The sequence below is a fragment of the Listeria marthii genome, from assembly GCF_014227425.1.
GTDB lineage: Bacteria > Bacillota > Bacilli > Lactobacillales > Listeriaceae > Listeria > Listeria marthii.
Genome location: NZ_JAASWB010000004.1, coordinates 1 through 57671, shown reverse-complemented (window position 1 = coordinate 57671; position 57671 = coordinate 1). Strand labels below are relative to the sequence as shown.

51 protein-coding genes (1 of these 51 running past the window's edge) are annotated in these 57671 nt (G+C 39.2%); 46 read left to right on the top strand and 5 right to left on the bottom strand.

Annotation, left to right across the window (positions count from 1 at the left end; genetic code table 11):
• The 3 genes in view from HCJ55_RS07960 to rsmI are tightly spaced (each overlapping or abutting the next) and all read left to right on the top strand, a layout consistent with a single transcriptional unit that may run on beyond the window.
• Positions 1 to 712, top strand: the 3' portion of a protein-coding gene (locus HCJ55_RS07960; RefSeq protein ID WP_185502945.1) for a tRNA1(Val) (adenine(37)-N6)-methyltransferase. The gene continues 41 nt to the left of window position 1, outside the view; the window shows 712 of its 753 coding nt (coding positions 42–753); its start codon lies beyond the left edge, outside the window; it ends in the stop codon at positions 710 to 712.
• Positions 696 to 971, top strand: coding sequence for a GIY-YIG nuclease family protein (locus HCJ55_RS07955; protein ID WP_070294334.1), 276 nt, complete (start codon positions 696 to 698; stop codon positions 969 to 971). The genes HCJ55_RS07960 and HCJ55_RS07955 overlap by 17 nt, the downstream gene beginning before the upstream one ends.
• Positions 968 to 1849, top strand: coding sequence for a 16S rRNA (cytidine(1402)-2'-O)-methyltransferase (gene rsmI, locus HCJ55_RS07950; protein WP_185504160.1), 882 nt, complete (start codon positions 968 to 970; stop codon positions 1847 to 1849). Before HCJ55_RS07955 ends, rsmI begins: the two co-directional genes overlap by 4 nt.
• A 43-nt stretch (positions 1850 to 1892) precedes the next feature.
• Here rsmI and HCJ55_RS07945 read toward each other — a convergent pair whose 3' ends face one another.
• On the bottom strand, positions 1893 to 2177 hold the full coding sequence (locus HCJ55_RS07945; protein WP_003725491.1) for an AbrB/MazE/SpoVT family DNA-binding domain-containing protein: 285 nt from the start codon (positions 2175 to 2177) through the stop codon (positions 1893 to 1895).
• A gap of 113 nt (positions 2178 to 2290) precedes the next feature.
• On the opposite strand from HCJ55_RS07945, the gene HCJ55_RS07940 reads away from it, so the two are divergent.
• From HCJ55_RS07940 to HCJ55_RS07930, 3 genes are all read left to right on the top strand, one after another.
• The gene (locus HCJ55_RS07940; protein WP_009911764.1) at positions 2291 to 3148 is read left to right on the top strand and encodes a GRP family sugar transporter; all 858 of its coding nucleotides are present in this window, start codon (positions 2291 to 2293) and stop codon (positions 3146 to 3148) included.
• Between the two features lie 65 nt (positions 3149 to 3213).
• Positions 3214 to 4482: a DUF1214 domain-containing protein gene (locus tag HCJ55_RS07935; RefSeq protein WP_008946572.1), complete on the top strand. Its 1269-nt coding sequence runs from the start codon at positions 3214 to 3216 to the stop codon at positions 4480 to 4482.
• 272 nt (positions 4483 to 4754) lie between these two features.
• Positions 4755 to 7223 carry a LapB repeat-containing protein gene (locus HCJ55_RS07930; RefSeq protein WP_185517693.1) on the top strand — a complete coding sequence of 823 codons (2469 nt, stop codon included), beginning with the start codon at positions 4755 to 4757 and terminating at the stop codon, positions 7221 to 7223.
• Between the two features lie 42 nt (positions 7224 to 7265).
• Here HCJ55_RS07930 and HCJ55_RS07925 read toward each other — a convergent pair whose 3' ends face one another.
• Positions 7266 to 8477, bottom strand: coding sequence for a MucBP domain-containing protein (locus HCJ55_RS07925; protein ID WP_185518001.1), 1212 nt, complete (start codon positions 8475 to 8477; stop codon positions 7266 to 7268).
• Positions 8478 to 8774: 297 nt separating this feature from the next.
• Between HCJ55_RS07925 and HCJ55_RS07920 the strand changes: the two genes are divergently transcribed.
• The 27 genes from HCJ55_RS07920 to HCJ55_RS07790 all read left to right on the top strand — a co-directional run bounded on the left by HCJ55_RS07920 (position 8775) and on the right by HCJ55_RS07790 (position 38795).
• Positions 8775 to 9635: a GRP family sugar transporter gene (locus tag HCJ55_RS07920; RefSeq protein WP_185502699.1), complete on the top strand. Its 861-nt coding sequence runs from the start codon at positions 8775 to 8777 to the stop codon at positions 9633 to 9635.
• Positions 9636 to 9700: 65 nt separating this feature from the next.
• The gene (metG, locus tag HCJ55_RS07915; RefSeq protein WP_311773393.1) at positions 9701 to 11701 is read left to right on the top strand and encodes a methionine--tRNA ligase; all 2001 of its coding nucleotides are present in this window, start codon (positions 9701 to 9703) and stop codon (positions 11699 to 11701) included.
• 163 nt (positions 11702 to 11864) lie between these two features.
• Entirely contained in the window at positions 11865 to 13079 is a 1215-nt protein-coding gene (locus HCJ55_RS07910) for an ROK family transcriptional regulator (protein ID WP_008946580.1), read from the top strand.
• A 34-nt stretch (positions 13080 to 13113) separates the two neighbouring features.
• Positions 13114 to 13992 (top strand): carbohydrate ABC transporter permease, encoded by an 879-nt coding sequence (locus tag HCJ55_RS07905; protein WP_185502697.1) that lies wholly within the window; start codon positions 13114 to 13116, stop codon positions 13990 to 13992.
• Positions 13992 to 14840, top strand: coding sequence for a carbohydrate ABC transporter permease (locus HCJ55_RS07900; protein ID WP_185502696.1), 849 nt, complete (start codon positions 13992 to 13994; stop codon positions 14838 to 14840). The genes HCJ55_RS07905 and HCJ55_RS07900 overlap by 1 nt, the downstream gene beginning before the upstream one ends.
• 27 nt (positions 14841 to 14867) lie before the next feature.
• Positions 14868 to 16121 (top strand): ABC transporter substrate-binding protein, encoded by a 1254-nt coding sequence (locus HCJ55_RS07895; RefSeq protein ID WP_185502695.1) that lies wholly within the window; start codon positions 14868 to 14870, stop codon positions 16119 to 16121.
• A gap of 82 nt (positions 16122 to 16203) precedes the next feature.
• Complete coding sequence (locus HCJ55_RS07890; RefSeq protein ID WP_260451368.1) at positions 16204 to 19506, top strand: glycoside hydrolase family 31 protein; 3303 nt, start codon at positions 16204 to 16206, stop codon at positions 19504 to 19506.
• Between the two features lie 2 nt (positions 19507 to 19508).
• The gene (locus HCJ55_RS07885; RefSeq protein WP_185517689.1) at positions 19509 to 21800 is read left to right on the top strand and encodes a glycoside hydrolase family 31 protein; all 2292 of its coding nucleotides are present in this window, start codon (positions 19509 to 19511) and stop codon (positions 21798 to 21800) included.
• Between the two features lie 3 nt (positions 21801 to 21803).
• Entirely contained in the window at positions 21804 to 23465 is a 1662-nt protein-coding gene (locus HCJ55_RS07880) for a glycoside hydrolase family 13 protein (RefSeq protein WP_185506555.1), read from the top strand.
• Positions 23466 to 23561: 96 nt separating this feature from the next.
• Complete coding sequence (locus HCJ55_RS07875; RefSeq protein ID WP_185481391.1) at positions 23562 to 24335, top strand: TatD family hydrolase; 774 nt, start codon at positions 23562 to 23564, stop codon at positions 24333 to 24335.
• A 291-nt stretch (positions 24336 to 24626) separates the two neighbouring features.
• Entirely contained in the window at positions 24627 to 25817 is a 1191-nt protein-coding gene (locus HCJ55_RS07870) for a resuscitation-promoting factor (protein ID WP_185502691.1), read from the top strand.
• Between the two features lie 101 nt (positions 25818 to 25918).
• Positions 25919 to 26494 (top strand): ribonuclease M5, encoded by a 576-nt coding sequence (gene rnmV, locus HCJ55_RS07865; protein ID WP_008946592.1) that lies wholly within the window; start codon positions 25919 to 25921, stop codon positions 26492 to 26494.
• Positions 26487 to 27374: a 16S rRNA (adenine(1518)-N(6)/adenine(1519)-N(6))-dimethyltransferase RsmA gene (gene rsmA, locus HCJ55_RS07860; protein ID WP_185517687.1), complete on the top strand. Its 888-nt coding sequence runs from the start codon at positions 26487 to 26489 to the stop codon at positions 27372 to 27374. The genes rnmV and rsmA overlap by 8 nt, the downstream gene beginning before the upstream one ends.
• Positions 27375 to 27493: 119 nt before the next feature.
• Positions 27494 to 27751: a biofilm formation stimulator Veg gene (gene veg / locus HCJ55_RS07855; RefSeq protein WP_008946594.1), complete on the top strand. Its 258-nt coding sequence runs from the start codon at positions 27494 to 27496 to the stop codon at positions 27749 to 27751.
• A gap of 138 nt (positions 27752 to 27889) precedes the next feature.
• The gene (gene ispE, locus HCJ55_RS07850) at positions 27890 to 28765 is read left to right on the top strand and encodes a 4-(cytidine 5'-diphospho)-2-C-methyl-D-erythritol kinase (protein WP_185481395.1); all 876 of its coding nucleotides are present in this window, start codon (positions 27890 to 27892) and stop codon (positions 28763 to 28765) included.
• 21 nt (positions 28766 to 28786) lie between these two features.
• Entirely contained in the window at positions 28787 to 29524 is a 738-nt protein-coding gene (gene chbG, locus HCJ55_RS07845) for a chitin disaccharide deacetylase (RefSeq protein ID WP_185517685.1), read from the top strand.
• A 163-nt stretch (positions 29525 to 29687) separates the two neighbouring features.
• Complete coding sequence (gene purR / locus HCJ55_RS07840; protein ID WP_003722721.1) at positions 29688 to 30506, top strand: pur operon repressor; 819 nt, start codon at positions 29688 to 29690, stop codon at positions 30504 to 30506.
• 41 nt (positions 30507 to 30547) lie between these two features.
• Positions 30548 to 30685, top strand: a complete 138-nt coding sequence (locus HCJ55_RS07835) for a hypothetical protein (RefSeq protein ID WP_185504152.1) — start codon at positions 30548 to 30550, stop codon at positions 30683 to 30685.
• Positions 30682 to 31359, top strand: coding sequence for an efflux RND transporter periplasmic adaptor subunit (locus HCJ55_RS07830; protein ID WP_185502689.1), 678 nt, complete (start codon positions 30682 to 30684; stop codon positions 31357 to 31359). Before HCJ55_RS07835 ends, HCJ55_RS07830 begins: the two co-directional genes overlap by 4 nt.
• A 48-nt stretch (positions 31360 to 31407) precedes the next feature.
• Positions 31408 to 32100, top strand: a complete 693-nt coding sequence (locus tag HCJ55_RS07825) for an ABC transporter ATP-binding protein (RefSeq protein ID WP_185391624.1) — start codon at positions 31408 to 31410, stop codon at positions 32098 to 32100.
• Positions 32097 to 33308, top strand: coding sequence for an ABC transporter permease (locus tag HCJ55_RS07820; protein WP_185502688.1), 1212 nt, complete (start codon positions 32097 to 32099; stop codon positions 33306 to 33308). The genes HCJ55_RS07825 and HCJ55_RS07820 overlap by 4 nt, the downstream gene beginning before the upstream one ends.
• A 685-nt stretch (positions 33309 to 33993) precedes the next feature.
• Positions 33994 to 34302 carry a septation regulator SpoVG gene (gene spoVG / locus HCJ55_RS07815; RefSeq protein ID WP_185502943.1) on the top strand — a complete coding sequence of 103 codons (309 nt, stop codon included), beginning with the start codon at positions 33994 to 33996 and terminating at the stop codon, positions 34300 to 34302.
• Between the two features lie 118 nt (positions 34303 to 34420).
• On the top strand, positions 34421 to 34729 hold the full coding sequence (gene spoVG, locus HCJ55_RS07810; protein ID WP_003722726.1) for a septation regulator SpoVG: 309 nt from the start codon (positions 34421 to 34423) through the stop codon (positions 34727 to 34729).
• A gap of 386 nt (positions 34730 to 35115) precedes the next feature.
• The gene (gene glmU, locus HCJ55_RS07805; protein ID WP_185481398.1) at positions 35116 to 36489 is read left to right on the top strand and encodes a bifunctional UDP-N-acetylglucosamine diphosphorylase/glucosamine-1-phosphate N-acetyltransferase GlmU; all 1374 of its coding nucleotides are present in this window, start codon (positions 35116 to 35118) and stop codon (positions 36487 to 36489) included.
• 49 nt (positions 36490 to 36538) lie between these two features.
• Positions 36539 to 37495, top strand: coding sequence for a ribose-phosphate diphosphokinase (locus tag HCJ55_RS07800; RefSeq protein ID WP_003722728.1), 957 nt, complete (start codon positions 36539 to 36541; stop codon positions 37493 to 37495).
• A gap of 195 nt (positions 37496 to 37690) precedes the next feature.
• On the top strand, positions 37691 to 38149 hold the full coding sequence (locus HCJ55_RS07795) for a YehR family lipoprotein (protein WP_185502687.1): 459 nt from the start codon (positions 37691 to 37693) through the stop codon (positions 38147 to 38149).
• A 187-nt stretch (positions 38150 to 38336) separates the two neighbouring features.
• Complete coding sequence (locus HCJ55_RS07790; protein WP_185517683.1) at positions 38337 to 38795, top strand: YehR family lipoprotein; 459 nt, start codon at positions 38337 to 38339, stop codon at positions 38793 to 38795.
• A gap of 51 nt (positions 38796 to 38846) precedes the next feature.
• Here the strand turns inward: HCJ55_RS07790 and HCJ55_RS07785 are convergent, their stop codons facing one another.
• The 3 genes from HCJ55_RS07785 to HCJ55_RS07775 all read right to left on the bottom strand — a co-directional run bounded on the left by HCJ55_RS07785 (position 38847) and on the right by HCJ55_RS07775 (position 40939).
• The gene (locus HCJ55_RS07785) at positions 38847 to 39179 is read right to left on the bottom strand and encodes a putative heavy metal-binding protein (protein WP_003725735.1); all 333 of its coding nucleotides are present in this window, start codon (positions 39177 to 39179) and stop codon (positions 38847 to 38849) included.
• A gap of 66 nt (positions 39180 to 39245) precedes the next feature.
• The gene (locus tag HCJ55_RS07780; RefSeq protein ID WP_185517681.1) at positions 39246 to 39920 is read right to left on the bottom strand and encodes a DNA alkylation repair protein; all 675 of its coding nucleotides are present in this window, start codon (positions 39918 to 39920) and stop codon (positions 39246 to 39248) included.
• Between the two features lie 77 nt (positions 39921 to 39997).
• On the bottom strand, positions 39998 to 40939 hold the full coding sequence (locus HCJ55_RS07775; RefSeq protein ID WP_008946613.1) for an L-lactate dehydrogenase: 942 nt from the start codon (positions 40937 to 40939) through the stop codon (positions 39998 to 40000).
• A gap of 293 nt (positions 40940 to 41232) precedes the next feature.
• Here HCJ55_RS07775 and HCJ55_RS07770 point away from each other — a divergent pair, with 293 nt between their 5' ends.
• The 13 genes from HCJ55_RS07770 (at position 41233) to cysK (ending at position 57273) form a co-directional block, all read left to right on the top strand.
• The gene (locus tag HCJ55_RS07770; protein WP_003722740.1) at positions 41233 to 41856 is read left to right on the top strand and encodes a 50S ribosomal protein L25/general stress protein Ctc; all 624 of its coding nucleotides are present in this window, start codon (positions 41233 to 41235) and stop codon (positions 41854 to 41856) included.
• An 89-nt stretch (positions 41857 to 41945) separates the two neighbouring features.
• Positions 41946 to 42530 carry a GNAT family N-acetyltransferase gene (locus tag HCJ55_RS07765; RefSeq protein WP_185517679.1) on the top strand — a complete coding sequence of 195 codons (585 nt, stop codon included), beginning with the start codon at positions 41946 to 41948 and terminating at the stop codon, positions 42528 to 42530.
• A 106-nt stretch (positions 42531 to 42636) separates the two neighbouring features.
• Positions 42637 to 43197, top strand: a complete 561-nt coding sequence (gene pth, locus HCJ55_RS07760; RefSeq protein ID WP_008946616.1) for an aminoacyl-tRNA hydrolase — start codon at positions 42637 to 42639, stop codon at positions 43195 to 43197.
• Between the two features lie 115 nt (positions 43198 to 43312).
• Positions 43313 to 46852: a transcription-repair coupling factor gene (gene mfd / locus HCJ55_RS07755; protein WP_185517677.1), complete on the top strand. Its 3540-nt coding sequence runs from the start codon at positions 43313 to 43315 to the stop codon at positions 46850 to 46852.
• Positions 46853 to 46882: 30 nt separating this feature from the next.
• Positions 46883 to 48472, top strand: a complete 1590-nt coding sequence (locus HCJ55_RS07750; protein ID WP_185517674.1) for a putative polysaccharide biosynthesis protein — start codon at positions 46883 to 46885, stop codon at positions 48470 to 48472.
• Between the two features lie 35 nt (positions 48473 to 48507).
• Positions 48508 to 48774, top strand: a complete 267-nt coding sequence (locus HCJ55_RS07745) for an RNA-binding S4 domain-containing protein (protein WP_003740380.1) — start codon at positions 48508 to 48510, stop codon at positions 48772 to 48774.
• 228 nt (positions 48775 to 49002) lie between these two features.
• Positions 49003 to 49389: an FtsB family cell division protein gene (locus HCJ55_RS07740; protein ID WP_185502681.1), complete on the top strand. Its 387-nt coding sequence runs from the start codon at positions 49003 to 49005 to the stop codon at positions 49387 to 49389.
• Between the two features lie 151 nt (positions 49390 to 49540).
• Positions 49541 to 49969, top strand: a complete 429-nt coding sequence (locus HCJ55_RS07735) for a S1 domain-containing RNA-binding protein (RefSeq protein ID WP_003718298.1) — start codon at positions 49541 to 49543, stop codon at positions 49967 to 49969.
• Positions 49970 to 50074: 105 nt separating this feature from the next.
• Positions 50075 to 52021 carry a bifunctional tRNA lysidine(34) synthetase TilS/hypoxanthine phosphoribosyltransferase HprT gene (locus HCJ55_RS07730; RefSeq protein ID WP_185517672.1) on the top strand — a complete coding sequence of 649 codons (1947 nt, stop codon included), beginning with the start codon at positions 50075 to 50077 and terminating at the stop codon, positions 52019 to 52021.
• Between the two features lie 345 nt (positions 52022 to 52366).
• Entirely contained in the window at positions 52367 to 54436 is a 2070-nt protein-coding gene (gene ftsH, locus HCJ55_RS07725) for an ATP-dependent zinc metalloprotease FtsH (RefSeq protein WP_185517670.1), read from the top strand.
• A 115-nt stretch (positions 54437 to 54551) separates the two neighbouring features.
• A complete protein-coding gene (locus tag HCJ55_RS07720; protein WP_185502678.1) occupies positions 54552 to 55331 on the top strand; it encodes a type III pantothenate kinase in 780 nt (259 codons plus the stop codon).
• A gap of 15 nt (positions 55332 to 55346) precedes the next feature.
• Positions 55347 to 56231: an Hsp33 family molecular chaperone HslO gene (hslO, locus tag HCJ55_RS07715; protein WP_185517668.1), complete on the top strand. Its 885-nt coding sequence runs from the start codon at positions 55347 to 55349 to the stop codon at positions 56229 to 56231.
• A gap of 115 nt (positions 56232 to 56346) precedes the next feature.
• Entirely contained in the window at positions 56347 to 57273 is a 927-nt protein-coding gene (cysK, locus tag HCJ55_RS07710) for a cysteine synthase A (RefSeq protein WP_012984736.1), read from the top strand.
• Positions 57274 to 57671: the final 398 nt, after the last annotated feature.

Here is a 57671-nt window from a genome sequence, read left to right as displayed (position 1 = left end):
CTTACTAGCGGAAAATTTGCGGATTATTCAAAGCCCATCCGTATTTTCATTCTCGATAGATGCGGTTCTCCTTGCGAAATTCAGCTATTTACCCATTCGAAAAGGGAAGATAATTGATTTGTGCAGCGGGAATGGGATTATTCCTTTACTACTTAGCACGCGGACAGAAGCGAAAATAGTTGGCGTTGAAATCCAACCGCGACTTGCAGATATGGCGAACAGAAGCATTCTTTATAATCATTTGGAAGCGCAAATTGAAATGATTGAATACGATTTGAAAAATATTACAGACCTCATTCCAAAAGAGCGCGCAGATATCGTTACTTGTAATCCGCCGTATTTCGCAACACCAAATACTAGTTTGAAAAATACCAATGAACATTTTCGGATTGCTCGTCATGAAGTAATGTGCACACTAGAAGATACGATTCGTGTGGCGGCCAGTCTTTTAAAACAAGGCGGAAAGGCCAATTTTGTCCATCGGCCGGAACGTTTGTTAGATATTATTGATTTAATGCGGAAATATCGCCTAGAACCAAAGCGCATTCAATTCGTGCATCCGCGACTAGACCGGGAAGCGAATACGGTCCTTGTCGAAGGAATCAAAGACGGAAAACCAGGTGTGAAATATGTTCCGCCTGTTATCGTGTATGATGAGCAGGGCGAGTATACACCAGTGATTAAGGAGATTTTATATGGCGAAAGCGAGTGAGCATTTCTTTTATGTGCTAAAATGTAATGATAATTCATATTATGGTGGTTATACGACCGATGTTGTGCGCCGGGAAGCCGAACACAATGCCGGGATTAGGTGCAAATATACAAAAACACGCCGACCCGTAAAAGTAATTCATTTTGAAAAATTTGAAACAAGAAGTGAAGCTACAAAAGCAGAAGCCGCATTCAAAAAATTATCACGTAAAAATAAAGACGCCTATTTAATCGAACAACGGGAGGAGGAATCCGAATGATAAAAAGTCAAAAAAGCTTTAGCGGAGCGAGCCAAGGAGCATTGTATTTAGTGCCGACGCCAATTGGGAATTTAGAAGATATGACTTTCCGGGCAATTCGCATGCTAAAAGAAGCAGATATTATTGCAGCGGAAGACACGCGAAACACGGTGAAACTTTTAAATCATTTTGAAATTACAACCCGAATGACAAGTTACCACCAGTTTACGAAAGAAAATAAAGAAGATAATATTATTCAGCGAATGCTAGACGGGGAAGTGGTTGCGTTAGTTAGTGATGCCGGAATGCCTTCTATTTCTGACCCGGGTTACGAACTAGTCCAAAATGCGCTAAATGCCGATATTCCAGTTATTCCATTACCGGGAGCGAATGCTGCTTTAACTGCATTGATTGCGTCAGGTCTCGCGCCGCAGCCATTTTACTTCTACGGTTTCCTGCCACGTCAAAATAAAGAGCGTAGCCAAGCGGTCGAAAAACTAGCCGCTCGCGAAGAAACGTGGATTTTGTATGAATCGCCACATCGTTTGAAAGAAACGCTAAAAGCAATCATTAAAAGTACTGGAAATGACCGAAAAATTGTCCTGTGTCGTGAACTTACAAAACGATTCGAAGAGTTTTTACGTGGAACGGTAGAAGACGCGCTAAACTGGGCGACGGATGAAGAAGTACGCGGGGAATTTTGCTTGATTATCGAAGGAAACGCCAATCCACCTCTTGCAGAAGAACAATTGTGGTGGCAAGAACTTGATATTAAAACACACGTGAGTACCGTTATGGAACAAGAAAACATCAGTTCCAAAGAAGCGATTAAAACAGTGATGAAAGCGAGAAATTTACCGAAACGAGAAGTGTATTCCGCCTATCATGAAATAAAATAAAAACATGCGCGAAGTCTTAAACGAGGACTTCGCGCATGTTTTTTTATAATGTATCACCAAATCGGCGTTTGATTTCTTCCATTAACTCCGCGGCACCTTCTTTACTAAGCGTCAATTTGCCATCCACGAATTTTTTATTATCAACAGAAAACTCCCCAGTAACATCACATACCAAACCAGCAGAGTACTTTTTCAACACAATCGCATCTTCATCTGTAAAAATTTCTAACGGATCTTTGACATTTAAATTCATGGTCCGTCTAATTTCAATCGGGATAACCACGCGACCAAGTTCGTCGATTTTTCTTACCATTCCAGTCGATTTCATTTTCTCACCTTCTTGATAATTTTTATTTATTTTAACAGAAAATTAAAGGAATAGGAATGATTTCATAGTGAAAAGGGTATAGAGCATAAGTAGACGAATTAGGGGGATAAGAAATGAATATAGTTATAGCATTAATTCCGGCAGTAATGTGGGGGATTATGCCGTTAGTTGTTTCGAAAATCGGTGGTAAACCGAGGCAACAAATCATTGGTACGACATTCGGAGCACTAGCTTTTGCAATTGGTGTCTTTATTTTTACAAATCCAGAATATACCGCAACGATAATTATTGCTAGTTTTGTCTCAGGGGCATTTTGGAGCTTAGGGCAAATGAACCAGTTCCGGGCCTTTACGCAAGTTGGTGTTTCGAAAACAATGCCACTTTCGACTGGGATGCAGTTAGTTGGTACATCACTTTTTGGTGTATTCGCCTTCCATGAATGGGGCACAACATCCAAACTAGTATTAGGATTTTCCGCATTAGCACTTATTATCATCGGGATATTTTTAACAAGTTATCAACAACATAAAGACGAAAATTCCGGTCAAAATATGAAAAAAGGAATTATCACTTTACTTATTTCATCGGTTGGTTACGTAGGTTATGTCGTTATTACTCGTTGGTTTGATATTAGTGGTTGGGATGCAATTTTACCACAAGCGATCGGGATGGTTGTCGCAGGATTGCTATTCTCGATTAAATCCGAAGAGAAACGTTTCACAAAGCAAACGTGGTTGAATATGATTCCGGGTGTTATGTGGGCAACAGGTAACTTAGCCTTGTTATTCTCCAACAAATTAGTCGGAATTGCCACAGGTTTTTCACTCTCGCAAATGGGTGTAGTAATCTCAACAATTGGTGGAATTCTGTTCCTTGGAGAGAAGAAAACGAAGAAAGAATTGATTTTGGTCATTATCGGAGTAGTTTTAGTAATTATCGGTGGAACGATGATTGGAATAGCCAAAAGCTAAAACGGAACTTTCGATTTGATATATGCTCCATGATATACTTGAAATAATCTAAATTAAAGGTGGTAATGTTAATAATGAATGCGAAATTAGAAGTAAATGCTGATCTGGTCAAAGAATCCTATGTCTATTTATTGTCGCGCTATCTCGTTTTACGTCAAGAAAATTTTGATACAAAAGAAGATAAAATTCCTTATAACACACTGAAGCATAACTCAGTCTCACCAGCAGATGCAAACTTTGTAAATCCGAATTTTGACGTAGTTTATTCAGAAGCTTGGGTCGCAGTAGATGATGAAAATGCAGTTATTTTAGAAGTGCCGGAAATAAAAAATCGGTACTACACAGTTCAACTTTTAGATGGTTGGGGCGAGGTTGTAAATAATATCAACGAGCGTAACTTCCCGGACCATCCTTATGGAAAATTTGCTTTCGTTAAAAAAGGAACAAATCCTTCCGTGCCAAGTGACGCTGTAAAAGTTGAATTACCATCAGAAAAAGTAAAATTACTCCTTCGCGTAGAACAAAAAGATGATCCAGAAGGTGCAGTAAAACTTCAAAAAGCATTCAAATTCGACGCTCCAGACAATATAAAAATCAAAGAACCACTTGAAATTCCGCATTTTACTAACGCAGAATTTTTATTAGAAGAAATTTATTCCAATTTAGAAGCATTATTAGCAACATATCCGGATAAAATGCCAAAAGCCGCAGAATTCCAAGATAAAGCAAGAAAAGTGGCAGCCTATATAGAGCTTGGCGAGGAACAAAAAAATGAAGTAAGAGAGTTAATTAAGAAAGAAGCTATTCCATATTTTACTAACGGTGCAAGAGGCTTCGGTACGCAAAAAGGTGGCTGGTCGATTACATACGTGGTCGGCGCATTCGGAAATGATATTCTATCACGCGGTATCATTAATTATGGTGGTATTTGGGCGAATACAATCCAAGAATCACTATATTTCATCGGTCAAAAAGGCACTGACGGCGGTCAATTAACTGGGGATAAAGTATACAAAATCCATTTCCCAGCAGATGAACTTCCATCAGAAATGGCAGATGCATTTTGGTCCGTGACACTGTACAGCGTTCCGGATTATCACGTAATTCCGAACAAACTAAATAAATTCTGCATCAATGATTACACAGGTCCAAAACGAAGCGAAGACGGCAGCTTAACGCTTTATATTGCGGCCGAAAAGCCTGCTGATGTAGATCCAGGAAACTGGTTACCGAGCAAGGCTGGACAAGAATTCTCCTTAAACTTCCGGTTATATGTTCCAAAACAAGAAGTACAAGAAGGAAAAGTGTTCTTACCACCGCTTGAAGTGCTTTAATTCTCACGATAAACTAAGTATGAAACTACCTCTTTTGGGGAGTGACATACTTAGTTTTTTTATGTGGAGACTAGAAAAAACTAGCTTTTTGTACCGAATTAAGACTCTTTTGAAGGGTTTTGATTAAAAAAATGCCGTTTGTTCACCGAAAAGACACAAATGAAGCTTTTTCAAAAGAATAGAGATACTAAAATCAGACCTTCGAGAATAATATATCTGTTATGATAGATACTATTAGATAATATTAATGACAACCTGGAGGAAGCAAAAAAATGAGAAAACTACCTGTTGTTGTTTCTCTTGCTTTGTGTTTTAGCCTAGTTAGTCCAAGTTTGTATGCTGATGCAGATACAACAACTGCGGACCTCATCACTAAGGAAGCAGTAAATGACGATAAAGATTTAACAAATAATGAACCAACAAAAGACGCAAATAATCCACAGACAACTACTGATTCAAACGCACAATCAGCTAGCGAAGATACCTCAAACTCATCACCCAACCCTACAGCCAAGAAAAATATACTAAAAAACAATTTGAAATCAACTTCTGAAAATGGAAATACGTATGCAGACATATTCCCAGATGCTAATCTAGCCAAAGTAATCGCCAAAACTATCAGCGGAAACGAAGATATTAATGCGGAAGTAACAGATGCTGAATTACAAAGTGTAACTAATTTAGTAGCAAACAACCAAGGCATTACCAGTTTAGCGGGGATAGAACGCTTAACGGCGTTAGAGAGTATTAATGTGAACTACAACGAACTGACAAGCATAGATCCATTGTTCGATATCTCTACGCTAAAATCCATTAGCGCAAACAATAATAAGCTTTCAGGCACATTTAGCATGGTCAAAACGATGCCAGAATTAGAAACTTTAGACGTATTCTATAATTCTATCAAAGAATTAGACGTCGAAAATCAGCCCAAACTAGTGACCCTTTCAGCGGATGAACTAGAACTCCAAAAGTTATCGCTGAAAAATCTGCCGCAATTAAATGCTATTGGTAGAAATATCGGCAGCGTTAGTATTGACTGGGGTGAATTAGAAAGCGTAAACTTAGTCAATTTGCCAAAAATCCAACGAGTAGATATTAGTGGGAACTATTTAACGAGTGATGATTTGCATTTAGAAAACCTACCTGGAGTTACGGGTATGGATCTAAGTAGTAATGAACTTACTGAGTTGCCGCAACTGACCGATTTTACAAAACTAACTTCTATTAATGTGAGAAGTAATAATATTGGTAAGCTAGATTCGAATAAACTTGTTAACGTACCAAATCTTGCCAAACTATACGCGGATAAACAAACAGTGATTCTGCCAAAAACAATAGCAGCAGGAGATTTCACCGTCCAAAATCCTATTGAAAACTTAGCGGGGCAAATTACAGCGCTAAAAACAATTTCAAATAACGGAACTTACGTAAATCCAAACATTACATGGACAAGCGAAAATTTAACAGGTTTATCGAAGGTTTCCTATACATTTGATGAAGATATCAATAGCCCGACAGTTGTTGGGAAATTCACAGGAACCGTGACACAACCAATTGAAGTGAAAGCTTTACCGGTTATTACAGCCGATAAAAGTATTTTGTACGAACCAATCAATCCAAAAGACGAAGCAACCTTTTTACGAGATATTCATGCATCTGCTTCTGAAAATGGTCAAATTACTAGTGATTACAGTGAAGTAGTCGACTTTAACACACCCGGCAACTACACGGTAACACTCCAAGCAAAAAATGACTTTAATATAAAAGCGATTCCAGTCACAGTCGTTGTGCATATTAGTGATATCCAAAAACCACAAGTAACGGTTGTTTCAAATGACATTAACTTTGAAGTGGGGACGGAACTAACAAGTGAGGCGTTTCTTGCTAAATCGGGCGCGGTCGTTACAGATCCATACGATGAAGCAATCAAGATGGAAGTGGACTTAACCGAAGTCGACACAACGAAACTAGGAACTTACGAAGCAACAATAACTGTGAAAAGCAAAAGTGGCGAATCAGCTGACCCGGTGAAAGTCACTGTTGAAATTGTCGATACAGAAAAACCAGTTATTCATATCGTTAATCCTGAAATAACGGTAGCGAAAGATAGCGAATTAACAGCCGAACAAATCATTGAACAAGCTGGGATAACTGCAACAGATAACTATGATGAAGAGGTAAGTATACAGCTAGATTTTTCCGCTGTGAAAACGTCCAAACCTGGTAGTTATAAAGTAGCTATTTATACGGAAGACGCTTCTGGCAATCGTTCGGAAACAGTGACAATCACTGTGAAAATTCCCGAACCTCAAAAAGGAGAAGTAACCGTTAAATATATCGATAGCGAGAACAATGAATTAGCTGGAAGTAGTACGCTTACTGGCGAATTAGGTACGGCGTATGAAACAATCGCTAAAGAAATTCCGGGATACGTGCTGGTAGAAAGTCCAACCAATGCGAGCGGAATTTTTGAAGAATCTGGGCAAACTGTTCAATATGTGTACGTAGCAATCGGTATTAGTTCCAGTAATCCAGCACAAGCACAAACTAGTGTTGTACCAGTAACACCGAAAAATGATTCGGTTGTTTCAGCTGAAAAATCACCAAGCAAAGTAGTGGCTAATCAAATGCCAATCAACCTTCCAAAAACAGGTGATAGCGCTAGTTTAATCTTTGTTTTCATGGGCGTTCTGTTGATAGCTGGATTAACCGTTTCTAAAACTAGAAGAAAACATTAAGCAAAAAAATCACCCCGTAAAAATTTTACGGGGTGATTTTTTTTATTTCTTTTTAAATAACAGTAATGGTGCGCTGATTAAAATGAGCAGTGCTCCGAAAATAGTGGATGATGTGTTTTGATCAGTATCGCCAGTTTTTGGTAAAGCGCTATAAGTTGTTTTTTCGGTGGAATGGTTAGTAGTAACTTTATTAGTAGCTGGTTTTACGGTACTTGGTTCATTTACCACTGGATTAACAGGTTTAATTGGATTAACGGTGATAGGTGTTGGTGTAACGATGTCTTTTTTATAAATGTAATCAACTGTTTGTGCGGTATCGGTGAAAGTGCCAGCTGCATTTTCAGGTGTAGTTTCTAGCGTATAACCGGCGATTTTTTTGCTTGTTGATTGGTAGTTACTATCGATAGTTCCGCTTAATGTGTCGGATGCTGCGATTTTATTCCCAGCGCTATCAAGATAATTGACGGTTATATTTGCCCCGGCTACAGGCGCGGGAGTGGCGATATGAACTGTCACATTCACCATATTTGAGACATTGCCAGCTTTATCGGTTGCTTGAACAGCGACTGAATAATCCCCACTGACTGCTAAATTAACAGAGGAAGTAAAATTGCTTGTAAGACTAACAGTGGAGTCGTAATTATCAGTAACGCTAGCATTGATATCTGTTAAAAATTGTTCTTCAGTAACGCTGCTTCCAGGATTGTAAGTGATGTCTGTTTTATCGACTTTGACAACAGGGGCATTAATATCTTTCGGTTTTAGCGTGCCATTTGAGACGGACTTGTTACCAGCTTTGTCTTCGCTTGTAGCAGTTGCGGTCGCTAGCAAGGAATCGATGTTTGCTTCTCCGCCTTCACCTGAATAAGACGTTTTCCAATCAAACTTCACTTTTGCTTTGGATAAACTGTCCCAACTAGTAACTTTATCGAATTTAAAAGTAACGGTGTTAGTGGAGCTGTCAAAACTAGTTGTGCCTACCTGATTGGTAATATCTTCTCCACCTACGGAAACTTGTAAATCTGTATAATTCATACCCGTTGGTAGTGCTAATGTTATTTCAAGTTTGTAATCTTCTTGGGTTTGGTTTGTTAAAACTGGGAATGTAAGAGTGGATGTGTATTTATAAGGAGTATTCACGTTCTCGCTTATGCTTTGTACTAAGGAATTGTCGTCGCGAGTGTCGGCGAGAGCTGAGATGGGTGTAAGTGCTATTTGACCAGCGAGAGAGCTTAAAATAATAATGCTGGCAATGGTTTTTTCTTAGGAAACATTTTTTTAAATAACCTCTTTCCTTAAATTGAATTTATTACAATTTAAGTGTAACACCTATATTTTGAGCGTTAGTTTAATGCTAGTATCTTAATTTGGTTCTTTTTGTCTAAAATATGGCTAATGAGAATCATAAAAAGGCGCTTTGGTAGGAATGTTTTTACGATTAGCGTAATATAAGTGCTTTTCACGCCAAAACCCCCTACCATCTTCCAGCTATTTCCGCTATAATGAAGTAATTGAAAACTAAATTAAAGGATAAACAAGGAGGAAAACGATTTGAACATTATGATTGCGCTGATTCCTGCATTACTTTGGGGGACAGTTCCGCTAATTATTACAAAATTTGGCGGTTCAACAAGGCAACAAACGATGGGAATGACACTAGGGGCACTCACTTTTGCGGTAATCGTTTTCTTCTTTACAGATCCTGTTTATACGCTGAAAACAGTGAGCATCAGTTTTATCACCGGGTGTCTTTGGAGTGTGGGGCAGATGTTCCAACTGCGCGCTTTTAAAATCATCGGGGTTTCTAAGGCGATGCCAATTTCAACTGGGATGCAATTAGTTGGGACGACGCTTTGTGGGGTTATTTTATTTCATGAATGGGATACGACGCTTCGGATTATTCTTGGATTTATTGCGCTAGCACTAATTGTTGGCGGGATTTTCCTTACTTCCTATGCGGAAAAAGAAGAAGATGGCACTAATGCGTTGAAGCAAGGCTTAATTACGTTAGTTATTTCATCTTTAGGCTATGTGGGCTTAGTTGTTCTAATTCAAGGATTTAAAATTGACGGGATTAATGCAATTTTACCTCAAGCGATTGGGATGGTTTTAAGTGCTCTCATTATGACGCATAGTGGTGGCACGGAAAAACGCTTTAATAAACGTACATTATTACTAATTATACCGGGAATGATTTGGGCGGCAGGGAACGTTGCGATGGTTCATGCTAATCAGCTTGTTGGTGTTGCGACCGGCTTTTCGCTTTCGCAATTAGGAGTCGTTATTTCGACAATCGGCGGTATCGTACTTTTAAAAGAAAAGAAGACGCAAAAAGAAATGCTTTATGTTATCGTGGGCGTAGTTTTAGTTGTTCTCGGCGGGATTTTAATTGGCGTTGCAAAAGGCGCTTAATTAATTATTTCGTTTAGCGCGAAAAATGATATAATAATACTAATTGTTTTATTTTTAAGGAGGGAATTGTGTTGCCTGAAGAGAAAAATACGTTTTATATTACAACACCAATCTATTATCCAAGCGGAAAAGCGCATATCGGACATGCTTATACGACTGTTGCGGGGGACGCGATGGCTCGTTATAAACGCTTAAAAGGATATGATGTTTTTTACTTAACTGGAACAGATGAACACGGTCAAAAAATCCAAGCAAAAGCGAAAGAACGCGGAATTTCCGAACAAGAATACGTAGATGAAATTGCAGAAGGTTTCCAAGAACTATGGAAAAAACTAGAAATTTCAAATACAGACTTCATTCGTACAACACAAGACCGTCATAAAACATCGGTTGAAAAAATCTTTGAACAACTTTTAGAGCAAGGCGACATTTACTTAGGTGAATACGAAGGTTGGTACTCTGTTTCTGATGAAGAATACTTTACAGAAACACAGTTAGAAGAAGTATATAAAGATGAAAATGGCAAAGTAATCGGCGGAAAAGCCCCAAGCGGCAATGAAGTTGAGCTTGTTAAAGAAGAATCCTACTTTTTCCGTATGAGCAAATACGCGGATCGTTTAGTAGAATATTATAATTCCCATCCAGAATTTATCCTTCCTGAATCCAGAAAAAATGAGATGATTAATAATTTCATCAAGCCTGGTTTGGAAGATTTAGCCGTATCAAGAACGACTTTTGATTGGGGTATTAAAGTTCCTGGTAATCCAAAACACGTTGTTTATGTGTGGATTGATGCGCTTTCTAACTACATTACTGCGCTTGGATATAATACGGACAATGACACGAAATTCCAAAAATACTGGCCAGCAGATGTACAAATCGTTGGGAAAGAAATCGTTCGTTTCCATACAATTTATTGGCCAATTATGTTGATGGCACTAGATTTACCACTTCCAAAAATGGTGTTTGGCCACGGCTGGATTCTAATGAAAGATGGTAAAATGTCTAAATCTAAAGGGAACGTTGTAGACCCTTATATGCTGATTGATCGTTACGGTTTAGACGCGCTTCGTTACTACTTACTACGCGAAGTTCCATTTGGTTCAGATGGTCTATTTACGCCGGAAGATTTTGTTGACCGTGTAAACTATGACCTTGCCAATGACCTAGGAAACTTGCTTAATCGTACAGTAGCAATGATTAACAAATATTTTGATGGTGAAATTCCAGTTTATCAGGGCAACGTGACTGAATTCGACCAAACCTTAGTAGATTTCAAAAACAATGTCGTGAAAGAATACGAAGGCAGCATGGATCATATGCAATTCTCTGTGGCATTAAACCAACTTTGGTCACTCGTTTCACGCACAAATAAATATATCGACGAAACTGCTCCATGGGCTCTTGCTAAAGATGAAGATAAACGCGCTGAACTAGCGAGCGTAATGACACATTTAGCAGAAACTTTACGCATTATCGCGGTACTACTGCAACCATTCCTAACAAGAACACCAGGCGAAATCTTCTTACAACTCGGCTTACAAGAAGAAAACTTGAAGAAATGGGATAGCATTTATGGTTACGGTGAAATTCCAGCAGGCACAACTGTCGTGAAAAAAGGTACGCCAATTTTCCCAAGACTTGATGCAGAAGTCGAAGTTACGTATATTCAAGACGAAATGAAAGGCTCTGCACCAGCTCCAGCTGAAGAAGTGGCAGAAGTCGAAGCGCTTGAAACACCGCAAATCGGCATTGAAGATTTCGACAAAATCGATCTTCGTGTGGCGGAAGTAAAACAAGTAGATAAAGTGAAAAAAGCAGATAAACTTCTTTGTTTCCAATTAGACTTAGGTGAAGGGAAACTGCGCCAAGTGCTTTCGGGTATTGCAGAATTCTACCAACCAGAAGACCTAATCGGCAAAAAAGTTATCGTCGTTTCCAACTTAAAACCTGTGAAACTTCGCGGACTAATGAGCGAAGGCATGATTCTCTCAGGTGAAAAAGACGGCAAGCTAAGTGTGATTGAAGCAAGCAGCGCACTGCCAAACGGTGCGAAAGTAAAATAATAAATGTGAGTCCTAATTCAGTGGAGTTAGGGCTCATTTTCCGCCTGTAAAAAAACTTTCAAAAAAAGATTGCATATTGCAAACGATTACAATATAATGTAACTATACTTACTTAATTCAATGAACGAAGTAAGTGGTCATCCAGAAGTGAAGGAGCCTAAAAATGGATATCTTAAGAAAAGGGAATAAAGACTTAATTAAAGACATAAATCGCTACACCGTGCTGAATTTAATCCGCGAAAAAGGAGAAATCACACGAACAGAGATTGCAAAAAAATGCGATTTTGGGATGTCTACATTAACGTATATTTTAGATGATTTGCAGCAAGAAGGCATTATTTTAGAAGGGGCCGAAACATCATCTACTGGAGGCAGACGTGCCAAGTTAGTAAGATTTAATAAAGATTATGGGTTTGTTGTTAGTGTCAAAGTAGAAGAGGAACAACTTCTTTTTGCGTTGACTGACTTAAATGCAAAAATCATTGAAAATACTTCCATACCATTTTCCTCAGAGAAAAAACCGGAAGAAGCAATCGATTTAATTGCTGAAAATGTGAAAAAGATGTGTGGAAACAGAGATATGGACCATTTGCTAGGTGTCGGAATTGCAATTTCAGGGCTAGTAAATCGTAAAAAAGGAACAGTAATCCGCTCTACAATGCTAGGCTGGGAAAATGTTGCTTTAGAAGCAATGCTAAATGTTCACTTCCCTGATATTCCAGTATACGTAGATAAAAATATAAACTGCTACACACTCGCAGAACTATGGCTAGGCGAAGGAAAACAATCCAATAATTTTGCGACGGTTTCAGTTGGAGCTGGTCTTGGTTTATCGGTTGTTATTAATCGCCAAATTTATTACGGCGCGCAAGGTGGGGCCGGCGAATTTGGACATACAACGATTCAACCAGGCGGATACAAATGCCACTGCGGCCAAAAAGGTTGCTTAGAAATGTACGCATCCGAATTTTACTTCCGAAATCGCGGCGAAGAAATAAAAGCGGCTTATCCCACATCCGATTTAAATGATTTTCATTTTGACAATGTGGCAAAGAGCGCGCGTGCCGGAGACGAAATGGCGACAGAACTTATGGATAAAATGGGTGAATATTTAGGATACGGGATTCGAAATATCATTAACACCTTCAACCCCGAAAAAGTAATCATTGTCGGCGAAGGTTTGCACCATAGAGATTTATTCTTAACTAAAATTGATGAAATTGCTTCACAAAACTTTTTTTCAGGGGCTGGCTTCGAAACGGAAATTACAACAACGTCTTTAGAAGATCCTGCATGGTTACAAGGTGCGGCTTTACTAGTCATCCACCAATTATTCCAGGTGCCAATCTATGAAGAAGAACAAACTTTACTGCGTTAAAAGTACATAAATTATTTCAGGAGGTTATTTTCACATGGTTGGTATGACTAGAAAGAAAACACTATTTTGGCTATGCATTTTCTTGCTCCCCAATTTACTAGGTTTTCTCATTTTTATTGCAATCCCAATCCTAGGCTCACTCGGCATCAGTTTTACCGATTGGGATTTAGTGAGTACGATTCACTTTACTGGATTTGAAAATTACAAAAGACTATTTAATGACCCGGAATTTTGGAAGTCATTTAGAAATACAATCACGTTTATCATCGGTTATTTACCAAGCGTAATGATTCTTGGACTTGCCTGTGCCTTGATGTTGAATCAAAAAATTAAACTAAGACCATTTTTCCGAGCTGTGTACTTCTTACCCGTGATCACTTCATGGGTAGCAGTTTCACTTGTTTGGAAATGGCTCTTCAATCCTTCATACGGTCTCATCAATTACTTCTTATCTTTAATTGGAATTGCTGGACCAAACTGGTTAACAGATCCACAAACAGCGATGATTGCAGTTATTATTACTAGTGCGTGGAAAGATATTGGTTTCGTTATGGTGCTGTTCCTTGGTGGATTGCAAAATATTTCACCATCTTATTACGAAGCTGCTAATATGGACGGAGCATCGAAACTTCGTCAGTTATTTTCCATTACTATCCCTTTGCTTACCCCGACCACATTCTTTGTGACGATAATTTCGCTTATCAACTCATTCCAGGTGTTTGACCAAGTGATGATTATGACAGAAGGTGGTCCAAGTGGGTCGACGATGACTCTAGTCCAAAATATTTACAACCATGCATTTAGATACTTCGAAATGGGCTATGCTTCCGCGATGAGTTGGATCTTGTTTATTGTTATTTTCATCATTACAATTATTCAAAATAAACTTCAAAAAAGGTGGTCCAATTACTAATGAAAAAAGAAAAAAGTGGTTCACCAAAATGGCAATTAATTAAAAATATCTTAACCTATACGATTATCTCGCTAGGTGGAATTATCATGATTATGCCGTTTGTTTGGATGTTATCAACTGCATTTAAAACAGGCGCAGCGAACATGGTTTTACCGCCTCAGTTTATACCTAAAGAACCGACAACGGCAAACTTCACTCAAGTATTTGAAATGTTCCCAATGTTCCGATTTCTGATTAACTCAGTCGTTGTTGCAATTGTAACGACACTTGGTCAAATGCTGTTTTGTTCAATGGCAGCGTATGCATTTGCAAGAATCCCTTTCTGGGGTCGCGATAAATTATTTTTACTTTACTTGGCGACTATGATGGTGCCAGCTCAGGTTACGATGATTCCGCAATTTATCTTGATGAAACAATTCGGCTGGTTAGATTCTTATGCAGGACTGATTGTACCAGCGCTATTCAGCGTTTTCGGCACATTCTTGTTACGCCAAGCATTTATGGGAATTCCGAAAGAACTAGAAGAAGCTGCGTTTATGGATGGAGCAAACCATTTTACGATTTTCCGAAAAGTTATTTTACCACTAGCAAAACCTACTTTTGCGACACTTGGGATTTTAACTTTTATGCAATCTTGGAACAGTTATTTATGGCCATTAATCGTGACAAGTTCACAAGAAATGGCAACTTTACCTTTAGGATTATCACTTTTACAAGGTAGATATGGAACGAATTACGGTTTGATGATGGCGGGAGTACTAATTAGTGTTATCCCGATTCTAGCAGTGTACCTTTTTGCTCAAAAATATTTCATCCAAGGAATGGCAATGAGCGGAATGAAAGAATAAAAAACCAACAAAAAAGGAGAGTTACAAATGAAAAAAGGTTTATTATTGTTAATGGTAGTTGTACTGTCTGTATTTGGTCTTACGGCTTGCGGCGGTGGTAGTAGCAGCGATAAAACGGAAATCACGTATTATCAATTCTCTGCCCCAGCTGATGGAAAAGCACTTGATAAAATGGTAAAAGAATTCGAAAAGCAAAACCCTGATATTAAAGTAAACGTTCAAACAATCGCATTTAATGATTACTTCACAAAATTACAAACGCAAATTGCGGGCGGAGATGCTCCGGATGCTTTCGAACTTAACTACGAAACTTTCATGCAATATGCGGAAAAAGGTGTACTTGCAGATTTAACCAGCTATATCGAAAAAGACAAAGATTTTGACCCATCGACACTTAATAAACAAGCGTATGATGCGTTCAAATATGACGGCAAACAATACGGAATGGTAGAAAGTTTCTCCAACGTAGTAACAATTTACAATAAAGACCTTTTTGACAAAGCAGGGGTTGACTACCCTACAGCTGACTGGACTTGGAAAGATGAAGAGGCCGCAGCGAAAAAATTAACAGACGCTAAAAATAAAGTGTGGGGAACTTCCCAACCGGTAACGATGAACGAATTCTACAAAGTAGCAGCGCAAAATGGTGGTTCGATTTTCAATGAAGATTTAACGAAAACAACGATTAATAGCCCTGAAAATGTAGCGGCACTAACTCACTTAACAGGTGAAGTAACTGATTCAAAAGTTGCGCCTTCACCGGCTGACCTATCTGGACAATTACCAGAAGATCTATTCATGAATGGCCAAATCGCAATGCTTCATACAGGTATTTGGATGTTCGATATGTTCCAAGATGCTCCATTTAAATGGGACGTACAAGTAGAAGCAGGCAATACGCAAAAAGCAACTCACTTCTTTGCAAACGGAATTGGTGTTTCGAAAGACTCTGATAAAAAAGAAGCGGCATTCAAATTTGCTTCCTTCATGAGTGCGAACGAAGAAGCAGCGAAAATCAGAATTGATAACAACTGGGAACTTCCAGCAACTGAAAACAAAGAAATTTTACAACCATATTTAGATGCAACTCCTCCAGATAATAGAGAAGCGGTATTCGAATCCTTACAATATATGGTTCTACCTCCAGTTGTAAAAGATTGGAACAAAATCAGTGATTATACAAACTCTGAATTCGAAAAAGTATTAAACGGTCAATCAACACCAGAAAAAGCACTGAAAAACAGTGAAGACAACATCAACAAAACAATGGGATTTAAATAAGTAAAACGAGTGGCAGGGACGTTTGTAAGTAACTTTACAAATTAGACTGCCACTTTAGTATATCCAAGAAAGGAAATAGAACATGTCTAAATTCACAAAATTAATGCAGGGTTACTTGCATTTAATAGAAGGAAAAAACGAAAAAATTAAACCGATTTTGGCGGAAACAAAACCCGATTTGCAGGCGGATTCTGTCCTTGAAACAGCTTCATGGCTATGGCTCAGCAGTAAAATCAATCATTATGATAGAGCGGAAGTAGAGCCCGTTATTTCTTTCTTAGTTGAAAATTGGAATCGTCCGGAAAAATCTGTTTGGGGTTCCGCGGAGAATGATATTTATTTAGCGACAATTTCAAGTGTGTATTCTGCTTTGTTAGATGTGAAAAACACCTTCCCAAAACCAGAATTACAACAAACAATTACAACGATTCGCGACTATTGTTTTGATAATTTACTTAAAGGAGATAGCGTCCTTACTGGATTTAACACCCGAAAAGTATCCACCGACCAACTGCTTTCTGTACTTCCATTCGGCCTTTTTTCGCCGGAAGATCTTGTTATGGTAGCAGCTGTTGGCAAAATGGAACAACAATTAGTGCAAGATGACGGTGTTTTGCCTTACTCTGGCGCGCCGAAAGTTAGCTCATTTGCGACGGCACTGCTGGCACTTTACTTCTTGGAGAAAAGTGATCAAGATAAAGCATTGCATTATTTGAATATGGCGATAAAAATGGAAGACAACGACGAACTTGGCGCGATTTTCATTGCGATTAACCAAGCTTTCCGCGCAATGGAAAGTGAAGTAGCCGCGCATATTTTGCATGACCCATTTGGACATGAAAACCGTTATGAGCAGCAACTAACCGAGCGTACGCCGCATTATCCGGAAACGGAAATGCATTTTTCGGCTGCCTGCGAAGTTATTTCTGACATCGAAGCAATTCAAGTCGAACTAGTTTTAAAAGAGAAAGACTGGACCATTTTATGTGAGAAAAAGGAAAAAAATGATGTGCAAATTTGGGAAGCGCTCGTGCCTCCGCTAGAAGAAGTTGGTGCGTATTCGTACTATTTCCGAGCAACATTGAAAGACCAAACGACTTTGACATCAGAGGATTACATTGTCGAACCGATCTGGAAACACTGGTCAGAAGAAGCCGCAATTTGCGAGACGGAGCAAGGTTTGATGGTTTTATTCAAAGAAAATCCAACAAGCGTCATCCCAGTTGAATTTACTGTGAAATCCGATGAACTTGTAGTCGGGCTGAAACCGTCATTTAACGCAAGCGATATAAAAACAAAAGCATCTGGCCGGCTGAAAAAAGGCGATATAGAGATTGTTATTTCCAACAACCCAGTGCGAATTGAAGTGCATTTTAAAAACAAACTAATTTTAGAATCCCATAAAATTTATCCGGCGCTACAATGGTATACCGATAAAACGGGCACGATCAATAAAGTGAAATTACACTTGGATGCGCCGAAAGAAGAAGAGTATTATGGTTTCGGCGAACGGTACAATGCGTTAGGTCAGCGCGGGAATGTGCTCGATTGCTTTGTTTATAATCAGTATCGTGATCAAGGAACAAGAACGTATATCCCGATGCCGTTTTACCATACGAACCGTGATTATAGTGTGTTTGTTGATACTGCTCGTTACACAAGCTTTGATTTGGGCAGCCAATTAGCCGATAAGCATACAATTACCGTTGAGATAAACGGCTGCGATACAGATATTTGCCTATTGATGGGTGATATTCGTAGTGCGGTTGCCAAGTATATGAAGAAAACTGGGAAACCAGCGATGGTTCCAGTTTGGGCGCTTGGACCGTGGATGTCTAGTAACAACTGGGACCGCGAATCTGTCGTTCGAAATGAAGTGGAAACGACGCAAGAATTGCAAATTCCGTCAACGGTTGTCGTGCTCGAACAATGGAGCGATGAAGCGACTTATTACATGTTCAATGACGCCGAATATGATGAAAAAGCGCCATCCGAAGCATATTCCTACGATGAAATTAGATTCCCTTCATGGGGCAGATGGCCAGATCCAAAAGGAATGGTTGACTATATCCATGACAATAAAATGAAATTAATTCTTTGGCAAATCCCAATTCAAAAATACTTAAATCGCCAACAGCATCCACTAAAAGACCGCGAAGAAGCCTATATGATTGAAAAAGGCTACGTAGTGAAAAATCCAGATGGCTCACCGTACCGTATTCCAGAAAACTGGTTCACAGAAAGCTTGATTATGGATTTCTCCAACGAAGAAGGCAAAAAATGGTGGTTCGATAAACGACAATACTTAATTGATATTGGCGTCGATGGCTTTAAAACAGACGGCGGCGAATTCGTCTTTGGTGAAAATCTACAATTTGCTGATGGCAGACGCGGCGATGAAATGCGCAATCTTTATCCGAATGATTACGTAGAAGCGTACTACCAATTCGCGCAACAAAATAATGGGATGACATTTAGTCGTGCTGGCTATACTGGCGCACAAAATTTCCCGGCGCACTGGGCTGGTGACGAACGTTCTACTTTTGATGCGTTTAGAAGATCACTTATTGCTGGACTTTCAGCCGGATTTTCCGGAATTCCGTTTTGGAGCTTTGATTTTGCGGGCTTTAATGGTGATATTCCGACTGCCGAGCTATTTATTCGTTCTGCTGAAATGGCTACTTTCTGCCCAATTATGCAGTATCATGCCGAAAGTAAAGCCGAATTCAACCAAGACCGGACGCCGTGGAACATTGCTTCTCGGACTGGTGACGACTCGGTTATCCCGATTTACCGCCATTTCGCGAATGTAAGAATGAACATTTTACCTTATATTTATAATGAATCGTTGAAATCTGTCGAAACTGGCATGCCGATGATGCGTGCGCTTCTGCTTGATTATAAAGAAGATCCGCGTGTTTCAGATATGTATGACCAATATTTATTCGGGGAAGCTATGCTAATCGCGCCAGTAATCGAAGACGGCGTGCGTTCCAGAGAAGTATATTTGCCAGAAGGAACTTGGTATGACTTCTGGAATGGAACAAAAGTGAGCGGACCGACTTTACGCAAATGTAAAGCTGATAAAGAAGAAATCCCAGTTTTCATTCGTGGCGGAAAAGCAGTGCTATGTAATGTAGACGCTACGTTGAAACTTGGCTCATGGGTTGGAAATACGGTAGAAGAATACGACACTCCATTACTAAAAGTTTATTTAGATGGAGACTTCACAGAAGAAATTACTGATCACTTATCAGAAAAATGGCTCGTAAAAGTAACCGAAAATGCGGACGAAGTAATTGTTTCTGTTCAAACAAATACGGCTTCCTATGAAGTTGAAGTAATCGGCACAACCAAAAAAGTACAAATAAAGAAAGGAAGATAACGATGGATGCTTCCACAAGTTTTGCGATTTTACCATCCAATGTAAAACAAAAAACAGCATTTCCAAGAAAAATAAATCAAGTGAAAACGGCTGGTTGGGCGGATAATTGCCTGACTGGCACACTTGATATCGGTCAGTTCAGCTGCTATTTTGTAAATGAAAAAATTGCCCGCGTGACGGTGAACCCATTTGGCGAACTAGATTTAACGCCTTCGATTGCAGCAATTCATGATACTGAAAAACAAGCTGCCAAATTTACGGAAACAAATGACCACTACGAGCTTCATTTTGCGGATAAAGAGATTATTGTTTATAAAAATCCTTTCCAAATTAGTATGAAGCAAGCGGGGAAAATCATTTTCCAAACAGAAGGCTTGGCAATTAATCGCGACAAAGCGCACCAATTTTCGATTAAAAGCGAACCTGGCACAGCGATTTTTGGCTTAGGCGAAAAAACGGGTGCTTTAAACAAAGCTGGCTCAATTATTAGCATGTGGAACACGGATGTATACAGCCCGCATAATAAAGATACAGTAGAATTATATCAGTCGATTCCTTTCATGATTGCGGATGCTGCGGAAACTACATACGGCTTGTTTTATGATAATTCGCACCGTACCGAATTCGATTTCCAAAGTTTTGAAGAAATGTATACCGTTTTAGCAGAAGGCGGGCAAGCGAATCTTTATGTCATTTTTGGTGAAGATGTGAAAGAAGTTGTCGCGAATTATACCGATTTAACCGGAAAAACGCCACTTCCGCCAAAATGGTCGCTGGGTTACCATCAGTCGCGCTACAGCTATACCTCGGAAGAAGAAGTGGAACGGATTGCGAATACTTTTAAAGAAAAGCAAATTCCGCTCGACTGCGTATTCATGGATATACATTATATGGATGATTTCCGCGTATTCACTTTTAACCCGGATACTTTTCCAAATGGTCCAGAGCTGATTGCGCGTCTTCGTGAACAAAATATTGATGTTGTGCCGATTGTTGACCCGGGAATTAAAAAAGATGTCGATTATTCTGTTTATCAGGAAGGAATTAAGCACAATTATTTCTGCTCTAAGCTGGAAGGCGAGATTTATTACGGGGATGTTTGGCCGGGCGTAAGTGCTTTTCCGGATTTCCTAAGTACGACCGTTCAGCGTTGGTGGGGCGATTTGCATAAGTTTTATACGGATTTAGGTATTCGCGGGATTTGGAATGATATGAATGAGCCGTCTGTATTTAATGAAAGTAAAACGATGGATCTGGATGTTGTGCATAATTTGGACGGGAAAAATGTAACCCATAAAGAAGCGCATAATTTATACGGATTATACATGAGTAAAGCTACTTTTGAAGGATTAAAACGACTTGTGCCAAATGAGCGCCCGTTTTCGCTGACTCGTGCTGGTTATGCTGGTGTTCAGCGCTATTCGGCAGTTTGGACAGGAGATAATCGTAGTCACTGGGAGCATTTGGAAATGTCGCTGCCGATGATTATGAATTTAGGATTATCAGGCGTCGCGTTTACTGGTGCCGATGTTGGCGGATTTTCTTCAGATTGTACGAAAGAAATGTTGATACGTTGGACACAAGCGGGAGCATTTTTACCGTATTTTAGAAATCATTGTGTGCAAGATAGCATTTATCAAGAGCCGTGGGCATTTGGTGCCGATGCGGAGAAAATCGTGAAGCAATATATTGAATTGCGCTACGCCTTTTTACCGTATATTTATACAGAATTCCAAAAAACGGCAGAAAGTGGCTTGCCGCTCGTTCGCCCGCTTTACATGGAGTTTAAAGACGAACGTGATTTAATTCAAGTAAACGATCAATTTATGCTTGGTGAAAATATCCTAGTTGCGCCAATCGTGCGCGAAGGCCAAGTGAAACGTTTAGTTCGTTTGCCAAAAGGGACTTGGTTTAATTATTGGACGAAAGAGCAGTTAGTGGGCGGCGACTATATTATCGCAGACGCGCCGATTGATACCATGCCAATTTATATTAAAGCAGGAACGATTTTGCCAGTCGGTAGCAGCGTTCAAAACACGAAAGAAACACAAGGTTTGGCGCTAGAAGTATACTTGGATGGCGAGGCAGCAACAGGTTACGTGTATAATGATGATGGAAAAAGCTACCAATACGAAAACGGAGCAGTGTCCAAAACGACACTCACAGCTACTTTCAAAAATGGCGAAGCGCACGTAAAAGCAAGCCATCAAGGTGAAGCAAACTTACAACTTAAAGTAACGACTATACAAGTTTTTGGCGAAAAAATAGACAAAATTACAAGGGCGGGAATTTAATCAATGAAAGAAAAAGACTGGTGGAAAAAAAGCGTAGTTTACCAAATCTATCCAAAAAGTTTCAATGATTCTAATGGCGATGGAGTTGGTGATATTCAAGGGATTATCGAGAAATTAGATTATTTAAAAGAGCTTGGCGTGGATGTAATTTGGTTATCTCCGGTGTACGATTCGCCGCAAGACGATAATGGTTACGACATTCGCGATTACCAAAAAATTTACGAAGAATATGGCGACATGGCAACGTTCGACAAATTACTGCAAGGTTTACACGACCGCGATATGAAACTCGTAATGGACCTAGTCGTTAACCACACATCCGATGAACACAAATGGTTTGAAGAATCCAGAAAATCCAAAGACAATCCATACCGCGATTACTATTTCTGGCGCGAAGAAAATGAAATCAACAACTGGGGTTCCATTTTCAGCGGTCCAGCATGGGAATTAGACGAGAAAACGGGCGAGTACTATTTACACCTTTTCTCCAAAAAACAACCTGATTTAAACTGGGAAAACCCAAAATTACGCCAAGATGTATATAATATGATGAAATTCTGGCTAGATAAAGGGATTGACGGTTTCCGTATGGACGTAATTAATTTTATTTCCAAAAATACCGATTTCCCAGACGGTCCTGTGCCAGACGGTCAAATTTACGGCGATGCCGGTAACGATTTCTGCAATGGACCGCGGATTCACGAGTTCTTGCAAGAAATGAACCAAGAAGTTACTTCCAAATACGATGTGATGACTGTTGGCGAAATGCCCGGTGCAAGTACAACAGACGCACAAATTTATACGGATCCAGCAAACAAAGAAGTCGATATGATTTTCACGTTTGAACATATGAATTTAGATTCCGATGGCGACAACAAATGGGATTTAAAACCAATTTACTTACCAGATTTAAAAGAAAATATGTCCGAATGGCAAGTGGCACTTCAAGAAAATGGCTGGAACAGTTTATATTGGAACAATCATGACCAACCACGTATCGTTTCTCGTTTCGGGAATGACAATCGTTTCCGCGTTCGTTCTGCAAAAATGCTCGCAACCTGCCTGCATATGATGAAAGGGACGCCGTATATTTATCAAGGCGAAGAAATCGGCATGACAAATGTTCATTTTGAAACGCTTGATGATTACCGCGATATCGAAACGCTAAACATGTACAAAGAACGCAAAGAGCAAGGCCATAGCCACGAAAGCATCATGCAGTCGATTTATACAAAAGGTCGCGACAATGCGAGAACGCCTTACCAGTGGGACAATAGCGACAATGCTGGTTTCACAACCGGAACACCTTGGCTTAAAGTCAATCCGCGTTATACAGAAATCAACAACGAAGAAGCGCTGAAAAATCCAGATTCGATTTTCTATTACTATCAAAACCTGATTAAGTTGCGCAAATCGACTGAAATTATCACAACTGGTAATTATCGCTTATTGTTGCCGCAAGATGAAGCAATTTTCGCGTATGAACGTTATACAGATAATGAAAAATTAGTCGTGCTATGTAATTTCACTGAAGAAGAACAAGTAATTACAGATGAAACCATTTTAAACGACATCAAAAAAGCTTCCGTACTCGTAAACAATATTCCCCATATTATAGAAGGAACTTTACGACCTTACGAAGCAATCGTTTATCAAGTGAAGTAAAATTCAGGAAAGCCACCGTATTTTAGGTGGCTTTTTTTGTCTGCATCAAAAATTATAGTATAATAGAAGGAAATGATTTTATTAGGAGGAATTCTCTTGCTATTTGATACGCATGTACACCTCAATGACGAGGCTTTTGACGATGATATAGAAGAAGTAATAAAACGCGCACAGGAAAACGATGTAACGCGTATGGCCGTCGTAGGCTTTAATAAGGAAACAATCGACCGGGCGCTTATATTGGCCGACAAATATGACTTTATCTCACTAATCGTCGGCTGGCACCCTACAGACGCTATCACTTTCACAGACGAAGATTTGGAATGGCTACGCGATCTCGCACTGACGCATCCAAAAGTAGTTGCTTTAGGCGAAATGGGCTTGGATTACCACTGGGACACTTCACCAAAAGAAACCCAATTCGAGGTTTTTAGAAAACAAATCCGTTTAGCGAAAGAAGTGAATTTACCGATAGTTATTCATAATCGCGAAGCAACGGAAGATGTTGTTCGGATTTTGCAAGAAGAACATGCCGAAGAAGTAGGCGGAATTATGCACTGTTTTGGTGAAAGTGTCGAAGTAATGGAAGCATGTCTAGCGATGAATTTTTACATTTCATTCGGCGGAACAGTCACTTTTAAAAATGCCAAATTACCAAAAATTGCAGCCCAAGCTATACCAATTGACCGTTTATTAATTGAAACTGACGCTCCGTATCTTGCTCCAACGCCAAATCGTGGAAAAAGAAATGAACCTGCATACGTCAAGCTAGTTGCCGAAAAAATCGCTGAACTGAAAGAAATGAAATATAGCGAAATCGCTACGCACTCAACAGAAAACGCGAAACGCCTATTTAAAATGAAAGATTGATTGTAACACAATTGTAATATAAGGCCCAGTCTGTAACCCAATCTTAAGCTTAGCGGAGATAAAAATCACGACTGGGACAAAAACCCTTATTTTATGCCTACGACCAGAGACGTAGAAAAATGACACATTCCTGTTACATTTGACACTTTAAAAGAATAATATTTTTAGAAATGGCTTTATATCAACGTTCATCCGTAAAGTTTGCGAAGATATGAACAATCTATTGAAAAAATTGACAGTTCTTCCCTCCCCTGTATATAATCACTAGCGAAGTAGAAAGGGGAGAAATACATGACCATGGAAAACAGCAGTAACGTAGCCCAATCATCAAAATGGAAATTACCAATCATGATTGCAGGATTTGTTATTGTAGTAGCATTGGTTTTTTATTTCGTTTTCGAAGGAACTAAAAACGATATCACTATAGTAAACGCTGGTGAAAAAATTGAATCAAGAACACATGCTAAAACTGTTGCTGAAGCATTAGACGAAGCAGGAATTAAAGTAAGTGAACGTGATGAGATTGCTCCAGGAAAAAATGCAGAAATCAAAGACGGTATGGAAATTAAATATTTACCAGCTCGTCAAGTTACAATAAATGATAATGGTACGAAAAAAGACGTTTGGAGCACAAAAGCAAACGTATCCGACTTGCTAAAAGATGAAAATATTACAACTCGTCCGCAAGATGTACTAAACGTAGCATTAGACACTAAATTAAAAGATGGCCTTGAAATCAACATTGATCGTGCCATTCAACTTTCCTTACAAAACGGCGATAAAAAAGATACAGTATGGACAACAAAAACAAAAGTTAGTGATTTACTAACAGAGAAAAACATTAAACTTGATCAAGATGACCGCGTGTCACCTGCGAAAGACAGTAACTTAAAAGAAAAAATGACTGTACAAGTTACATATGTCGAGTCAAAAGCAGAAAAGAAAAATGAACAAGTTAAATTCGAAACAGTTTACAAAAACGACGATAGCCTAAACGAAGGCGATGAAAAAGTCGTTCAAGAAGGTAAACATGGTGAAAAAGTAGTTGAGTACAAAGTAACATTTGAAAATGGCAAAGAGAAAAAACGCGATGTCATTACAGAAAATGTCACTTCTAATAAAGTAGATAAAGTAGTTGCTCGCGGTACGAAAGCAAAACCCGTAGCGACTCAAGTATCCACTTCTAGCAGCAGCGCCCCATCTGGTGGCAAAACTTATAGAATGGAATCTACTGCCTATTCAGGTGGCGGCATTACAGCTTACGGTATTAATTTAAGTGCCAATAAGGGACTAAAAGTAATCGCTGTTGACCCGCGCGTTATTCCACTAGGCTCTAAAGTTTGGGTGGAAGGTTACGGGGTAGCGATCGCTGGAGATACTGGCGGCGTTATCAAAGGAAATATCGTTGACGTATATTTCCCAAGTGAAAGTCAGTGCTATTCATGGGGTAGAAGAATGGTAACTGTCAAAGTGTTAGACTAAATTCGTATAAAAACGAGGCTGACTCATAGGGCCTCGTTTTTTCTTTGCCCAAAATGTGGTATGATGGATTTACTTATTTTATAAAAAAGGATGTAGTCATTATGAGCGGGAAGCCTGTAATACATGAATTTATTGTCGTAGAAGGACGAGATGACACAACGGCGATTAATCGTTCTGTTATTGCTGATACCATCGAAACTAATGGATCCGCACTTTCACAAGAAACGATAGAAAAAATTAGACATGCCCAAGAACTTCGCGGCGTTATTATTTTTACAGATCCAGATTTTCCCGGTGAAAAAATCCGAAAACAGATTGATTCAGCGGTACCAGGTTGTAAACACGCATTTATCAACCGACAAGATGCCTTACCAAAAGCTGGACGCGGACTTGGAGTAGAACATGCAAGCAGTGCGAACATTCGCGAAGCATTAGCGCATTTTCATACAAGTGGATCCCCCACTGAAAAACAATATATTTCAAAAGATATTCTTATCCATCTCGGCCTTCTCGGAGGAACGGGAGCGAAAGAACGTAGAGAAAAAATCGGTAACATATTAAAAATTGGCTATACAAACGGGAAGCAACTACAAACTAGACTAGAATCATTTGCAATCAGCGAAGAACAGTTAGTAGCCGCGTGCCAAAAGATTATGCAGGAGGAAGAAAATGAGTAAAGATATCGCAACTCCCGGAAGAACGACGGAAATCCTAAAGAAATATGGTTTCTTATTTAAAAAAAGCCTCGGTCAAAACTTTCTTATCGACACAAATATTTTGACGCGGATTACAGATACAGCTGAAATAACAAAAGAAACAAACGTCATCGAAATTGGTCCTGGGATAGGCGCCCTAACCGAACAGCTAGCAAAAACAGCGAATGAAGTTGTCGCTTTTGAAATTGACCAACGTTTATTGCCGATTTTGGATGATACGCTAAGTGCCTATAATAATGTCCGTGTCGTTCACGGCGACGTATTAAAAGCAGACGTTAAGGAAGTTATCGCGCAGCAATTTGCCAAACCAGAACTACCACTAAAAATCGTAGCCAATTTGCCATATTACGTAACAACACCGATTATTTTAAAATTACTACATGATAACATCCCGGCTGATTCCATGACTTTCATGCTACAAAAAGAAGTAGCCGACCGAATCAGCGCTGTGCCAAGTACGAAAAGCTACGGTAGTCTAACAATCGCTATCCAATTTTACATGGAAGCAGAATTAGCGTTTATCGTACCTAAAACGGTCTTCATGCCGCAGCCAAATGTAGACTCTGCAGTTATTCATCTAAAACGCCGCAAAGAACCATTAGCTGAAGTAAATGATGAAGAATTTTTCTTTGAAGTGACAAGAGCTTCATTTGCACAAAGAAGAAAAACACTTTGGAATAATTTGGCTTCGAAGTTCCCGGCTTTAAAACCACGCAAAGAAGAGCTAGTAGAAGGTTTAAATGCGATTGGGATAGATTTAATCCGCCGCGGAGAAACATTAGACATCCCGGAATTTGCGAAATTAAGCAACTTCTTAGGTGATTTTCTAAAAGAAAAATAATTTTTTTCAAAAAAAGCGCTTTCTTAGTTGACAGTTAGCCCTTGCAACTGTTAAAATATTTGGTTATTGATTTCAGAGCCGAACTATGCTATAATAGTTATTAGTGAGGTGGAAAATAAATGCCAAAAACCATTGCAAGCATTAAGATGAATTTAGATTCTAGATTAGGTAAAGCATTGACATTGAAAGCAAACGGTGGTCGTAAGAAAACGATTGAACGTTGCGGTATCCTAGCTGAAACATATCCATCCGTTTTCATAGTTGAGCTTGATCAAGATGAAAACAACTTCGAAAGAGTATCCTACAGTTACACGGATATCCTAACAGACGCAGTAGAACTTGTATTTACAGATGATAATAAAGAATTAGCTTTGTAATGAAGCTGAAGTAGCCGAATCATATAATGTGGTTCGGTTTTTGCTTTACATAGAAGTAGTTTTGGGCCGCTAGCTACATATTTTTTCTTTCATATGATAGAATAGAAAAAGAGATTTTGAACGCGGAGGCCAAGAAAAATGAAAATAAGCATAACAGCACCAGCTAAAATTAATCTTTCACTTGATGCGCTGTACAAACGTGAAGACGGCTATCATGAAGTGGAAATGGTGATGACAACAATAGACCTTGCTGACAGATTATACTTAGAACGCTTAGACGAGGACAAAATTGTGCTGGACGTAAAAGCACATTTTATTCCAGAAGATCGTCGTAACTTAATTTATCAAGCGGCCCTCCTTTTGAAAAAGCGTTTTGACGTAAAAATGGGTGTGCGCATCACGATCGATAAGCATATCCCGGTTTCTGCTGGACTCGCTGGTGGTAGTTCGGATGCAGCTGCAGCGCTCAAAGGGTTAAATATTATTTGGGAACTCGGTCTTTCGATAGAAGAGATTGCTGAAATAAGCTCAGAAATTGGCTCGGACATCGCTTTTTGCGTATACGGCGGAACAGCCCTTGCAACTGGGCGTGGCGAGAAGATTTCCGCATTACCTAATATTCCCGGTTGCTGGATTGTGCTTGCTAAGCCGAGCATCAGTGTATCAACCCCAACAATTTATAAAGAATTACAAGTAGACAACGTAGAGCACCCCGACACAGAAAAAATGATAGAATCCATCAAAAATGGCGATTTAGATGGAATTTTTGCAGCCACAGGAAATGTTTTAGAGTCTGTGACGCTAGAAAAAAATCCACAAGTGAAACGCATAAAAGACCGGATGTTAGCGTTTGGTGCTGAGGCGGCCTTAATGAGTGGTAGCGGCCCGACAGTATTTGCGCTTATCAAACAGTACTCCAGAGCAAAACGTGTCTATAACGGCTTACGTGGCTTTTGTGAGGAAGTTTATATGGTTAGGCCTTGGAGTGAAGGCGAGAACGATACAAATAATTAATGAATGTGAGGGGTCAAAGAAATGAAAATTATTTTTAATGCAGATGATTTTGGAATTAGCCCAGGAGCAGTTTATGGTATCTTAGAGTCTTACAAACGAGGCGTCGTAAAATCTACAACTTTGCTTGCTAATAGCCCGGCGTTTGATTTGGCGGTAGAAGTAGCGAAAGAAAACCCAGGTCTGGATATCGGTGCGCATTTGACCCTAACATTTGGATCGCCAGTTCTTCAAGGTTTAGAAACATTAACGGATGATGATGGCCGTTTCCGTAGAAATTATACGGCGCTCGAATCAGGCTTAGCTGATGTGGATATGGATGAAGTAGAACGCGAATTAACCGCGCAGATTGAGAAAATCCTAGATGCCGGCATTACTATTTCTCACTTTGATACACATCATTCAATCGAGCCGTTAATTTACCCAGTTCAACATAAACTAGCAGAAAAATATGGTGTGAGCATCCGACGTCATGCAGATGTTTCTGATTTTGGTGCTATCAAAACACCTGATTTATTCGCCACAGAGTTTTATGCAGAAGGCGTCTCCTTTGAAACAATAAAAAAATTAGTACAAGAGCATATTGGGACAAATGATATAGTGGAAGTAATGACCCATCCAGCATTTATTGATGAAACATTACGCGAAATATCTAGTTACGTAGAGCCGCGCATCAAAGAAGTTTCAATTCTAACTTCAAGAGAATTACAAGCATATTTAGGCCAACAAGAAGTAGAGATTATTAGTTTCCGCGATTTATAAGAGCATTGGCCTGTCAAAGGATGTTTATTTGGCAGGTTTTTTATTGCGTTAAAATAATAAATGTTGTCAATTTTATAGAAAACGTTTTATAATAGAGAAAATACGGACAAAATACGTGAAATTGCTTTTTAATATACGGAATTTTATCAAAGGGAGAGAGATTATGAAGATTCGTCGCAGTGAACGATTAATTGATATGACGCAGTTTCTATTATCGCATCCGCGCAAGTTAGTGCCGCTTACGATGTTTGCTGAACGTTATGGCTCAGCTAAGTCTTCTATTAGTGAAGATTTAGTCATCATAAAGAAAACGTTTGAAGACAGAGGAATTGGTACGCTGGAAACAGTTCCGGGTGCTGCTGGTGGTGTACAGTACATTTCAATAGCGGGAAATGACGATGTGCTGGATTTTGTGCACACGCTATGTAATAGAATTGCGGAACCAAACCGTTTGCTTCCAGGAGGCTATTTGTACCTGTCTGATTTGCTAGGGGAACCAGTAACGCTCAAAGCAATTGGTAAGATTTTAGCTACGAAATTCAATAACCAAAAAATAGATGCGATTATGACTGTTGCAACAAAAGGTATTCCGATTGCGCAAGCTGTTGCTGAACATTTAAGTGTTCCATTTGTTATTGTGCGCCGTGATAGCAAAGTAACAGAAGGCTCCACTGTGAGCATTAACTATGTTTCCGGTTCATCTAAACGAATCGAAAAAATGGAACTATCCAAACGCAGCCTGGCAGAAGGATCCAATGTGGTAATCGTGGATGACTTTATGAAAGCTGGCGGAACGATTAACGGGATGAAAAATCTGCTAGAAGAATTTAACGCACATTTAGTAGGAATTGGCGTATTAGTCGAATCCGAATATGCGGAAGAGCGCTTAGTTGATGATTACGTATCACTCGTAAAAATAAAAAATGTCAACATGAAAGAAAAACAAATCGAAGTAGTCGATGGTAATTACTTTAATAGTTGATTTTTAAACCCTGGAGAAATTTTCCGGGGTTTTTATTTTTCGTGAATAGCGTCAAAAAACAAATCAGCCTTGCGATGTACTTCACTCATTTAACTTTTATGGTAGAATGGATTCTATCGTTACTACATAATAAAATTCAAAGCTTCTACATTTTAGAAGCAGAAGGAGAACATTCATGAAAAAATGGGTTAAATGGTTAATTATTATCGTTATTATCGCAGTAGTAGCCGTTGGTGCGGTTTTCTTACTGTCGAAAAATAGTGGCTCCGTAACGCAAGAAAAATTAGTTACAGCTAAAGTAAAACAAGGAGATTTGAAAATCAATGCTACAGGAACCGGCGCAATCTCCCCGGAAAACACACAAGTTCCAGATTACGACGAACTTCAATTAGTAGCACAAATGGACGAACTTGATATTCCTAACATCAAAAAAGACCAAGAAGTAAAAGTTACAGTAACAGCACTTCCTGATAAAACTTACACAGGAAAAGTAAAAGAAATCGCAGAACAAGGCCAAGTCCAAAACGGCGTGTCTAGCTTCTCGGTAATTATTTCACTTGATAAAACAGACGACTTAAAAGCAGGTATGACTGCCGATGCTTCCATTTTAGTAAAAGAGAAAAAAGACGCACTATACGTACCAATTGAAGCTGTCCAAAAAGATAGCGACGACAAATATTACGTATTAGTTCCAGAAGAAAAAGACAATGGTCAAACGAAAAAAGTGAAAAAAATCGTAGAAACAGGTCTTCATAACGAAGATAACATCGAAATCACTAAAGGCGTTAAAAAAGACGAAAAAGTAATCCTTCCTACACAAGAAACTTCTACGGTTCCAGGTGCTCCTAGCTAAGTTTTTTGTAAGTACAAATCAGACAAATTGTATGAAGGAGGGATAAACATGCCAAAACCGCTAATTGACATGAAAAATTTAACAAAAACGTATACGCTAGGCGGAGAAACTTTTAAAGCATTAGACGATGTTACTTTTACCGTTGAGCAAGGCGAATTTTTATCCATCGTTGGCCCGTCCGGTTCCGGTAAATCCACTTTAATGAACATGATTGGTTGTTTAGACGTTCCGGATAAAGGCAGCTACCATCTTGATGACGTAGATGTTTTTAAATTAAGCGATAATAAACTATCCGAAATCAGAAACAAAAAAATCGGCTTTATTTTCCAGCAGTTTAATTTGCTTCCAAAATTATCTGCTTTTGAAAACGTGGAACTTCCACTAATTTATGCAGGACTAAGTGTTTCTGCCCGAGAAAAAGCCGCAATCGAATGTTTAGAAAAAGTAGGCTTGCTAGAAAAACGCAGAAACTTACCAACGCAACTTTCTGGTGGACAACAACAACGTGTGGCCATCGCTAGAGCACTTGCTGGAAATCCGCAAATCTTGCTAGCAGATGAGCCAACTGGTGCGCTTGATTCGAAAACAGGTAAAGAAGTAATGGGAATTCTGCAAGAACTGAATCGTGCTGGCAATACTATCGTAATGATCACGCATGACCCAACTATCGCCTCATACGGTACAAGAAGTATCCGTATTCAAGATGGTAAATTATTCCATGAGGAGGCGACACAAGCATGAGCGTTCTCCAAAGTATGAAAATGGCATGGAAACAATTAAAAGCAAGTAAATTAAGATCGTTTCTAACCATGCTAGGTATTATTATCGGTGTTGCGTCCGTTATTCTCTTAGTTTCACTAGGAAACGGCGTAACTAAAGAAGTTGATGACCAAATGGGCGATTTGGGTTCGAACTTAATTACAGTAGTTAATAGTTCGGTTAATCCAAACGATAAATATACGTATGATGAAGTAATGAAATACCAAAATATCGATGGCGTCAAAAGCGTTTCTCCAGAATTGTCTGGACAAGTAAATGCTACTTTTGACTATAAGAGCTCAAGTAATAAAGTAATAGGGACGAATGACCAGTACAAGGCCGCGCGTAGCCTAGAAATGAAAGAAGGGCGTTTCCTTCTACCTATTGATACCGAATATGGCCAGAAAGTAGCTGTAATCGGCTCTACGGTAGCAAGCGACCTATTTGGCTTCGGCGACCCGATTGGCGAAACCGTGAGATTGAACGGAATGCCGTATAAAGTTGTTGGTGTGTTAAAAGAAAAAGGTGCTTCGATGATGGGATCTAGTGATGATCAAATCTTCATTCCAATTTCTTCCGCACAAAGACTACTAAAAGATACAAACGTCCGCACAATCTATGTAGAAACAAAATCTGCTGAAGATGTTGATTTTGTTGTAAATACATTAGAATCGCGTCTGGCAATTAAATTCGGTGACGAAAAAGAACAAGAAGAAAAAGCTTCTTCTTCTGCACAAATGGGACCATCTTATCAAGTAATCAATCAACAAGAAATTCTTAATGCTTTCAACACGATTAGTACAACGCTAACTACTGCGCTTGGTGCAATTGCTGCCATTTCGCTTGTTGTTGGTGGTATTGGAATTATGAACATAATGCTAGTTTCTGTCAGTGAGAGAACGAGAGAAATCGGTATAAGAAAAGCGCTCGGAGCTAAAAAACGGGCTATTCTACTACAATTCCTCATTGAATCAATCGTTATTAGTGTTTGTGGCGGTGTTATTGGGATACTTATCGGTGTGTCTGGAGCGCTTATATTCGGCTCTGTCGCAGGTATATCCTCAGGAATAACAGCGGGAACCATTATCTTCTCCTTTGTCTTCTCTCTATGTATCGGAGTAATATTTGGTATCGCACCTGCTAACAAGGCATCGAAACTAAGACCAATTGACGCTTTAAGATCTGAGTAAATAAAAAAGAAATCCGGAATAGTTTATTTCGGGTTTCTTTTTTTACAAAATTAGCCTAGCAGATGTCTTGTCATCTATATTTAATCTTTTTGTCACAATTAAACGCTTTCAAAATCCGTTTTCGGTAAAAATTCGATAAAAAAAGTGAAATTAATTCTCGAATCATGCATTAGAATGGGATTTTTGGGGTATACAGTATTTGTTGGCTAATTGGAACAAGAGGGATAGAGAAGTATAATATTGTAAATATATGAGCTATGAAAACTCATATATTCCTCGTTTATTGTATACAATTATTTTTTAGAAATGATAAATTTAGCACCGTTTCACTGGTGTTATTGTCTATAAAATAGTATGATGATTACATCATGATACTGTGATGGCAATGGTTTTGAGGTTTTTATACATATAATGATAAATATTGTATACAAAACAAAAACTAGAAGGAACAATCTGAAAATGTCAACGATTTTCCGAAAAAAACTATTTTTTTTAGATTACAATTCACAAAGTTGTCAAATTTAGTTTTTTTTATTATTATGTTCATAGGGAAGAATTTTACGTGAATATTGCTTGCTTATAAAAGTAATTTTTTCTATGGGGGAATTTTTCTCGAGTGTGTGTACTTAAGTTGCATGTGAGCATTGTTTACTAGCAGCGCAACTAGATTAAGGTGGTGAAGATAATGGAGATTACAGATGTGAGATTACGACGTGTTGAGACAGATGGGAGAATGAAAGCTATTTCTTCAATAACGATTGACGGTGAGTTTGTTATTCACGACATTCGTGTCATCGATGGCAACGAGGGTTTGTTCGTAGCTATGCCTAGTAAACGTACGCCGGATGGTGAGTTTAGAGATATCGCTCATCCAATTAACTCAGGCACCCGTGCAAAAATTCAAGAAGCCGTTTTAGCTGCTTATGAAGTAGCGGACGAACCAGCAGTAGCTGAAGAAAGTTCTGCAGACGAAAGTGTTGTAGAAGAAAACTAAAAAATCCTCGGTTAGGGAGAACGTTGTTGGGAACAGCTGGGGGATAAGTACCTAAGATTTAGGCTGGGATAAGCAGATTCTTTTTGAAAGAGGCAAATGGGATAAGGAGTGACTAATAATGCAAGTAACAGATGTGAGATTACGTCGTGTAGAAACTGATGGAAGAATGAGAGCGATTGCTTCAATCACTTTAGATGAGGAATTTGTAGTTCATGATATCCGCGTTATTGATGGGAATAACGGTTTATTCGTAGCTATGCCAAGTAAACGTGGTGTTGACGGTGAATTCCGTGACATCGCTCACCCAATTAATTCCGATACTCGTGCAAAAATTCAAGAAGTAGTTTTAGCTGAATATGAGCGCGTTGGTGAAGAAGAAGCGACTGCGGTAACAGAAGAAGAATCTGAGTCCGTTTCTGCTGAATAATTAAAAATTTTCAAGGGCTAGCTCCGTGCTAGCCCTTTTTGTGTATAAGAAGCATGAAAAAAATCATAAATAGCCTTGGTCTTCTATTTTGGCTATGGTATAATTAAAAGCAGATTATAAAACAGGGAGGGGAATTTTTAATGATGTTACAAAAACAGATCCATTTCAGAAAACATTTTTGTAGCATATGTGTAAATTCTTCTTTTAGTAAGCAAATAAATAATCACACTGTATCTTTCGGAATTTTCAAACAAATAAAACTTTAAATGGAATCTTTACCTGAAAAATGTAGGTAAGGTTTTTTATTTGGGCGCATTCTTGAAAAAAAGCAAATTTTACGTTATTATTCATAGTGGATGAATAGTGAATATTGGAGGTTCTATATAATGTCAAAACGATATGCTGTAGTGCTTGCTGCTGGCCAAGGCACACGGATGAAATCAAAACTTTACAAAGTGTTGCATCCTGTTTGTGGAAAACCAATGGTCGAACATGTAGTAGATCAAATTTCAACGCTTAATGTTGATAAAGTGGTTACGATTGTGGGTCACGGAGCTGAGAAAGTACAAGAGCATTTAGCTGGTAAAAGCGAGTTTGTAAAACAAGAAGAACAACTTGGAACGGCGCATGCGGTACTTCAAGCGAAAGCGGAACTTGCAGGTAAAGATGGTGTAACTTTAGTTGTTTGTGGGGACACACCTTTAATCGAAGCTAGCACAATGGAAGCTTTGCTAAAATATCACCATGAAAAACGCGCAAAAGCAACTATTCTTACAACAGTTATTGAAGATCCTACAGGTTACGGTCGTATTATTCGTGATGACCTAGGCATTGTAGAAAAAATCGTAGAACATAAAGATGCGACAGAAAAAGAACAACGTATTTCGGAAATTAACACTGGAACATATTGCTTTGATAATAAAGCTCTTTTTGAGGCGTTGGAGAATGTTTCTAACGATAACGTGCAAGGAGAATATTACTTACCAGATGTTATTAAAATTTTAAAAGATTCGGATGAAGTCGTTGCGGCTTACAGAATGGAGTCTTTCGAAGAGTCACTTGGAGTGAACGACCGAATTGCCCTAGCTGAAGCGTCCAAATTAATGCAACGTCGAATTAACGAAAATCATATGCGTAATGGAGTAACACTTGTTAATCCGGAAAGTACGTATATTGATATAGATGTAAAAATTGGTCAAGATACAGTAATTGAACCTGGAGTTATGCTTCGTGGGAAAACTGTAATCGGTGATGATTGTGTGGTTACAAGCGGCTCGGAAATCGTAAACAGTGTTATCGGTGAACGAGTAAACGTCAGAACTTCCTCAATTTTCGAAAGTAAAGTTGGCGATGACGTTCAAATTGGCCCATATGCGCACCTAAGACCAGAATCTGACATTCACGATCATGTGAAAATCGGAAATTACGTCGAAACGAAAAAAGCAGTTGTTGGTGAAGGAACTAAATTGCCACATTTCATTTACATGGGAGATGCGGAAATTGGTAAAAACGTCAATGTTGGTTGCGGAAGTATAGCTGTTAATTACGATGGCAAAAACAAAGCGAAAACCATCATTGGTGACGATGTCTTTGTTGGCTGTAACTCAAACTTGATTGCACCTGTCAAAGTGGGCGACCGAGCTTTCATAGCTGCCGGTTCAACTATTACAAAAGACGTTCCTGATGACGCGCTGGGCATTGCTCGCGCGAAACAAGACAACAAACTTGGTTATGCGAAACATTTGAATCACGGTAAATAATTTCCATTTGGGAATTTTAAAATTTTAATAAAAATAGTGGAGGCTGATTATGTCAAACGAGTATTTTGATCCAAAGTTGAAGATTTTCTCGCTAAATTCTAATCGTGAACTAGCTGAAGAGATTGCGAAAGAAGTAGGTATTGAGTTAGGGAAATCAAGCGTTACTCATTTTAGTGATGGAGAAATCCAAATTAACATTGAAGAAAGTATCCGTGGTTGTCATGTATATGTTATTCAATCAACGAGTAATCCTGTAAACCAGAATTTAATGGAACTTTTGATCATGATTGATGCGTTGAAACGCGCTTCCGCAGCAACAATTAATATTGTTATGCCTTACTATGGTTATGCACGTCAAGACCGTAAAGCAAGAAGCCGTGAACCGATCACAGCGAAATTAGTAGCAAACTTAATCGAAACAGCTGGTGCAACAAGAATGATTACACTTGATATGCACGCACCGCAAATCCAAGGTTTCTTTGATATTCCGATTGATCACTTGAACGCAGTACGCCTTCTAAGTGACTATTTCAGCGAACGTCATTTAGGTGACGATTTAGTAGTAGTTTCCCCTGACCATGGTGGAGTTACTCGTGCCCGCAAAATGGCTGACCGTTTGAAAGCGCCGATTGCTATCATTGATAAGCGTCGCCCGCGTCCAAACGTAGCTGAAGTAATGAACATCGTTGGTAATGTAGAAGGAAAAGTTTGTATTATTATTGATGATATCATTGATACAGCAGGAACAATCACGCTTGCTGCTAAAGCATTACGTGAAGCTGGCGCAACAAAAGTTTACGCATGTTGTTCGCACCCAGTTCTTTCAGGTCCAGCTATGAAACGCATTGAAGAATCACCAATCGAAAAATTAGTTGTTACAAACTCCATCGCTCTTCCAGAAGAAAAATGGATCGACAAAATGGAACAACTATCTGTTGCAGCTCTTCTTGGTGAAGCAATCGTACGCGTTCATGAAAATGCTTCTGTAAGTTCTTTATTCGAATAAAATTTTAAGCTAAAAACAGGATTTCTCTTAGAGGAATCCTGTTTTTTATTGGTGTTAAAAATATGTCTAAATTATGTTACTGAAACTAAAATAATACCATTTTATAAAAGAAAAGTTCACAAAAAATCCATGGTATCTCAAAGGCGTTTAGGTTATTCTTAGACAGTTGTAAAACAAAAAAGAGGAGGAACAACGATGAAAATGCTTAAAAAGGGAACAATGGCTTTATTTGTAATGGTTATGGCAGTAATGTTAGTAGCTTGTGGAGGGAAAGAAGAAACAAAAACATACGAACTTTCTCAAAATGGTTCTACTACAAAAATGACTTATACTTATGTAAAGGATAAAGTTACTAAACAAACAACAGAAAACGAAATGACTTACGCTGCTCTAGGCTTTAAAAACAAAGAAGAAGCTGAAAAAGCGTTAAAAGAATCAAGCGATAAGTTCCAAGGCGTTGAAGGTGTAAAAGAAAGCATTGAGTATAAAGACGACAAAGCAATCGAAACACTAGAAATTGACTACGAAAAAGCAGATGCAAAAGAATTAGTTAAACTTCCAGGATTCGCTGCAAGTGGCGATATCGAAAGCGGAATTAGCATGGAAGAATCTTCAAAAATGCTAGAATCCCAAGGTTTTAAAGAAGTTAAATAATAAGTTTACGATAAAAAAGAAGTATCCGCTCAGTCGGATACTTCTTTTTGTTTGATAATCATGTGCGTTAATAACAACGGAGCTTAACTATTGGCGTGCTATAAAAAGTTCACAAAAAATCCATTGTATCTCAAATGCAGTTAGGTTATTCTGAGGCGAATGTGAAACAAAAAGAGGAGGAACAACGGTGAAATTACTTAAAAAGGGAACAATGGCTTTATTTGTAATGGTTATGGCAGTGATGTTAGTAGCTTGTGGAGGGAAAGTAGAAACAAAAACGTACGAACTTTCTCAAAATGGTATAGAATCTAAATTGATATACACTTGTAAAGGAGACAAAGTCACGAAGCAAACAGCTGAAAATAGAATGCCTTACACTGCGCTAGGCGTTAGTTCAAAAGAAGACGCTGAAAAAATGCTTAAAGAAAGAAGTGATAAGTTTCAAAACATTAACGGATTAAAAGCGGAAATGGAATATAAAGATGATAAAGCTATTGAAACGATAGAGGTAGATTACACTAAAATTTCTTCAGAAGATATAAGGAAACTCCCGGGTATGACTACAAATGGTGATACTTCTAAGGGGATTAGTATGAAAAAGTCTGTAAAATTGCTAAAATCTCAAGGTTATAAAGAAGTTAAATAATAAATTTGTATCAAAAAAGAAGTATCCGCTCAAACGGATACTTCTTTTTATTTAATAATCCTGCGCTTCAATAACAACGGCCGTACCAGATGCGGTAACCATCAGCATCCCGTTATCCGCTCCAAGCACTTCATAATCAATATCAACGCCAATAACGGCATTTGCGCCAATATCTTTCGCGCGTTGTTCCATTTCACGAATCGCTTCCTCGCGAGCGTTAATAAGCTCGTCCTCATAACCTTGCGAACGACCCCCGAAGAAATTTCTCAGTCCGGCTCCAATATCTTTCATAAAGTTAACGCCAGTGATGACTTCGCCGAAAACGATTTTTTTATACTCGATAATTTGTTTACCTTCAATATTTGGTGAGGTTGTTACGATCATAATTTCATCCCTCCAGTTTTCTTTTATCATACTCCTTAGAGCTTTTTCTAGTCAAAGGATATCCGGCTAATTTTTGCGATTTCGCGCTTTTTCGATATAAGAAATGGCGTCCGGAACTTTACAAGCATTTTTCCCTAAATTCACATGAACTTTCCCGACTGATTCCGCAGCTTCTATCGCTTTTTCATGCAAATCGTCGTTATAAATGCCGCAAGAAATAATGAAACTGTTCATCGAATATCGCGTTCTGTTGGATTCTGCTTGTAACGTTTCTTTGGCGCGCTTTAATAGCTCTTCTGCTTCGGGCAAATCGTTAATATGCTCGCTAAAAATCTGCCAGCCCATTGCTTTCGTTAAATCATAATCACTTTCAACCCACTTTTTGGCGAAAATGAGCGAATCTTCTCTTTTACTGACAAGTGATGCAAGTGCGAAAGTTAGTTGTGACCACGTTTCTCGAAAAGCAATATTCCATTTTTCGATTTGCTCAGTAGTCATTTTGTTCGGATCAATCGCGAGCAATCCGAGGTAAATCAAGTCGCTGTTGCTCGATTCGATTAGCTCTACAGCAAGTTCGTAGTTTTTCGTCAATTTTTCCCGGCGAATAATTTTCTTTAAATCGCCAATTTTCAGCCCGTAAAGTTCTAATGTTTCAGGGCAACCGTGATTTCGGAAAATTTTAACGGTGTTTGGATTTTCTAAGGTTTGAAGTTCGGTGTTAAGTTGGTCAAAAGTAATCATGCGGCGCTCTCCTCTCGAATAAATTAAGTATAACAAAAAAGCATGCTAAGGCGCATGCTTTTAAGATTCAGAGCTTATTAGTCAACTTGTTTCATTGCGTCGTCGAGAACTTTTTTAAGTGTGTCTGCTGAATTTTTCATTTGTTCTTTTTCTTTATCTGTCAAGTTCATTTCAACAATGTGGCGAACGCCTTGACGGTTAACTACTGCAGGTGCGCCGATATAAATGTCGTTCATACCGTAATGACCATCTAAATAAACGGAAAGTGGTAAAATCGCATTTTCGTTATTTAGGATCGCTTTTGTAATACGGGCAAGTGCAGCTGCGACACCGTAGAAAGTAGCGCCTTTTTTATTAATGATTTCATAAGCTGCATCACGAACGCTTACGAAGATAGTATCCATTGCGCCTTGTTCGTCTTCGCTAATCCATTCAGTAATTGGAAGGCCGCCGACAGTTGTGTGGCTCCATGCTGGGAATTCAGTATCACCGTGTTCGCCAAGAATGTAACCATGGACGTTACGAGCATCCACTTTTAAATAATCGGCAATCGACATACGGAAACGAGCTGTATCAAGACTTGTTCCGGAACCGATAACACGTTCTTTAGGAAGACCTGAGAATTTCCAAGTCGCATAAGTTAGGATGTCCACTGGGTTAGACGCGATTAGGAAAATGCCGTCAAATCCGCTGGCCATAACTTCGTCCACGATGCCTTTCATGATTTTGATATTACGGTTTACTAAGTCTAAACGAGTTTCGCCAGGTTTTTGCGCAGTTCCAGCTGTTACAACAACTAAATCTGCATCATGGCAATCGCTATAATTCGCTGAGTAGATTTTCTTTGGTGTGGAAAATGGAACGGCGTGGCTTAAATCCATTGCATCCCCAATAGTTCTGTCTTTATCTATGTCAATAATGCCAAATTCTTGTCCGATGCTTAAGTTTACACAAGCAAATGCGTAACTGGAACCAACTGCTCCGTCGCCAACTAAAATAATTTTTTGATGATCTTTCATTTCGAATTCCTCCTATAAAAAATCTATTTACTAGTACAGTATACCATGTATTTTTCATTTGTGAAGCGTTGAACGTCCTAAATTTAAAAAAGTTGTTATAATGTTTTTGTGAAAACGCTATAGTACAGTTTGGAAGCGTCTGCATTCGCGTTCAACCGCTATTTTCTGTTTACCTTTTATTGAGAATTATAAACCTTACAAATCAAAATAAGGCTATTCCTTTGTTTTGCTATTTTTCTAACGGGTAGATATAATGTAGATGTACCAAAATTGAATGAGTGGAGTGATTTTTTATGGCAACAACATTAGAGGTCCAGAAAAGAGAAACAACGCAACATTCAGAAGTAACGAGATTGCGTAGTGAAGGAAAAGTACCTGGAATTATTTATGGTTACAAATCAGAGAATGTTCCAGTTTCCGTTGATTCTTTGGAATTAATCAAAGCAGTTCGTGACAATGGTCGAAACGCCGTATTTTCAGTGACTGTAGACGGCAAGAAATTAAATGTTCTATTGCATGAATATCAAGTGGATCCGTTAAAAGACGTTTTAGTACACGTTGATTTACTAGCGGTTGATATGAATGAAGAAGTTGAGACCGATGTTCGCGTGGTATTAGTTGGCGATGCACCTGGCGTTAAAGCTGGCGGCGTATTACAGCAAATTATCCATGACGTAAAAGTTTCAGCAACACCAGAAAAATTACCAGAAACAATTGAATTAGACATTTCTTCATTAGAAATCGGTGATGTTTTAACAACAAACGATCTTCCAGAAAACAAAGACTATGTCGTGCAAGCAGAGGAAGAAGAAACAGTAGTTACTGTATCTGCTCCGCGTGCTGAAGAAGAACCAACGACTACGGAAGCGCCAGAGCCAGAAGCTGTACATGGTAAAGATGAAGAGCCTGTTGAATAATTTCTAATAAATAACGATGGGAGATTCGCATTTATTTGCGATATCTTCCATTTTTTTTGTTATAATAGTTTCGAGAAGGAGGCGTTTATATGCTTGATAAATCAGTACCACATATTTCTGTTGCGATGGTCAATCACAATGCCGCGAATTATCCGGAGTTTCATTTACCAGCGGGATATTCTTTTTGCTTTTATAAAGAAGGATTGGAAGAAGATTGGTGTAGATTACAATTAGAAACTGGTCAGGTACCATCAATGGATAGTATTCGCGCTCGTTTTGAAACGGAATTTGGAACTAAAAAAGAGAAATTGGCCAAGCGTTGTGTCTTTGTGCAAGCGCCTAAAGGTGAACTTATTGGAACAGCAATGCTTTGGGACGGGGATACATTTGGCGAAATGGCGAGCCGGATTCATTGGGTTGCTGTACTTGATTCCCACGGTGGAAAAGGTATCGCAAAAGCTTTGTTATCCAAAATCCTCGGCATAAATAAAAATGATTTTGTCTATTTGACTACACAAACCGGAAGTTACCAAGCAATCTATTTATATCGAAAATTCGGTTTTGAAAAATATATCGGAAAAACGCCCGAAAATTGGAAAACGGCAGACTTTCAAGCTGGAAATGAAACAGCGTGGCAAATAATTGAAAATAAAATTGCTGAACACCAAGCATAGTTGGAAAACTTTCAACCAAGTGCAATCCATGTTATAATCAAAAAAACATCGAAACAAAAACCAGTTCATTCGTGAAGTGGTTTCGTTCATGTAAGGAGAAGCTTTTATGAAATTAATTGCAGGACTCGGAAATCCGGGCAAAAAATACGAACGTACCCGGCATAATGTCGGTTTTATGGTAGTTGATGAGCTGAGTTTCCGCCATCAAACGCCTTGGAAAAAATCCAAATTTAATGGTATGACAAGTGAAATTAATGTCGGCGGCGAAAAAATGATTTTAGTTAAACCACTCACTTTTATGAATGCTTCTGGAGAATGTATTCGTCCGCTGATGGACTATTACAACATACCGATTGAAGATGTTGTAATTGTGTATGATGATCTTGATTTACCAGTTGGGAAAATCAGATTACGCCAAAAAGGTAGTGCCGGTGGACATAATGGGATGAAATCAATTATCCAGCATGTTAAAACCCAAGAGTTTAACCGCATTCGTGTTGGTGTGAGTCGCCCTATAAAAGGGGAAGTCATTAACTACGTGTTAGGAGATTTTCCTAAAGCCGAACAACCGGATATTATCGCAGCAATCCAAAAAAGTGCGGATGCCATCGAAGACTTTGCGCAAACGCCATTTATAGAAGTAATGAATAAATACAATCAAAAATAAACAATGACGAGACGTGGTAATTTTTTTGCCACGTATTTCGGTCTTTCTTCGGACGCGTGATTGACTCTTGCGCCCTGTAGAATGAATTTTCTGACAAAAAAGGAGCTGTTTTCCCTTGAAAGGATTACAACAATTAATATATGAACAAAAAGATATTCGAGCGGTATTAAAAGCGCTTGATGAAAAAGAAAAAGCACAACTTGTCACCGGGCTCACAGGTTCTTCGCGCGCGTTATTTGCAAGCGTGGTAGAAGGAGCGTCAAAGCGACAAGTTGTATTTGTCACGCACAATTTATATCATGCGCAAAAATTATATGATGATCTACTTTCATTAATGGACGTTGATCGCCTATTTTTATACCCAGCAGATGAATTGATTTCTTCTGAGCTAAGTATTTCTAGCCCGGAGCTTCGTGGTCAACGTGTTGAAGCACTCGATTTCTTACTGTCCGGAAAACCGGGCATTGTCATCGTCCCAGTTGCTGGACTTAGAAAAATGCTTCCGCCAGTTTCGCTTTGGAAAGATTTTAATATCTCCATTGTGGAAGGCGAAGAAATTGACCCAGATGTTTTACGCCAAAAATTGGTGACTATGGGTTACACGATGAGCGGAATGGTAAATACCCCGGGAGAATTCAGCGTTCGCGGCGGGATTATTGATATTTACCCGATTACAGAAGAATTCCCGATTAGAATAGAACTTTTTGATACCGAAGTGGACTCCCTTCGTTTCTTTGATGTGGAAACACAACGCTCGACAACACGTGTGGAAGAATTCCGATTACTTCCGGCAACAGAAATCATTTTAGATCAAAGCTATTATCCTGACATCGTCCAACGTTTGGAAAAGAAAATGACGCTCACTTTAAATGAACTAAAAGAAGATGCGGATAAACAAGCACTTGTTGAAAATTTAGAAGAAGAGTTGGAAATGTTGCGTTCTGGCGTAAAACCAGACATGTTCTTTAAATATATCGGTCTAGCTTATCCTGATCCAGCTTCACTTTTCGATTATTTACCGAAAAATACGGCGATTTTACTTGATGAATTTGCGCGGATTTTAGAAACGGAAGAAAGTTTGGAACGGGAAGAAGCGGAGTGGCAGACGGAAACGTTAAGCCGAATGGAAACAGTTCGCGACGTGCAAGTAAGCCATTCTTTCAAAAAATTATTAGAAGCGAACCAATCGCCCAAAATTTACTTATCTCTTTTTCAAAAACAAATGGCGAGTATGCGCGCATCGAAAACGACCAACATCGTTTATAAACAAATGCAGCAATTCCACGGTCAAATGAATGTTTTAAAAACGGAGCTAGAAAGCTGGCATAAAAACAATTATTCAGTAGTAATATTGGCGCCGAATTTAGAGCGTGCGGAAAAAATGCAGCAAACCTTGGCCGATTACGATATGGAAAGCACCATTTTAAAAGAAGAATCGGATGTACCAAAATACGGAATGGTTCAATTTGTCATCGGAACATTCCAGAACGGCTTTGAACTACCGCTTGCCAAAGTAGCGATTATTAGCGAAACCGAACTTTTTAATAAAAAAATCAAAAAGGTGAAAAAACGCCAAAAACTTTCCAATGCTGAGCGAATCCAAAGTTATTCCGAGTTAAAAGTTGGCGATTATGTGGTTCATGTCAATCACGGTATCGCGCGCTATGTCGGGATGGAAACACTAGACATTAACGGCGTGCATAAAGATTATCTGCTACTTGTTTATCAAGGCGAAGATAAACTTTTTATCCCAGTTGATCAACTTGATTTAGTTCAAAAATACGTTGGGGCAGAAGGTAAGTCGCCGAGATTGAATAAACTTGGCGGCGCTGAATGGAAACGTGTTAAGAAGAAAGTGCAAGCCTCCGTCCAAGATATTGCGGACGATTTAATCAAACTTTATGCCGAACGCGAAGCTGAAAAAGGCTATGCGTTTAGCGCGGATGACGAAATGCAACGCGAATTCGAAGATGCTTTCCCGTATCAAGAAACCGAAGACCAATTGCGTTCGATTTCTGAAATCAAAAAAGACATGGAACGACCGCGCCCAATGGATCGCCTTTTGGTTGGGGATGTTGGTTACGGAAAAACCGAAGTGGCCCTTAGAGCTGCATTCAAAGCTATTATGGATGGCAAACAAGTCGCCTTTTTAGTGCCGACAACCATTTTAGCGCAACAACACTATGAAACAATGAAAGAACGTTTCCAAGGCTTCCCAATCGAAATTGGTCTTTTAAGCCGTTTCCGCACGAAAAAACAACAAACAGAAACATTAAAGGGTATGAAAAATGGTACAGTCGATGTAGTTGTCGGCACACACCGCTTATTATCAAAAGATGTGGAGTATCAAGACTTAGGCTTACTCATTGTCGATGAAGAACAACGATTCGGCGTAACACATAAAGAAAAAATCAAACAAATGCGTTCCAAAATAGACGTATTAACACTTACCGCAACACCTATTCCGAGAACGCTACACATGTCGATGCTCGGCGTTCGTGACCTATCTGTTATCGAAACACCGCCAGCAAACCGTTTCCCAGTGCAAACCTATGTTGCGGAACAAAATAACGTTTTAGTCCGCGAAGCAATCGAACGGGAACTAGCGCGTGACGGACAAGTGTACTATCTATACAACCGGGTTGAATCCATTACCCAAAAAGCAGATGAGATTTCTGCAATGGTCCCTGATGCTCGAGTGGCAACTGCGCACGGCCAAATGGGCGAATCAGAACTAGAATCCGTCATTTTAAGCTTCCTTGAAGGCGAATTCGATGTACTCGTAACAACAACGATTATTGAAACAGGCGTAGATATTCCAAATGTTAATACACTGTTCGTTCAAGATGCTGACCGAATGGGTCTTTCTCAACTTTATCAGTTGCGCGGACGGGTAGGTCGTTGGAACAGAATAGCATATGCTTACTTCATGTATCAAAAAGATAAAATTTTGCGTGAGGAAGCTGAGAAACGCTTATCAGCCATTAAGGAATTTACCGAATTAGGTTCTGGTTTCAAAATTGCAATGCGTGATTTATCCATTCGAGGTGCCGGAAATATTCTAGGTGCCCAACAACATGGCTTTATCGATTCAGTCGGGTTCGATCTTTACTCGCAAATGCTCAAAGAAGCAATCGAAGCGAAAAAACCAAAAGAAGAACAAAAACAAATCGTCCCAGTCGAAATTGATATTCAAGCTGATGCGTACATTCCGGAATATTATATTACAGATGGTCGCCAAAAAATCGAGATGTACAAACGTTTCCGCAATATAGAAGTATTGAGCGAACTCGAGGACTTACAAAGTGATATGATTGACCGTTTTGGGGAATATCCAGAAGAAGTCGAATATTTATTCACAATGACCGAACTCAAGGTCCACGCACTGGAAGTTGGCATTGAATCCGTAAAACAAGAACAAAATAAAATTACTATGCTATTCTCAGAAAGTGGTACAGCTGGTATTCGCGGCGATGTCGTAATGCAAATTATTGGCGAATTTGGTCGCATGGTCGGCGTTGGAATGGAAGGCACACAACTTAAAATCACGATCAACGTCCAAAATAAACCTTTAAAAGAATGGTTATACCAAGTGAAAAGTTTGGCTGAAAAACTTCGTGGCGCTATGAAAGAAAAAGTATCTACCGAAAATTGATAACTTATTAAGAAGAAAGGAGGTGGCGGGATGTCAGAACGTTCCATGAAGCGACTAATGAAAGGAGCAGCTTGGCTAACCGCTGCCTCGCTTATCTCTAAAATACTTAGCGCAGTTTACCGCGTACCTTTTCAAAATATGGTGGGCGACGTCGGATTTTATATTTTTCAACAAGTTTACCCGATTTATGGAATCGCGATGACGCTTGCACTCGGTGGCTTCCCTGTTGTTATTTCGAAAATGTTAGCAGAAGCAGAAGGGGATTTCAGGCGACAACAAATCATTATGCGAGCAGTTTCGCGGATGCTCCGGATTGTAAGTATTGCGATTTTCGTCTTTTTATTCCTGTTTGCCAATGTAATCGCGATGATGATGGGCGACCCAGCCTTGTCAGAATTAATCCGCGTCATTAGCTTCGTTTTTCTACTTATGCCGCAACTCGCGTTTATGCGTGGCTTTTTCCAAGGTGAAGGAGACATGATACCGACCGCGATTTCGCAAACAGTCGAACAAATCATTCGAGTGGCGATAATTTTGATTGGAGCAGGACTGGCACTTCACTTCGGCTTTGATTTATATGATGCTGGCTCGATGGCAATGAGTGGCGCCTTTTTCGGCGGGGTTTCCGGAATCTTCATTTTGCGTCACTTTTACAATAAAAAAGTTTCACTTGGCGAAGGAATTCAACCAGCCGTATTTGCTAATAAAGAAGAAAAAGTCGGTATCGGTCGCGCGTTTTTACGACAAAGTGTGGCAATTTGTGTGGTTAGCTCGATGCTGATTTTATTCCAGCTAGTCGATTCCTTCCAAGTGTATCGGTTAATGAGCGACTCCGGCATCCCGGATTTCATCGCCAAATCACTCAAAGGAATATACGACCGCGGCCAGCCAATCTTGCAATTAGGTCTAGTCATCTCGACCGGGCTCGCACTCGCGCTCGTCCCAATGATCACGGCCGCAAGAGTCCAAGGTCAGCAAAAAGAACTAAAACGCTCCGTATTATTAGCAATCAAAATCACGCTAATTTTAGCCGGTGCAGAAACAGTTGGCCTTATCGTCATCATGCGCCCACTAAATCAAATGCTATTCCAAACTCCAGACGGCACATTCGTCTTACAATTATTCATGCCGGCCGTTTTCCTTAGCTCGCTCATCATCATGTTAAGCAGCATTTTGCAAGGCTTCGGAAAAATCGCCGTACCCGCAGTTGGCGTTGGAATTGGACTTATTGTAAAATGGATATCAGGAAGCATTCTTATCCCAAGGCTCGCAACGATGGGCGCATCGATTTCAACATGTATTGGCTTACTTGTCATCCTGATTATTTGTTACGTTTCGCTAAAACAAACAATCCGAGTACCATTCGTTGAAAAAACAATGCTTATTCGATTGCTCGCAGCTTTAGCCCTCATGGCCGTTTTCCCATGCTTGTTCGAATGGTTAGCTCCACTAGAAACCAGACTCGGCAGCGCATTCCAAGCGATAGTCAGTGCCATAATCGGCGGCGGGGTTTTCCTGATTTTTGCGCTAAGATACAAATTGCTCGGTCCAAAAGATTTCGTTTTCCTTCCGTTTGGCTCCAAATTGCTCGCACTTAGCAAATTGGTTGCGCGGAAATAATTAATATAAAGTAGGTGGATAAAATGGCAACAACTATGCGATTAGATAAATATTTAAAAGTATCTCGCTTAATTAAAAGACGTACAGTAGCAAAAGAAGTAGCAGAAAAAGGACGTATTGCTGTAAACGGAGTAACTGCAAAACCAGGAACTAACGTAAAATCCGGTGATGAACTAGTTATTCGCTTCGGTCCTAAAATCGTTACAGCAAAAATTGAACGCCTAGAAGAAAATGCGAAAAAAGAACAAGCAACAGAAATGTACACGATTATTAAAGAAGAACGCACAGACGAAAGCAGATAACAAAAAATCGTTTGAAATGGCACTGTTTAGCCGATTTCAAACGATTTTTTGTTAAGCAAGAAAAAGCACAAACAATTTTTTATCAAAAAGTCAAGAAAAATATCATAAAATTAGCGGATTCCAATAGACAAATGCCCGATTTATTGATATCATTTTAAGCAAGAAACGTTTTTTTCTCTACCGAAAATCATAGACAATAAGCAAATAAGAATATGGGAGGGACGATATATGAAAAAAGCCGAATCAAAAGTGGCGAGAATAGAAAATCGCTACATAAAAGATACCGCAACAATGAAAAAAACTCGTAGTCGTCGCCGCGTTGCCCTATTCCGTAGACTTGCATTTATGGCTATTATTTTTGCTGTGGTAGGTGGACTATTAACCATTACGTACACCAAACAAGTGCTAACGCTCAAAGAGAAAAAGGCAAAGCAAGTGCAAGTGGATAAAAAAATGGTTGCAATGAAAGATGAAGAAGAAGCACTAAATGATCAAATCAAGAAACTTCATAATGATGAGTACATAGCTAAATTAGCAAGAAGCGAATATTATCTATCCAAAGATGGAGAAATTATTTTTAATATTCCTGAAGAGAATTCGAAACAAAAAGAGTAAGTCACAGCTGAGCCGTCATTCTCCATGGTAGAATCAAAGGGAAAATAGAGTTGAGTATATTTGGAGTTTGTGAGTTTGACTGTTTGACACTCTTTTTATTATAGCTATAATTAAGCAATAGAGTGATATTTTAAGGAGGACGCATTTTTTTATGTCGATCGAAGTAGGCAACAAGTTACAAGGTAAAGTTACTGGGATTACTAATTTTGGAGCATTTGTGGAGCTAGAAGGTGGCAAAACAGGTTTAGTTCATATTAGTGAGGTAGCAGATAACTATGTTAAGGACATTAATGACATCTTAACTGTAGGGGATGAAGTTACTGTCAAAGTAATGAATATTGGTGATGATGGTAAGATTGGTCTGTCCATTCGTAAAGCAGTAGATCGTCCGGACCGCCCAGAAAAAAGTTATGATCGTAAGCCAAAATACAGCAAAAAACCTGCTGGGAACTATGTGAAACCAGCCGAGAGCTTTGAAGATATAATGTCTAAATTCTTGAAAGATAGTGATGAAAGACTAACTACTATCAAACGTCAAACAGAATCCAAACGTGGCGGCCGAGGAGCAAAACGCGGCTAATACGCTAAAATTAATTGTAAAGTAGATGCACCGTATTGGATCATAATACGGTGCACTTTTTAATAAAAAATGTGAGAGCCGAATTTCGAAGGAAGGTTTTCTTGAATGGATGACACCAAAAAACGAGTACATAAGTATATCGAGAAACATGACTTAATCCGATCCGACGATAAATTGCTTGTGGCAGTTTCTGGCGGTCCGGATTCTTTGGCTTTACTGCATTTTTTATGGGAGTCAAAGCTAATTCCAAAAGAAGCAATCTCGGTCGCGCATTTAAATCATCACTTGCGAGAAAACGCGGCGAAAGAGCAACAACTCGTCGAAATTTTTTGCAAACAACATAACCTCCCGTTTTACACGGAAGAAGTTGATGTGAAAAAACAAGCCCAAGTTTTGCAAAAAGGCATTGAAGAAACAGCCCGCATTGTCAGATATGATTTCTTTGAAAAAATAATGGCGGAGCAAAATATCAACAAATTAGTTCTCGCACATCACGCAGATGACCAGATCGAAACAATCCTAATGCGACTTGTTCGCGGAAGTTCCAGTATCGGCTGGTCAGGCATACAGCCAAAACGCGAGGTGAAAGGCGGATATGCGATAAGGCCATTTTTACCAATTACAAAGGCAGAAATTATCGAGTACGCACATAAACACAGTCTTGCATACGAAATCGATGAGTCAAATACGAGTCAAGAATACACAAGAAACCGCTACCGAACACAACTTTTACCATTCTTGAAACAAGAAAATCCAGCTGTTTATGCGCACTTCGAAAGATTTTCCGAAGAAACCAGCGAAGATTTCGGATATTTAGAGGAACTTGCGAGCGATTTATTACAGAAAAACCTCCTCAAAAACGGCAAAAAGACAACACTTTTACTTAGTAGCTTTAAAAATGAAGCGAATCCTTTACAACGCCGCGCAATTCATTTACTATTGAGATATCTGTACAATGAAGATGCCCGTTTTATTACGGTTAATCACATATATCAGATTATCCAAATGATTCAAAGCGACAATCCATCTAGTTCAATTGATTTACCAAATAAACTCATTGCTAGTAGAACTTACAACGAACTCCATTTCCAATTTGGGGAAAGAGATGCTCCATCTGAGTTTTATCATCAATTAGAACTGAATGACCGCATTGAGTTAGATGATAAAGCAAGCATCCGTTTAAAGTTAAAAAGTTCCGTTGTTCAAACAAATGGGCTAAATGGAATGCTACTGGATGCTGAAGAAATAACACTTCCTTTAATTGTTCGAAACCGTGTGAACGGCGACAGAATGACGATGAAAGGACAAGCAGGTAGTAAGAAACTAAAAGATATTTTCATCGATGCCAAAATACCAAGGCAAGAACGCGATAATCTACCCGTGATAACAGACTATACTGGAAAAATCCTTTGGGTTCCCGGTGTGAAAAAGTCTGCATATGACCGAGCATTTAGTCGCAGCAAAAAGCAATACATTATTAGGTACACTCGAAATATAGGAGGAAACGAGAGCATGCATAATGATATTCAGAAAGTACTGATATCGGAGGACGAATTACAAGAGAAAATTCGTGAACTCGGTCGTGAGTTGACAACAGAATATGAAGGACGTAACCCATTAGTAGTTGGGGTATTAAAAGGTGCAACTCCTTTTATGACTGATTTACTTAAAAGAGTAGACACATACTTAGAAATGGACTTCATGGACGTATCCAGTTACGGAAATGGTACAGTGTCATCAGGTGAAGTGAAAATCATCAAAGACCTTAACGCATCAGTAGAAGGCCGCGATGTACTTGTAATTGAAGATATCATTGATAGCGGGCGTACACTTAGTTATCTAGTAGACCTAATCAAATACCGCAAAGCAAAATCAGTTAAGTTAGTTACTTTACTGGATAAGCCAGCCGGACGCAATGTAGAAATTGAAGCGGATTATGTAGGCTTTGTCGTACCAAATGAATTTGTCGTTGGATACGGTTTAGATTACGCAGAACGCTACCGCAATCTACCATATATCGGCATTTTAAAACCAGAAATTTACAGCGAGTGAAATTAATTAACAAACAGAACTATTCTTTGTTAAAATGTAATAGATAGCTTTTCAGAAAACGAAAACAAGAAAATCATGCCAAACATGCAAAATAGTGGGCAATCTAGATTCGGTATGCTATCATTAGTCTTAGTTTTCGAAGGTGAAAATAGTATCAATAAATATTAAAAAATCTATATTAATAATAGAATAACTTCGTAAGAGAAAAGCGAAACGGATATGTTTTTAATAATCAGGGGAAGAAAACATTGTTTCTAAATCTGCTATTAGTCAAAAACAACTTTTAAAGGGATAAAAGTCCAGAGAAAGTAAGAATCCAAGCTCTTGCGTGGGAGGAGGTAAGGAATGAACAGGTTTTTTAGAAATGCGATATTTTATGTCATAATATTCCTTGTTATTATCGGGATTGTTTCTTCATTTAACTCAAATAAAGAGGCAGCCAAAGATATTAGCTATTCAGAATTTGTGAGTAAATTAGAAGATGGTAAAGTTAAATCTGTAGAGATACAGCCAGATCGTAGTGTTTATACAATCAATGGGGAATTTAAATCAAGTGATAAAAGTTCTGACGATAAAAAAACCGGTCTTGGCCAAAGTAAAGAAAGTAGCACTGCTTTCACAACATACGCTTTAAATAGCGATACTTCACTTGATGATTTACAAAAAACAATCAAAAGTGAAGATGTGAAAATGGAGGTAGTACCTGCTAAACAAAACAGCGGTTGGGTTACATTCCTAACTTCTATTGTACCGTTCTTAATTATCTTCATCCTCTTCTTCTTCCTAATGAGCCAGTCTCAAGGTGGCGGCGGTGGTAAAGTAATGAGCTTTGGTAAAAGTAAAGCCAAACTTTACAACGACGACAAGAAGAAAGTTCGCTTCACAGATGTAGCTGGAGCAGACGAAGAAAAACAAGAACTTGTTGAAGTAGTAGAATTCCTAAAAGATCCGCGTAAATTTGCGGACTTAGGCGCTCGTATTCCTAAAGGTGTCCTTTTAGTAGGGCCTCCGGGTACTGGTAAAACCTTGCTAGCTCGTGCAGTTGCCGGTGAAGCAGGCGTGCCATTCTTCTCTATCTCAGGTTCAGACTTTGTAGAAATGTTTGTCGGTGTCGGTGCAAGCCGTGTCCGTGACTTATTCGAAAATGCGAAGAAAAATGCACCATGTATCATTTTCATTGATGAAATTGACGCAGTTGGTCGTCAACGTGGAGCTGGAATGGGCGGCGGTCACGATGAACGTGAACAAACCCTAAACCAATTACTAGTTGAAATGGACGGTTTCGGCGGCAATGAAGGCATCATCATTATTGCAGCAACTAACCGTGCAGACGTACTTGACCCAGCACTTCTTCGTCCAGGCCGTTTTGACCGTCAAATTATGGTTGATCGTCCAGACGTTAAAGGCCGTGAAGCAGTACTTCGCGTTCATGCTCGTAACAAACCACTTGCTAAAAGTGTTGATCTAAAAGCAATCGCACAACGTACACCAGGATTCTCTGGTGCCGATTTAGAAAACTTACTGAATGAAGCAGCACTCGTTGCCGCTCGTTCCGATAAGAAAGAAATAGACATGAGTGACCTCGATGAAGCTAGTGACCGCGTAATTGCTGGACCAGCTAAGAAAAACCGAGTTATCTCTGAAAAAGAACGCCGCACAGTCGCTTATCATGAAGGTGGTCACGTTATCGTCGGAATGGTACTTGATGAAGCGGAAGTCGTGCATAAAGTTACCATCGTTCCTCGTGGGCAAGCTGGTGGTTATGCCGTAATGTTACCAAAAGAAGATCGCTTCCTAATGACGAAAGCTGAGTTAATGGACCGTATCACTGGTTTGCTTGGTGGACGCGTAGCCGAAGAAGTCACTTTTGGTGAAGTAACAACTGGTGCAAGTAATGACTTTGAACGTGCCACTGAACTTGCTCGCCGCATGGTAACTGAATGGGGTATGAGTGACAAAATTGGACCGCTTCAATTCACTTCTGGCAATGGACAAGTGTTCATGGGCCGCGATTTTGGTAGCGACAAAGGATATTCCGATAAAATCGCTTACGAAATCGATACAGAAGTTCAAAGCTTAATCCGCTACTGTTATGACCGCGCTAAAACAATCATCACAGAACACCAAGAACAACATAAACTTATCGCGGAAACATTACTAAAAGTAGAAACATTAGATGCTCGCCAAATTCGTTCCCTATTTGATGACGGTGTAATGCCTCCAGATATCGATACGATTGACGTAGAAGCTGAATACCCTTCCGAAAAAGACGAAGAAGTAGGTAAATCTTTTGAAGAAGAAAAACAAGACTTGAAAGAAGAAAAAGTCGAAGAAACAGAGGAACAATCAAAAGAAGTAACTTCGGAAGATGCTCCAAACATTGAGCAAACGCCAAACGATAAAAAAGACGAATAAAATCAAAGAGGCTGGGCTTTCCCAGTCTCTTTTTTGAAGCTATATTATTCGGATTTTTAAGTAAAACATGTTATGATACGTTAGAAAAATCTTCTAAAGGACGGTATTTAAACTTATGATACTTGTAATTGACGTTGGGAATACTAACTGTACTGTCGGAGTTTACAAACAACAAAAACTTCTAAAACATTGGCGGATGACAACAGATCGTCATCGCACGTCCGATGAATTAGGAATGACAGTCTTGAACTTTTTTTCATATGCGAATTTAACTCCTTCTGATATTCAAGGGATTATTATTTCGTCCGTTGTTCCGCCAATCATGCACGCAATGGAAACAATGTGTGTCCGCTATTTTAATATCCGACCATTAATCGTTGGTCCAGGAATAAAAACCGGCATCAATCTAAAAGTCGATAATCCTCGCGAAATCGGTTCTGACCGAATCGTAAACGCCGTAGCAGCATCGGAAGAATACGGCACGCCGGTTATCGTAGTCGATTTTGGCACAGCAACCACGTTTTGCTATATCGATGAGTCCGGTGTATACCAAGGTGGCGCAATTGCTCCTGGCATTATGATTTCAACCGAAGCCTTATACAACCGTGCTGCCAAACTCCCGCGTGTAGATATTGCTGAATCGAATCAAATCATTGGAAAATCCACCGTGGCATCCATGCAAGCCGGTATTTTCTACGGTTTTGTCGGCCAATGCGAAGGAATTATCGCAGAAATGAAAAAACAATCCAATGCAAGCCCAGTGGTAGTCGCAACAGGCGGTCTAGCTCGGATGATAACAGAAAAATCTTCCGCAGTAGACATTTTAGATCCATTTTTAACATTAAAAGGTCTAGAACTTCTATATAGAAGAAATAAACCAACTACAGAAAAATAAAAGGAGTTTTATATAATGAGTGATTATTTAGTTAAAGCGTTAGCCTACGATGGCATGGCGCGCGTATATGCAGCAGTAACAACCGAAACAATTAAAGAAGCACAAAGAAGACATAATACATGGTCCGTTTCATCCGCCGCACTAGGTAGAACGATGACAGGAACACTTTTCCTTGGAGCAATGCAAAAAGAAGACCAAAAAATCACTGTAAAAATTGAAGGCGATGGCCCAATCGGTCCAATCGTAGCAGACAGTAATGCGCAAGGCCAAATCAGAGGCTATGTAACAAATCCGCACGTCCATTTCAGCGAATTGAATGAAGCGGGAAAACTAGACGTCCGTCGCGGAGTTGGTACATCCGGTATGCTTTCAGTCGTAAAAGATCTAGGCTTTGGTGAAAACTTCACTGGCCAAACACCAATCGTTTCCGGCGAAATCGGCGAAGACTTCACATACTACCTAGCAACATCCGAACAAATCAATTCATCAGTAGGTGTCGGAGTACTCGTTAATCCGGACGATACAATCGAAGCGGCAGGCGGTTTCATGTTGCAGCTACTTCCAGGCGCAACAGATGAAGTCATTGACGAAATCGAAAAAAATCTTTCAGCCTTACCAACAGTTTCTCGGATGATTGAAGCAGGAGAAACACCAGAATCCATTCTAGCTAAACTAGCAGGTGGCGAAGAAAAACTACAAATTTTAGAAAAAATCCCTGTATCTTTCGAATGTAACTGCTCCAAAGAACGTTTTGGTAGCGCAATAATCTCCCTTGGAAAAGAAGAAATCCGCTCCATGATAGAAGAAGATCACGGCGCAGAAGCAGAATGCCATTTTTGCCGAAACACATATGATTTCTCGGAAAAAGAATTAGAAGAACTTTACGAAGAAGCAAAATAATAAAAAAGGGGTACCTAACTGGGTGCTCCTTTTTAAAAGAGATTAAACTTGACAAAACAGGTCGGAATTAATTAAACTAGATGAAAGACCTAAAATAGATAGGAGTGCTTTAATAATGACAATTGCAAATTCAATCACTGATTTAATTGGAAAAACACCGATTGTGAAACTTAACCGTTTACCAGAAGCAGGTAGTGCAGACGTATACGTAAAATTAGAATTCCAAAATCCAGGTGGTAGCGTAAAAGACCGGATTGCTAACGCGATGATCGAAAACGCTGAAAAATCAGGTGCATTAAAACCAGGCGATACAATTATTGAGCCTACAAGTGGTAATACAGGAATCGGCCTAGCGATGGTAGCAGCGGCAAAAGGTTATCAAGCAATCTTCGTAATGCCAGAAACAATGAGCTTAGAACGTCGTAAATTACTTCAAGCATACGGTGCAAAATTAGTATTAACACCGGGACCAGATGGCATGAAAGGCGCAATTGCAAAAGCAGAAGAACTAGCTAAAGAAAATAACTATTTCGTTCCACAACAATTCCACAACCCAGCAAACCCAGCTGTTCACGAAGAAACAACTGGCCCAGAAATCGTTGAAGCTTTCGGTAAAGATGGCTTAGATGCTTTCATTGCAGGAGTAGGAACAGGCGGAACAGTCACAGGCGTAGGACACGTACTTAAAAAGAACTACCCAGATGTAAAAATCTATGCACTTGAACCAGAAGAATCCCCAGTACTTAGCGGCGGATCCCCGTCTCCACATAAAATCCAAGGTATTGGCGCTGGCTTCGTGCCAGATACATTAGATACAAAAGTGTATGATGGCATTCTAAAAGTATCAAGTGAAGATGCCCTAGAAACAGCCCGCGAAGTAGCGAAAAAAGAAGGAATCTTAGTAGGTATTTCTTCCGGAGCAACTATTAAAGCAGCCCTTGACCTTGCAAAAGAACTTGGCGCTGGCAAAAAAGTACTAGCAATCGTTGCAAGTAACGGCGAACGCTACTTGAGCACACCACTTTATAATTTTGAAGACTAATAATCGAAGAGCCTAGTTCTGCTAGGTTCTTTTTTTATGAAAAGAAATAAATACATTTCTTACTATTTTCTAATCAAATGCACAGCAGAAATTTTCTTTTCTTGGTTAATATATAGTCATAAGCTAACAACAAGCAAAACATTTTCATTCTTTCCCCTTTTAGAATGAAAATCCCAAACTCCCTTTTTGACCAGTGTGGTTTACTCCCTTTTTCCACACTGGTTTTTTAATGCGAAAAAATGAAAAGAAAAACCGGAAAATCTCATGAAACTCTAACAAAAATCACAGCATATCCACCAAAAAATTGGTTAATATATATTTATAAGCTAACAACAAGCAAAACATTTTCATTCTTTCCCCTTTTAGAATGAAAATCCCAAACTCCCTTTTTGACCAGT

Coding starts and splice junctions, on each gene's coding strand:
- HCJ55_RS07955 (WP_070294334.1), top strand. CDS start 696: ATGGCGAAAGCGAGTGAGCATTTCTTTTATGTGCTAAAATGTAATGAT.
- rsmI (WP_185504160.1), top strand. CDS start 968: ATGATAAAAAGTCAAAAAAGCTTTAGCGGAGCGAGCCAAGGAGCATTG.
- HCJ55_RS07945 (WP_003725491.1), bottom strand. CDS start 2,177: ATGAAATCGACTGGAATGGTAAGAAAAATCGACGAACTTGGTCGCGTG.
- HCJ55_RS07940 (WP_009911764.1), top strand. CDS start 2,291: ATGAATATAGTTATAGCATTAATTCCGGCAGTAATGTGGGGGATTATG.
- HCJ55_RS07935 (WP_008946572.1), top strand. CDS start 3,214: ATGTTAATAATGAATGCGAAATTAGAAGTAAATGCTGATCTGGTCAAA.
- HCJ55_RS07930 (WP_185517693.1), top strand. CDS start 4,755: ATGAGAAAACTACCTGTTGTTGTTTCTCTTGCTTTGTGTTTTAGCCTA.
- HCJ55_RS07910 (WP_008946580.1), top strand. CDS start 11,865: ATGGATATCTTAAGAAAAGGGAATAAAGACTTAATTAAAGACATAAAT.
- HCJ55_RS07905 (WP_185502697.1), top strand. CDS start 13,114: ATGGTTGGTATGACTAGAAAGAAAACACTATTTTGGCTATGCATTTTC.
- HCJ55_RS07900 (WP_185502696.1), top strand. CDS start 13,992: ATGAAAAAAGAAAAAAGTGGTTCACCAAAATGGCAATTAATTAAAAAT.
- HCJ55_RS07895 (WP_185502695.1), top strand. CDS start 14,868: ATGAAAAAAGGTTTATTATTGTTAATGGTAGTTGTACTGTCTGTATTT.
- HCJ55_RS07890 (WP_260451368.1), top strand. CDS start 16,204: ATGTCTAAATTCACAAAATTAATGCAGGGTTACTTGCATTTAATAGAA.
- HCJ55_RS07885 (WP_185517689.1), top strand. CDS start 19,509: ATGGATGCTTCCACAAGTTTTGCGATTTTACCATCCAATGTAAAACAA.
- HCJ55_RS07880 (WP_185506555.1), top strand. CDS start 21,804: ATGAAAGAAAAAGACTGGTGGAAAAAAAGCGTAGTTTACCAAATCTAT.
- HCJ55_RS07870 (WP_185502691.1), top strand. CDS start 24,627: ATGACCATGGAAAACAGCAGTAACGTAGCCCAATCATCAAAATGGAAA.
- rnmV (WP_008946592.1), top strand. CDS start 25,919: ATGAGCGGGAAGCCTGTAATACATGAATTTATTGTCGTAGAAGGACGA.
- rsmA (WP_185517687.1), top strand. CDS start 26,487: ATGAGTAAAGATATCGCAACTCCCGGAAGAACGACGGAAATCCTAAAG.
- veg (WP_008946594.1), top strand. CDS start 27,494: ATGCCAAAAACCATTGCAAGCATTAAGATGAATTTAGATTCTAGATTA.
- ispE (WP_185481395.1), top strand. CDS start 27,890: ATGAAAATAAGCATAACAGCACCAGCTAAAATTAATCTTTCACTTGAT.
- chbG (WP_185517685.1), top strand. CDS start 28,787: ATGAAAATTATTTTTAATGCAGATGATTTTGGAATTAGCCCAGGAGCA.
- purR (WP_003722721.1), top strand. CDS start 29,688: ATGAAGATTCGTCGCAGTGAACGATTAATTGATATGACGCAGTTTCTA.
- HCJ55_RS07830 (WP_185502689.1), top strand. CDS start 30,682: ATGAAAAAATGGGTTAAATGGTTAATTATTATCGTTATTATCGCAGTA.
- HCJ55_RS07825 (WP_185391624.1), top strand. CDS start 31,408: ATGCCAAAACCGCTAATTGACATGAAAAATTTAACAAAAACGTATACG.
- HCJ55_RS07820 (WP_185502688.1), top strand. CDS start 32,097: ATGAGCGTTCTCCAAAGTATGAAAATGGCATGGAAACAATTAAAAGCA.
- spoVG (WP_185502943.1), top strand. CDS start 33,994: ATGGAGATTACAGATGTGAGATTACGACGTGTTGAGACAGATGGGAGA.
- spoVG (WP_003722726.1), top strand. CDS start 34,421: ATGCAAGTAACAGATGTGAGATTACGTCGTGTAGAAACTGATGGAAGA.
- glmU (WP_185481398.1), top strand. CDS start 35,116: ATGTCAAAACGATATGCTGTAGTGCTTGCTGCTGGCCAAGGCACACGG.
- HCJ55_RS07800 (WP_003722728.1), top strand. CDS start 36,539: ATGTCAAACGAGTATTTTGATCCAAAGTTGAAGATTTTCTCGCTAAAT.
- HCJ55_RS07795 (WP_185502687.1), top strand. CDS start 37,691: ATGAAAATGCTTAAAAAGGGAACAATGGCTTTATTTGTAATGGTTATG.
- HCJ55_RS07785 (WP_003725735.1), bottom strand. CDS start 39,179: ATGATCGTAACAACCTCACCAAATATTGAAGGTAAACAAATTATCGAG.
- HCJ55_RS07780 (WP_185517681.1), bottom strand. CDS start 39,920: ATGATTACTTTTGACCAACTTAACACCGAACTTCAAACCTTAGAAAAT.
- HCJ55_RS07775 (WP_008946613.1), bottom strand. CDS start 40,939: ATGAAAGATCATCAAAAAATTATTTTAGTTGGCGACGGAGCAGTTGGT.
- HCJ55_RS07770 (WP_003722740.1), top strand. CDS start 41,233: ATGGCAACAACATTAGAGGTCCAGAAAAGAGAAACAACGCAACATTCA.
- HCJ55_RS07765 (WP_185517679.1), top strand. CDS start 41,946: ATGCTTGATAAATCAGTACCACATATTTCTGTTGCGATGGTCAATCAC.
- pth (WP_008946616.1), top strand. CDS start 42,637: ATGAAATTAATTGCAGGACTCGGAAATCCGGGCAAAAAATACGAACGT.
- HCJ55_RS07750 (WP_185517674.1), top strand. CDS start 46,883: ATGTCAGAACGTTCCATGAAGCGACTAATGAAAGGAGCAGCTTGGCTA.
- HCJ55_RS07745 (WP_003740380.1), top strand. CDS start 48,508: ATGCGATTAGATAAATATTTAAAAGTATCTCGCTTAATTAAAAGACGT.
- HCJ55_RS07740 (WP_185502681.1), top strand. CDS start 49,003: ATGAAAAAAGCCGAATCAAAAGTGGCGAGAATAGAAAATCGCTACATA.
- HCJ55_RS07735 (WP_003718298.1), top strand. CDS start 49,541: ATGTCGATCGAAGTAGGCAACAAGTTACAAGGTAAAGTTACTGGGATT.
- HCJ55_RS07730 (WP_185517672.1), top strand. CDS start 50,075: ATGGATGACACCAAAAAACGAGTACATAAGTATATCGAGAAACATGAC.
- ftsH (WP_185517670.1), top strand. CDS start 52,367: ATGAACAGGTTTTTTAGAAATGCGATATTTTATGTCATAATATTCCTT.
- HCJ55_RS07720 (WP_185502678.1), top strand. CDS start 54,552: ATGATACTTGTAATTGACGTTGGGAATACTAACTGTACTGTCGGAGTT.
- hslO (WP_185517668.1), top strand. CDS start 55,347: ATGAGTGATTATTTAGTTAAAGCGTTAGCCTACGATGGCATGGCGCGC.
- cysK (WP_012984736.1), top strand. CDS start 56,347: ATGACAATTGCAAATTCAATCACTGATTTAATTGGAAAAACACCGATT.